This window comes from Longimicrobium sp., from assembly GCA_036377595.1.
Taxonomy (GTDB): Bacteria; Gemmatimonadota; Gemmatimonadetes; order Longimicrobiales; family Longimicrobiaceae; genus Longimicrobium.
Genome location: DASUYB010000089.1, coordinates 169,062 through 225,212 on the forward strand (window position 1 = coordinate 169,062; position 56,151 = coordinate 225,212).

At 71.1% G+C, this 56,151-nt stretch carries 53 protein-coding genes and 1 tRNA gene (2 of these 54 running past the window's edge); 22 read left to right on the forward strand and 32 right to left on the reverse strand.

Annotated features, from left to right (window positions below; translation table 11 throughout):
- The 13 genes from VF092_13470 to VF092_13530 all read right to left on the reverse strand — a co-directional run.
- Window positions 1-694 carry the 5' portion of a GAF domain-containing sensor histidine kinase gene (locus VF092_13470; protein HEX6748300.1) on the reverse strand. 650 nt of this gene lie to the left of the window's left edge, so the window shows 694 of its 1,344 coding nt (coding positions 1-694); the start codon lies at window positions 692-694; the stop codon falls past the left edge of the window.
- Between the two features lie 42 nt (window positions 695-736).
- Window positions 737-1,780, reverse strand: a complete 1,044-nt coding sequence (locus tag VF092_13475; GenBank protein HEX6748301.1) for an alpha/beta hydrolase — start codon at window positions 1,778-1,780, stop codon at window positions 737-739.
- Between the two features lie 115 nt (window positions 1,781-1,895).
- A complete protein-coding gene (locus VF092_13480) occupies window positions 1,896-2,489 on the reverse strand; it encodes an NADPH-dependent FMN reductase (protein ID HEX6748302.1) in 594 nt (197 codons plus the stop codon).
- A 54-nt stretch (window positions 2,490-2,543) separates the two neighbouring features.
- The gene (locus VF092_13485) at window positions 2,544-2,822 is read right to left on the reverse strand and encodes a DUF6510 family protein (GenBank protein HEX6748303.1); all 279 of its coding nucleotides are present in this window, start codon (window positions 2,820-2,822) and stop codon (window positions 2,544-2,546) included.
- A gap of 29 nt (window positions 2,823-2,851) precedes the next feature.
- The gene (locus VF092_13490; GenBank protein ID HEX6748304.1) at window positions 2,852-3,625 is read right to left on the reverse strand and encodes an FAD-binding oxidoreductase; all 774 of its coding nucleotides are present in this window, start codon (window positions 3,623-3,625) and stop codon (window positions 2,852-2,854) included.
- Window positions 3,622-4,248: a sulfite oxidase-like oxidoreductase gene (locus VF092_13495; GenBank protein HEX6748305.1), complete on the reverse strand. Its 627-nt coding sequence runs from the start codon at window positions 4,246-4,248 to the stop codon at window positions 3,622-3,624. The genes VF092_13490 and VF092_13495 overlap by 4 nt, the downstream gene beginning before the upstream one ends.
- Before the next feature lie 156 nt (window positions 4,249-4,404).
- On the reverse strand, window positions 4,405-5,046 hold the full coding sequence (locus tag VF092_13500; protein ID HEX6748306.1) for a VOC family protein: 642 nt from the start codon (window positions 5,044-5,046) through the stop codon (window positions 4,405-4,407).
- A gap of 62 nt (window positions 5,047-5,108) precedes the next feature.
- Window positions 5,109-6,191 (reverse strand): thioredoxin family protein, encoded by a 1,083-nt coding sequence (locus VF092_13505; GenBank protein ID HEX6748307.1) that lies wholly within the window; start codon window positions 6,189-6,191, stop codon window positions 5,109-5,111.
- 82 nt (window positions 6,192-6,273) lie between these two features.
- Window positions 6,274-7,062, reverse strand: a complete 789-nt coding sequence (locus tag VF092_13510) for an alpha/beta hydrolase (GenBank protein HEX6748308.1) — start codon at window positions 7,060-7,062, stop codon at window positions 6,274-6,276.
- A gap of 113 nt (window positions 7,063-7,175) precedes the next feature.
- Complete coding sequence (locus VF092_13515) at window positions 7,176-8,414, reverse strand: epoxide hydrolase (GenBank protein ID HEX6748309.1); 1,239 nt, start codon at window positions 8,412-8,414, stop codon at window positions 7,176-7,178.
- Window positions 8,415-8,593: 179 nt separating this feature from the next.
- The gene (locus VF092_13520; protein ID HEX6748310.1) at window positions 8,594-9,931 is read right to left on the reverse strand and encodes an alpha/beta fold hydrolase; all 1,338 of its coding nucleotides are present in this window, start codon (window positions 9,929-9,931) and stop codon (window positions 8,594-8,596) included.
- 95 nt (window positions 9,932-10,026) lie between these two features.
- Window positions 10,027-10,404, reverse strand: a complete 378-nt coding sequence (locus tag VF092_13525; GenBank protein HEX6748311.1) for a cupin domain-containing protein — start codon at window positions 10,402-10,404, stop codon at window positions 10,027-10,029.
- 88 nt (window positions 10,405-10,492) lie between these two features.
- A complete protein-coding gene (locus tag VF092_13530; GenBank protein HEX6748312.1) occupies window positions 10,493-11,044 on the reverse strand; it encodes an enoyl-CoA hydratase/isomerase family protein in 552 nt (183 codons plus the stop codon).
- On the opposite strand from VF092_13530, the gene VF092_13535 reads away from it, so the two are divergent.
- Window positions 11,034-11,300, forward strand: a complete 267-nt coding sequence (locus VF092_13535; GenBank protein ID HEX6748313.1) for a hypothetical protein — start codon at window positions 11,034-11,036, stop codon at window positions 11,298-11,300. The genes VF092_13530 and VF092_13535 overlap by 11 nt on opposite strands.
- 151 nt (window positions 11,301-11,451) lie before the next feature.
- On the opposite strand, the gene VF092_13540 is transcribed toward VF092_13535, so the two are convergent.
- The 6 genes from VF092_13540 to VF092_13565 form a co-directional block, all read right to left on the reverse strand.
- The gene (locus VF092_13540) at window positions 11,452-12,795 is read right to left on the reverse strand and encodes an epoxide hydrolase (GenBank protein ID HEX6748314.1); all 1,344 of its coding nucleotides are present in this window, start codon (window positions 12,793-12,795) and stop codon (window positions 11,452-11,454) included.
- A 91-nt stretch (window positions 12,796-12,886) separates the two neighbouring features.
- The gene (locus tag VF092_13545; protein ID HEX6748315.1) at window positions 12,887-13,786 is read right to left on the reverse strand and encodes an alpha/beta hydrolase; all 900 of its coding nucleotides are present in this window, start codon (window positions 13,784-13,786) and stop codon (window positions 12,887-12,889) included.
- A gap of 55 nt (window positions 13,787-13,841) precedes the next feature.
- Window positions 13,842-14,429: a hypothetical protein gene (locus tag VF092_13550; GenBank protein HEX6748316.1), complete on the reverse strand. Its 588-nt coding sequence runs from the start codon at window positions 14,427-14,429 to the stop codon at window positions 13,842-13,844.
- 76 nt (window positions 14,430-14,505) lie between these two features.
- Window positions 14,506-15,675, reverse strand: coding sequence for a phospholipase D-like domain-containing protein (locus tag VF092_13555; protein ID HEX6748317.1), 1,170 nt, complete (start codon window positions 15,673-15,675; stop codon window positions 14,506-14,508).
- Between the two features lie 85 nt (window positions 15,676-15,760).
- The gene (locus VF092_13560; protein HEX6748318.1) at window positions 15,761-16,351 is read right to left on the reverse strand and encodes a DUF308 domain-containing protein; all 591 of its coding nucleotides are present in this window, start codon (window positions 16,349-16,351) and stop codon (window positions 15,761-15,763) included.
- Between the two features lie 371 nt (window positions 16,352-16,722).
- Window positions 16,723-16,983 carry a hypothetical protein gene (locus VF092_13565; protein ID HEX6748319.1) on the reverse strand — a complete coding sequence of 87 codons (261 nt, stop codon included), beginning with the start codon at window positions 16,981-16,983 and terminating at the stop codon, window positions 16,723-16,725.
- Window positions 16,984-17,646: 663 nt separating this feature from the next.
- Here VF092_13565 and VF092_13570 point away from each other — a divergent pair.
- The 4 genes from VF092_13570 to VF092_13585 all read left to right on the forward strand — a co-directional run bounded on the left by VF092_13570 (window position 17,647) and on the right by VF092_13585 (window position 22,076).
- Window positions 17,647-18,198: a hypothetical protein gene (locus VF092_13570; GenBank protein HEX6748320.1), complete on the forward strand. Its 552-nt coding sequence runs from the start codon at window positions 17,647-17,649 to the stop codon at window positions 18,196-18,198.
- A 314-nt stretch (window positions 18,199-18,512) separates the two neighbouring features.
- Window positions 18,513-20,033, forward strand: coding sequence for an MBL fold metallo-hydrolase (locus VF092_13575; protein ID HEX6748321.1), 1,521 nt, complete (start codon window positions 18,513-18,515; stop codon window positions 20,031-20,033).
- Between the two features lie 67 nt (window positions 20,034-20,100).
- On the forward strand, window positions 20,101-21,306 hold the full coding sequence (locus VF092_13580) for a sensor histidine kinase (protein HEX6748322.1): 1,206 nt from the start codon (window positions 20,101-20,103) through the stop codon (window positions 21,304-21,306).
- Window positions 21,303-22,076: a LytTR family DNA-binding domain-containing protein gene (locus VF092_13585; protein HEX6748323.1), complete on the forward strand. Its 774-nt coding sequence runs from the start codon at window positions 21,303-21,305 to the stop codon at window positions 22,074-22,076. The genes VF092_13580 and VF092_13585 overlap by 4 nt, the downstream gene beginning before the upstream one ends.
- A gap of 244 nt (window positions 22,077-22,320) precedes the next feature.
- On the opposite strand, the gene VF092_13590 is transcribed toward VF092_13585, so the two are convergent.
- Complete coding sequence (locus tag VF092_13590; GenBank protein ID HEX6748324.1) at window positions 22,321-24,711, reverse strand: sigma 54-interacting transcriptional regulator; 2,391 nt, start codon at window positions 24,709-24,711, stop codon at window positions 22,321-22,323.
- 410 nt (window positions 24,712-25,121) lie between these two features.
- On the opposite strand from VF092_13590, the gene VF092_13595 reads away from it, so the two are divergent.
- Window positions 25,122-25,244: a hypothetical protein gene (locus tag VF092_13595; protein HEX6748325.1), complete on the forward strand. Its 123-nt coding sequence runs from the start codon at window positions 25,122-25,124 to the stop codon at window positions 25,242-25,244.
- A gap of 236 nt (window positions 25,245-25,480) precedes the next feature.
- Here the strand turns inward: VF092_13595 and VF092_13600 are convergent.
- Window positions 25,481-25,554 (reverse strand) — tRNA-Asn (locus VF092_13600).
- Between the two features lie 349 nt (window positions 25,555-25,903).
- Between VF092_13600 and VF092_13605 the strand changes: the two genes are divergently transcribed.
- Window positions 25,904-28,327: a lytic transglycosylase domain-containing protein gene (locus tag VF092_13605; protein HEX6748326.1), complete on the forward strand. Its 2,424-nt coding sequence runs from the start codon at window positions 25,904-25,906 to the stop codon at window positions 28,325-28,327.
- Window positions 28,328-28,786: 459 nt separating this feature from the next.
- On the forward strand, window positions 28,787-29,566 hold the full coding sequence (locus VF092_13610; GenBank protein HEX6748327.1) for a DUF5715 family protein: 780 nt from the start codon (window positions 28,787-28,789) through the stop codon (window positions 29,564-29,566).
- A gap of 84 nt (window positions 29,567-29,650) precedes the next feature.
- Here VF092_13610 and VF092_13615 read toward each other — a convergent pair whose 3' ends face one another.
- A complete protein-coding gene (locus VF092_13615; GenBank protein ID HEX6748328.1) occupies window positions 29,651-29,818 on the reverse strand; it encodes a hypothetical protein in 168 nt (55 codons plus the stop codon).
- A 218-nt stretch (window positions 29,819-30,036) separates the two neighbouring features.
- Here VF092_13615 and VF092_13620 point away from each other — a divergent pair, with 218 nt between their 5' ends.
- Window positions 30,037-30,699, forward strand: coding sequence for a hypothetical protein (locus VF092_13620; protein HEX6748329.1), 663 nt, complete (start codon window positions 30,037-30,039; stop codon window positions 30,697-30,699).
- Window positions 30,700-30,960: 261 nt separating this feature from the next.
- Window positions 30,961-31,887 carry a TIGR01777 family oxidoreductase gene (locus tag VF092_13625; GenBank protein ID HEX6748330.1) on the forward strand — a complete coding sequence of 309 codons (927 nt, stop codon included), beginning with the start codon at window positions 30,961-30,963 and terminating at the stop codon, window positions 31,885-31,887.
- 63 nt (window positions 31,888-31,950) lie between these two features.
- Here VF092_13625 and VF092_13630 read toward each other — a convergent pair whose 3' ends face one another.
- Window positions 31,951-33,006, reverse strand: a complete 1,056-nt coding sequence (locus tag VF092_13630; GenBank protein HEX6748331.1) for a hypothetical protein — start codon at window positions 33,004-33,006, stop codon at window positions 31,951-31,953.
- 686 nt (window positions 33,007-33,692) lie between these two features.
- Here VF092_13630 and VF092_13635 point away from each other — a divergent pair.
- Both VF092_13635 and VF092_13640 read left to right on the forward strand, forming a co-directional pair.
- Window positions 33,693-35,384 carry an AarF/ABC1/UbiB kinase family protein gene (locus tag VF092_13635; GenBank protein ID HEX6748332.1) on the forward strand — a complete coding sequence of 564 codons (1,692 nt, stop codon included), beginning with the start codon at window positions 33,693-33,695 and terminating at the stop codon, window positions 35,382-35,384.
- 234 nt (window positions 35,385-35,618) lie between these two features.
- Complete coding sequence (locus VF092_13640) at window positions 35,619-36,467, forward strand: hypothetical protein (protein HEX6748333.1); 849 nt, start codon at window positions 35,619-35,621, stop codon at window positions 36,465-36,467.
- 279 nt (window positions 36,468-36,746) lie between these two features.
- On the opposite strand, the gene VF092_13645 is transcribed toward VF092_13640, so the two are convergent.
- Window positions 36,747-38,333 (reverse strand): Ppx/GppA phosphatase family protein, encoded by a 1,587-nt coding sequence (locus VF092_13645; protein HEX6748334.1) that lies wholly within the window; start codon window positions 38,331-38,333, stop codon window positions 36,747-36,749.
- Between the two features lie 315 nt (window positions 38,334-38,648).
- On the opposite strand from VF092_13645, the gene VF092_13650 reads away from it, so the two are divergent.
- The 8 genes from VF092_13650 to VF092_13685 all read left to right on the forward strand — a co-directional run bounded on the left by VF092_13650 (window position 38,649) and on the right by VF092_13685 (window position 46,089).
- Window positions 38,649-38,954 (forward strand): hypothetical protein, encoded by a 306-nt coding sequence (locus VF092_13650; GenBank protein HEX6748335.1) that lies wholly within the window; start codon window positions 38,649-38,651, stop codon window positions 38,952-38,954.
- Window positions 38,955-39,391: 437 nt separating this feature from the next.
- Window positions 39,392-39,988 (forward strand): (2Fe-2S)-binding protein, encoded by a 597-nt coding sequence (locus VF092_13655; protein HEX6748336.1) that lies wholly within the window; start codon window positions 39,392-39,394, stop codon window positions 39,986-39,988.
- 119 nt (window positions 39,989-40,107) lie between these two features.
- Window positions 40,108-40,575 (forward strand): endonuclease domain-containing protein, encoded by a 468-nt coding sequence (locus VF092_13660; GenBank protein ID HEX6748337.1) that lies wholly within the window; start codon window positions 40,108-40,110, stop codon window positions 40,573-40,575.
- Window positions 40,572-43,058, forward strand: a complete 2,487-nt coding sequence (locus tag VF092_13665) for a xanthine dehydrogenase family protein molybdopterin-binding subunit (GenBank protein ID HEX6748338.1) — start codon at window positions 40,572-40,574, stop codon at window positions 43,056-43,058. The genes VF092_13660 and VF092_13665 overlap by 4 nt, the downstream gene beginning before the upstream one ends.
- Before the next feature lie 116 nt (window positions 43,059-43,174).
- The gene (locus tag VF092_13670; GenBank protein ID HEX6748339.1) at window positions 43,175-43,819 is read left to right on the forward strand and encodes a Uma2 family endonuclease; all 645 of its coding nucleotides are present in this window, start codon (window positions 43,175-43,177) and stop codon (window positions 43,817-43,819) included.
- 63 nt (window positions 43,820-43,882) lie between these two features.
- Window positions 43,883-44,452 carry a hypothetical protein gene (locus VF092_13675; GenBank protein ID HEX6748340.1) on the forward strand — a complete coding sequence of 190 codons (570 nt, stop codon included), beginning with the start codon at window positions 43,883-43,885 and terminating at the stop codon, window positions 44,450-44,452.
- A 3-nt stretch (window positions 44,453-44,455) separates the two neighbouring features.
- A complete protein-coding gene (locus VF092_13680) occupies window positions 44,456-45,082 on the forward strand; it encodes an LON peptidase substrate-binding domain-containing protein (GenBank protein HEX6748341.1) in 627 nt (208 codons plus the stop codon).
- Between the two features lie 92 nt (window positions 45,083-45,174).
- Entirely contained in the window at window positions 45,175-46,089 is a 915-nt protein-coding gene (locus VF092_13685; protein ID HEX6748342.1) for an N-acetylmuramoyl-L-alanine amidase-like domain-containing protein, read from the forward strand.
- A 169-nt stretch (window positions 46,090-46,258) separates the two neighbouring features.
- Here the strand turns inward: VF092_13685 and VF092_13690 are convergent, their stop codons facing one another.
- From VF092_13690 to VF092_13710, 5 genes are all read right to left on the reverse strand, one after another.
- On the reverse strand, window positions 46,259-46,978 hold the full coding sequence (locus VF092_13690) for a methyltransferase domain-containing protein (GenBank protein ID HEX6748343.1): 720 nt from the start codon (window positions 46,976-46,978) through the stop codon (window positions 46,259-46,261).
- Window positions 46,979-47,149: 171 nt separating this feature from the next.
- Complete coding sequence (locus tag VF092_13695; GenBank protein ID HEX6748344.1) at window positions 47,150-47,869, reverse strand: hypothetical protein; 720 nt, start codon at window positions 47,867-47,869, stop codon at window positions 47,150-47,152.
- An 87-nt stretch (window positions 47,870-47,956) separates the two neighbouring features.
- Complete coding sequence (locus tag VF092_13700) at window positions 47,957-48,469, reverse strand: hypothetical protein (GenBank protein ID HEX6748345.1); 513 nt, start codon at window positions 48,467-48,469, stop codon at window positions 47,957-47,959.
- 24 nt (window positions 48,470-48,493) lie between these two features.
- Complete coding sequence (locus tag VF092_13705; protein ID HEX6748346.1) at window positions 48,494-49,684, reverse strand: ArgE/DapE family deacylase; 1,191 nt, start codon at window positions 49,682-49,684, stop codon at window positions 48,494-48,496.
- A 152-nt stretch (window positions 49,685-49,836) separates the two neighbouring features.
- A complete protein-coding gene (locus tag VF092_13710; GenBank protein ID HEX6748347.1) occupies window positions 49,837-51,003 on the reverse strand; it encodes a pyridoxal-phosphate dependent enzyme in 1,167 nt (388 codons plus the stop codon).
- Between the two features lie 353 nt (window positions 51,004-51,356).
- Between VF092_13710 and VF092_13715 the strand changes: the two genes are divergently transcribed.
- On the forward strand, window positions 51,357-53,423 hold the full coding sequence (locus tag VF092_13715; GenBank protein ID HEX6748348.1) for a carbon starvation CstA family protein: 2,067 nt from the start codon (window positions 51,357-51,359) through the stop codon (window positions 53,421-53,423).
- 100 nt (window positions 53,424-53,523) lie between these two features.
- Here the strand turns inward: VF092_13715 and VF092_13720 are convergent, their stop codons facing one another.
- The 3 genes from VF092_13720 to VF092_13730 all read right to left on the reverse strand — a co-directional run bounded on the left by VF092_13720 (window position 53,524) and on the right by VF092_13730 (window position 55,324).
- On the reverse strand, window positions 53,524-54,171 hold the full coding sequence (locus VF092_13720; GenBank protein ID HEX6748349.1) for a hypothetical protein: 648 nt from the start codon (window positions 54,169-54,171) through the stop codon (window positions 53,524-53,526).
- Window positions 54,171-55,106, reverse strand: coding sequence for a DUF692 domain-containing protein (locus VF092_13725; GenBank protein ID HEX6748350.1), 936 nt, complete (start codon window positions 55,104-55,106; stop codon window positions 54,171-54,173). Before VF092_13725 ends, VF092_13720 begins: the two co-directional genes overlap by 1 nt.
- 71 nt (window positions 55,107-55,177) lie before the next feature.
- The gene (locus VF092_13730; GenBank protein HEX6748351.1) at window positions 55,178-55,324 is read right to left on the reverse strand and encodes a hypothetical protein; all 147 of its coding nucleotides are present in this window, start codon (window positions 55,322-55,324) and stop codon (window positions 55,178-55,180) included.
- A 372-nt stretch (window positions 55,325-55,696) separates the two neighbouring features.
- On the opposite strand from VF092_13730, the gene VF092_13735 reads away from it, so the two are divergent.
- Window positions 55,697-56,151 carry the beginning of a VanW family protein gene (locus VF092_13735; GenBank protein ID HEX6748352.1) on the forward strand. 1,375 nt of this gene lie beyond the right edge of the window, so 455 of the gene's 1,830 nt are visible here — the first part of the coding sequence; the start codon lies at window positions 55,697-55,699; its stop codon lies off the right edge, out of view.

The following is a 56,151-nucleotide window of genomic DNA, read 5'->3' on the forward strand; positions in this document are numbered from 1 at the left end:
CCTGGGTGACCGTGTTGATCGGGTTGCGCAGGTCGTGCGACACCACACGAAGCACCTCGTCGCGCGCACGGACCGCCTCCTGCGCCGCGCCGTACAGCCGCGCGTTGTCGATGGCCACCGAGGCGATCCGTCCCAGCTCGCGCGCGAGCGTCAGGTCGCCCGGCTGGTAGTAGCGGTCGGTGCGGGTCGAGGCGAGCGCGAGCACCCCCAGGCGGCTCCCCCGCGCCAGGAGCGGCACGTACATGAGAGAGGTCGGCGCGAGCCGGCTCAGCGCTTCGCGTTCCTCTTCCGTCGCCGCGTTCCGGCGCAGCCACTCTCCGGTGACCGGGGAGATGACCATCGGCTCCTCCTCTTCCAGCCCGGGTGCGAAGGCCGAGGTGCTCCTCGAACCGCGAACCTCGACCAGCCGCTGGAGCTGCGGGAGGCGGGTGGGATCCACGTGCGCGATCCCGAGCGCCCGCACGCCGCCGTCCGGCTCGACGATGTCCACCACGCACATGCAGGCCACGCGCGGAACGGCCAGGTCCGCCAGCGCCTGCAGCGCACGCTCGTAATCCAGCGTACCGGCGAGCGTCTGGCCGGCCTCCATGAGGAAACGGAGCGCCTCCCGCGTGCTGACCCGCGACCGACCCTCGCTGCGCTCCTCCGGAATCTCGGAGGGAGCCGCGCCGATGGAGCGCGTGATCTCGGTCATGGGTGCCTCCCGCGACGCATTCCGAGCATGGTCGAGCGCTGATCAAAACCCGTCGACTTCGACCACGGCCTGGGCAAAGGCCGCCGGAGCTTCCTGGGGCAGGTTGTGCCCGATGCCGCCCGTAAGGGTCCGGTGGGCGTATCTTCCCGAAAACTTCGCGGCGTAGGCGCTGGGATCCGGGTGCGGCGCGCCGTTGGCGTCGCCCTCCAGGGTGATGGCCGGCACGGTGATCACCGGAGCCGCGGCCAGGCGCCGTTCGAAGTCGTCATACCGCGCCTCGCCCTCTGCCAGGCCGAGCCGCCAGCGGTAGTTGTGGATCACGATGGCTACGTGGTCCGGGTTGTCGAACGCCGCCGCGCTGCGCGCGAACATGGCATCGTCGAAGCTCCACTGCGGTGAAGCCAGCTTCCAGATGAGCCGGTTGAAATCGTGCAGGTATCGTTCGTAGCCCGTGCGGCCGCGTTCGGTGGCGAAATAGAACTGGTACCACCACTGGAGCTCGGCGGCAGGCGGCAATGGCATCCGGTTGGCTTCCCGGCTGCCGATCAGATAGCCGCTCACGGAGACGATCGCCTTGCAGCGCTCCGGCCAGAGCGCCGCCATGATGTTGGCCGTCCGCGCTCCCCAATCGAAGCCGCCGACGATCGCCCGCTCGATCCTCAGCGCATCCATCAGGGCGATGATGTCGGCCGCGAGCGCCGATTGTTGGCCGTTCCGGAGCGTCTCATCCGAACGAAAGCGCGTCGCCCCATAGCCTCGCAGATACGGTACGATGACCCGGTAGCCCCTCGCCGCCAACAACGGTGTGACCTCGACGAAGCTGTGGATGTCGTAAGGCCAGCCGTGGAGCAGGATCACCGGGCGGCCGCCGGCGGGGCCGTCTTCCGCGTAGCCGACGTTCAGGACGCCGGCAGCGATCTGTTTCAGCGGGCCGAACGGCGTATTCCTCCCCGTGGTCGGATCTGCCGGCTTCGTCCTGCTCGACTGCGCGTCCGTGGAGTCGGCCGCGCGGAGCCCGGCGGCGGCGATGGCCGCCGCGGCGGCGCCCAGGAAGCGGCGGCGGTCGAGGCTGCTTTCTTCGGACATGATCCCTCCAGTCGGATCCGCTCCGGGCGAGGTCCCGGCGGTCCGCGCCGAGCGGTCAGGTCGCCGACGCGAGGACCGATCGCGCCACGGCCGGGCGGCCACTCCACGAAACGCCTCAACGCGCCAGCACCTCCGCGTCCCTGTGCATGCGGTGCGTCCACTCCGCGAGCCGACGCAACAGCATGCCCACGAACCGGCGGGTCGTCTCGTCGGTGAGCCGGCCCTCGGCGTCGAACTTCTCGTGGGCGCGGTATACCAGGACCTCGGGCTGCGGCAGCGTAGGGGTGTCGGTGAAGACCAAGGACTGCCTCAGCTGCGATTGTGCACGCGCGGTCCCGACGATTCCGGGGCTCGCGCCGAAGATCGCCGCGGGCTTCCCCGCGAGGACGGATCCCGGCGCCGGGCGCGAGGCCCAGTCGATCGCGTTCTTGAGCACGCCCGGCACGCCATGGTTGTACTCCGGGGTCGCGATCAGCAGCGCGTCCGCTTCCGCGATCGCTCGCTTCAGCGCCCGCACGGGCTCCGGGTCACCCGCCGCTTCAACGTCCTCGTTGAAGAGGGGGATCTCCGCCATGCGGTCGAAGATGCGAAGCTCCATCCCTTCGGGCGCGAGCTCCCGGGCCTCTCGCAGCAACGCATGGTTGTACGAGCCCCTCCGCAGGCTTCCGGCGATGCCGCAGACGACGAGGTTCCGATCGAACGTGTCCATCGCTCCTCCTCTCGGTATTGATCGAAGGCTCTTCGCACGTCACGCGGCGTCTACTCAGGACGCGGGGACGTTTGGCAGAGCGAGAATCGCGATCCCCGACAGGTCGACGCGGAGCCACCCACCCACCTGCGTCAGCCGCAGCATCACGTGGTCGCAGTCGGGGCACCGCAGCACCACCCCGAGCGGAGTCCCGTAGTCGAGCAGCGCGCCGACGGGGCGCGCGCCGCCGCACCCCCCGCACGTCGCGAGGCCCGCGGTCACGTCGCGCGCGAACAGCTCGCGCAGCGCGCCGCCGGCCGCGTTCCCGTCCAGCCGCATCTCCTCGGGCAGCATCCGGCACCTCCCCGTGTGGTCAGGTCGGCTCATCCCGTGGGGCCGAAGCGCTCCGTGCGCACGTGTCGCGGCTCGTGCCCCAGCTCCACCAGCATCGTCGCGACCGCTTCGACGAACGGCGTCGGCCCGCAGACGAACGCGCGCGGCGCCGCCGACGGCGGCCAGCCCGCCTCCGCGAGCAGCCCCCGGTCGACGCGTCCGCGGCGGCCCGTCCACTCCATACCCGTCTCGCGCGTCAGCGTGAGCACCACGTCCACCTCCGTCGCACCCTCCAGCCGCTCGATGTCCGCGCGGTCGATCACGGCCTCGAGCGTGCGGGCGGAGTAGATCAGCCGCGCCGGCACGCGTGCCCGCGCCGCGGCGCCGGCGTGCGCGCGGTGGCGCAGCATGGCCAGGAGCGGCACGACGCCCGATCCGCCGCCCACGAGCAGCAGCGGCCCGCCGGCGACGACGTCCCACGCGAAATAACCGCCGATGGGGCCGCGCACCTCCAGCCCGTCGCCGGGCCGCAGCACGTCCGTGAGGTAGGGCGACACCTCGCCGTCGTCCAGGCGCTCCACCGTGAGCGACACGCCCGTGTCCTCCGGCGCCGAAGCGATGGAGTACGAGCGCTGCGCCTGGTAGCCGTCCTCGGCCACCAGGCGCACGTCGACGTGCTGCCCGGCGCGATGGCCCGGCCACGCGGGCACGTCGAGCACCAGCGTGCGGGCGTGCGCCGACGCGGGGGACACGCCGCGGACCGTCGCCACGCGCCACGCGAGCGGCGCCGGACCGCCGGGCACGGCCGGGCGCGGCTCGCTCACGGGTCGCCCCGGTAGCGCTGCTCCCGCCACGGGTCGCCGCGCTCGTGGTAGCCGAGCTCCTCCCAGAACCCCGGCTCGTCGCGCGCCAGCAGCCGCAGGCCGCGCACCCACTTGGCGCTCTTCCAGAAATAGAGGTGCGGCACCAGCAGCCGCGCCGGCCCGCCGTGCTCGGGCGGCAGGGGGCCGCCGCCGTAGCCCCAGACGACCCACGCCCTGCCGCCGGTGACGTCGGCGGCCGGCAGGTTGGTCGTGTAGCCGCCGTCGCAGAACGCCACCACGTACGCGCCGCCATCCACGCCCTGCGCCGCCGCGGCGTCGAGCAGCGTGTCCACGGAGACGCCTTCCCACGTGGTGTCGAACCTGGACCACTTCGTGACGCAGTGGATGTCCACCGTCGGCGTCTCGCGCGGCAGGGCGTGGAGCTCGTCCCACGTCCAGCGCACCGAGCCGCCATCGATGCCGTGAATGGTGAAGTCCCACGCCGCCAGGCTCACGCGCGGCGTCGGTCCGGCGGAAAGCACCGGGAAGTCGCGCGTCTCGTACTGGCCGGGCGGCAGCCGCTCGGGGTGTGCCTGCGGGCGGCGGCCGTGAAAGCCGCGCGCGATGAACGGTCGGTCGGCCATGGTCTCGCTCCTCGTGGTCGCGTTGCTGCTCGGCAAGCGCACCGCGTGTTCGCTCGTGCTCCAGGGCGTGCGGACCTCACGGCTTCGATGGATTGCCGCGCCCGGCGCAGTGCTCCCCGGGCGCGCCGCCGCCGATGACGATCACGTCGTAGCCGCTCACGACGGCAGCTCCGCGCCGGACTGCTCCGCGGCCATGTAGGCGGCGTACCAGTCAGGCCAGTTCGCGTCTCTCTCTCCGGTGCGCCTCTCGTGCTCGCCGTGGGCGGCCTCCGCGCGCCGCATCGCGCCCGCCAGGTCGCTCGCCGAGCCGAACGTGGTCGCCGCGGAGTCGATCCGGCCGGGGAGGCGGGTGGTGATCTCCTGCAGCAGCCAGCGGTTGCCGTCCGGATCGCTGAACGTGGCGAGCGAGCGGTAGCTGCCACGCTCGGGATCCGGGCCGCCGACCGGACCGTCCGGGCCGAAGTGGAAGACCTCGCTCACCTCGATCCCGCGCGCCACCAGCTCGTCGTGGGCGGCCTGGATGTCGGAGACGACCAGGAACATGCTCTGGGCGGATCCGGGCGCGGCGGACGTGCGGTTGGTGCCGAACTGGACCGAACACGCGGAGCCGGGCGGCGTGAACTGGAACACGCCCGAGCCGGGCGGCGTGACGTCCTGCCGCCACCCGAGACGCCGGTAGAACTCCTCCGCCCGGCCGAAGTCCGAGACGGGGACGGTGACCACCTCGAGCTTCATGTCGACCGTGGCGACGCTCGCGTCGACGGCCGCGGCGTGGCTGTGGACTTCCGTGGCGCTCATGGCTGCCTCCCGGGTTGTGGTAGGGTACGCGGTGCCGCCGGCCGGCACGCGCGCGGCGTGGATCAGCCGAAGGTGAAGACGAACGCCTCGACTCCGGGATCGAAAAACTCGATCTCGAACTGGCGGTCCGCGACGGGTCCGGGCTGGCGGATCAGCTGGTAGAGCCGCTGCTCGGTCGCCGTCCCCCGGCCCTGCTCGTCGGCGTCGATCCCGTGCGCGGCTCCCGGCGGCGCTCCATCGATGCGCACGCGGAAGCGCACGGCAGCCCCTCGCGCGGCCGGGCCCATGACGAGGTTGAGGTCGCGGGCATGGAAGCGGATCAGGATCCGCCCGTTCGCGCGGTTGAGAGTGGTGGCCTGTCTCCCCACCGTCCAGTCGCCGGTGAGGGCCCAGTGATTTCGCTTCAGCCGCGCGGGGGCGGCGTAGACGTGAGGGCGGTCCGCCGCCGCGCCGCCCGGCGAGGCCAGGCTCAGGGCGCGCTCGTAGCCGACGTAGGTCTCGGGGGACTCCAGGCTCCACCACGCGGCGGGGGCTTCGACGCCGCGGGCATCGACCGGGACCACGCCGCTCGCGGTCCCCGCACTCCCGGCCTCGGCCAGCAGGCGCTGGATGACCCGCTCCGACTCCTCGTATCCGCCCTCGCCGAAGTGGTGGTGGCGGATGCGCCCCTGCGCGTCGACCAGGTAGAGCGCCGGCCAGTAGTGGTTCTCGAACGCGCGCCACACCGCGTGGTCGCTGTCGATCGCGATCGGATACACGAGCCGCATGGTCTCCACGGCCCTGCGGACGTTGCCGGCGTCCTTCTCGAAGTCGAACTCCGGCGAATGGACGCCGATCATCACCAAGCCTTGATCCCCGTACTTCTCGGCCCACGCGCGGAGATACGGAGCCGTCCGGATCCAGTTGATACAGGAGTAGGTCCAGAAGTCCACGAGGACGACCTTGCCGCGGAGGCCGGCAGACGTCAGCCGCGGCGAGTTGAGCCACTCGCCGGCACCGTCGAGCGAGGGCATCTCTCCCTCGACGTGGGGCCGTACGGGCGCGTGCGCCAGCCGCCGCACCACGTTGCCGTCCCCCACCAGCGTGTCGAGCACGAGCCCGATCGCGCCCGCGGCCACCGCGCCGAGCAGGAGCTGTTTCGCCATCATGGTGCCTGCCTTCCGTTCCGGCCGGGGTTGCCGCGGCGCGGAGATCCAGCCGCCGGGATCCCAGCGGCCAGCCTCGGGTTCACCGGCCTCCGCCCGTCGCGGCCTGGACGATCAGGTTCGCGACCTCGCGCGGGTGCGAGAGGAACGGCACGTGGCTCGAGCGGATCTCGGTGACCCGGGCGTGCATGCGGTTCGCGTAGAACCGCTCCAGCTGCGGGTTGATCGCGTGGTCCTGCAGCGTGAGCACGTACCAGCTCGGGATCGTCTTCCACGCCGCCGTGGGAGACGACTGCCCGAAGATGGCGCCGGCGATGGGCTTCTGCGCGACCGCCATCGCCCGTGTCTGCGCGAGCGGGAGGTCGGCCGCGAACACGTCGTGGTACTTCGCCGGGTCGATGTACACGAAGCCGGCGGCGTCGGGCGCCGATGCCGTGCCCAGGTCGGACGGGTACTGCTGGAGGAACGCGGCCAACGGCTCGCCGGCCTCGGGCGCGAAGGCGGCGATGTACACCAGCGCGCGGACGTGCGGGTTCCCCGCCGCGGCGGCGGAGATCACGGCGCCGCCGTAGCTGTGGCCCACCACCACGACCGGGCCGGCCTGGGCATCGATCACCCGTTTCGTCGTCTCCACGTCGCCGGCCAGCGACGCCAGCGCGTTCTCGACCGCGATCACGCGGTAGCCGCGCTGCTGCAGGAGCGTGATGACGGGCAGCCACCCGGACGCGTCGGCGAAGGCGCCGTGCACCAGCACGATCGTCGGCTTGTCCGCGCCCGCGGCGGGCGCCGGCGCGGACTGCTGGGCGTGGGACGCGGCCGAGCCGGCCAGCGTCGCCAGCAGCAGGGCCGTTCCAGCCTGGATGATGCGCATGGTCCGCTTCCTCGGCGAAGGGGTGATGGTGCCGGGTGCTGAGTGCCGAGTGCCGAACGGCAGGTGCGATATGGATTCCGGCAACTCAGCACTGGGCACCTGGCACTTGCTGTTCAGCGCAGCGACCGGAACGCCGCCCGCATCTCGCCCACGAAGAAGGCCGGCTGCTCCCACGCGGCGAAGTGGCCGCCCTTCGGGAGCCGGTTGTAGTGGATGAGCCGGGGATACGCCCGCTCCGCCCAGCTGCGCGGCGCCGCGTAGAGCTCGTCGGGGAAGACGCTCACCGCCACCGGGATCCTGATCCCCCTCGGGTCGAAGAAGCCTCCCGTCGCGGGGTGTGCGTTGTCCCAGTAGAGGCGCGCCGAGGAGAGCGCGGTGTTCGTCACCCAGTAGAGCGTGACGTTGTCGAGGACGTCGTCCCTCGTCAGCCCCTCCGTCCCTCCGGCGAAGACGCGGGCGATCAACTCCTGGCTGCGCGCGTCGTGGTCGATCATCCACGCCGCCAGTCCGACCGGCGAGTCGACGATCCCGTACAGCGTCTGCGGGCGGTTGGACATCTCGTTGGCGTAGCCCAGCCCGTTCTTGTAGAAGAAGTCCAGCTGGTCCCACGCGTGGCGCTCTTCGGGGGTGAGATCGGCGGGCGGCGGCTGGTTGAACGCCATCGCCCTGGAGATGTCGGCCGGGACCGTGGCCGGCATGTTGGTGTGGATGCCGAGCAGCCCCGGCGGCTCCTGCACGGCCATCCGCTCCGTGACGGCATTCCCCCAGTCGCCGCCCTGCGCCACGTACCGCGTGTAGCCCAGGCGCTGCATCAGCGTGGCCCACGCGCGGGCGATGCGCGGCGGGCTCCACCCGGTTGCCGGCGGCTTCCCCGAGAAGCCGTAGCCCGGCAGCGACGGGATCACGACGTGGAACGCGTCCGCCGCGCTCCCCCCGTGCGCCGTGGGATCGGTCAGCGGCTCGACCACCTTCAGCTGCTCGATGACCGACCCGGGCCATCCGTGCGTGATGATGATCGGGAGCGCGTTCTCGTGGTTCGACCGGGCGTGGATGAAGTGGATGTCCAGCCCGTCGACCTCCGTGATGAACTGCGGCAGGGCGTTCAGCCTCGCCTCGGCCCTGCGCCAGTCGTAGCCGCTCGCCCAGTAGCGCGCGAGCGCCTGCATCGTCGCCAGCTGCACGCCCTGGGACGAGTCGCTGACCTGTTCCCGTTCGGGCCACCTCGTCGCGGCGACGCGCCTGCGCAGGTCGGCGAGCTCCGCGTCCGGGATGTTCACGCGGAACGGACGAATGGCGGGATCGGTCACCTCGCTGACCGTCAGCGGTGTGTCCAGCTTCACGACGTCGGTCATGGCATCAACCCTCCTGGAAAGCGCGAGAAGGCCGGGCGCGGCCGTGGCCGCGGCGGCCAGAAAGCGGCGGCGGGTGAATCCGGGCGGCTCTGGCATATGAGTGGCCTCCGTAGGAGGTGAAACCGTCAGGCGGCGGACGACGGGTACGCGAGCCGCGTCGTCCACCGCCCGGCGCTGCATCAGCGTAGTTGCCTGAACGCCGCGCGCAGCTCCGCCGCGAACAGCCGCGGCTGTTCCCACGCCGCGAAGTGGCCTCCTCGGTCGACCTGGTTGTAGTAGATCAGCCTGGGATACGCCCGCTCCGCCCAGCTCCGCGGGGCTTGGTACTGCTCGCCAGGAAAGACGGTCACGGCCGCGGGGATCTTGACGCCTTTGACGTTGAAAAAACCGCCCTTGTATTCCCAATAGAGACGAGACGCGGAAACCGCCGTGTTCGTCAGCCAATACAGCGTGATGTTGTCGAGGATCTCGTCGCGCGTCAGTTCGCCGGTGGCGCTCGTGGTCCGGTTCAGCGCGGTGAGCACCGCGGCCGCGGGCTGGCCGTCACCGTCACCATGGTCCAGCAGATAGGCAGCCAAGCCGACGGGTGAATCGGCAAGTCCGTACAAGGTCTGAGGCCGACTTGCCATCAGCTGATAAATTGCGATGTGCTTGTACGTAAAGATGAGCTGCTCGTAGGCGCGTTGTTCCTCCGCTGACAGACCGGACGGGGGCGGCTCGCCGGCCAGGCTCGCCTTGTCGACATCGGCCGGAACCACGCCTGGCATGTTGGTGTGGATGGCGAGCAACCCCGCCGGTGACTGCACGCCCATGTAGTCGACGACGAACGCGCCCCAGTCACCGCCCTGGGCCACGTAGCGCGTGTAGCCGAGGCGCCTCATCAGCTCCGCCCAGGCTCTGGCCATACGCTCGGGGCCCCAGCCGGTGCTCGCCGGCTTGCCGGAAAACCCGTAGCCCGGCATGGACGGAATCACCACATCGAACGCGTCCGCCGCGCCGGCGCCGTAGGCCGTGGGATTGGTCAGCGGGTCGATGATCTTCAGCTGCTCGATGATCGAGCCCGGCCATCCGTGGTTGACGACGAGGGGCAACGCGTTCGGGTGCTGCGAGCGTACGTGGATGAAATGGATGTCGAGGCCATCGATGTTGGTGATGAATTGCGGGAGGGCGTTCAGTCTTGCCTCGACCTTGCGCCAGTCGTACTCCGTTCCCCAGTAGCGCGCGAGTGCCTGCATGGTCGCCGACTGCACGCCCTGCGACGTGTCGGCAACCGTTTCCCGTTCGGGCCACCGAGTCGCGGCGATACGTCTGCGCAACTCGGTGAGCTCCGCTTCCGGCACATTGAAGTGAAACGGACGAATCTCGGGATCGGTCACCTCGCTGACCGTCAGCGGTGTGTCCAGCTTCACGGTGTCGGTCATGGCGTCAACCCTCCTGGAAAGGGCGAGAAGGCCGGGCGCGGTCGCGGCCGCGGCGGCCAGGAAGCGGCGGCGGGTGAAAGCGGGCGGCTCTGGCATGCGGTGCCTCCTTCGGGCGGGTGGCCATGTCTGACCTCTCTTTCTCCAGCCGGGACCAGGGGCGATCCTCGCCGCGACTGACGGCTCGGCAGCGATCACCTGGCCGGCACGAGGAGCGGCTTTCCTTTCTCGACGACATAGGTCGCGAGCTCCGCCGCGTTGCCGCTGCCGACGTTCGTCACCGCGTGGATCGCCCCGGACGGGATAAACAGGACGTCGCCCGCGCCGAGCGTCACCGGCGGCCTGCCATCGAGCCGATACTCAAGCCGGCCTTCGATCGCATAGACGATCTCCTCGCCCGGATGGCTGTGCCTGGGTGCCACCACCCCGGGGGCGAAATCGACGCGCACCTGCACGACCTCGCGCCCGGGAACGCTCAGATCGTGGCGCTGGAGGTCGGTGCGCCGGACGCCCTCCTGCTGCGCCGGCGCCCCCTGCAGCGCCAGCCCGCTTCCGGCGATCAGCGCCGCCACGGCCATGATTCGCGTCGTCCTCACGTGAAGCTCCTTTCGTCCTGCGAACCCGGTATGCAGGTCGAGCCCGCACATCACGCCGATCGCTTCACCCGACCGGCGCTGCCTGCTCCTGCGCCAGCCCGGGTAAGTGGTCGCCGAAGCGCATCTCCAGGTCGCTGCGCGTGCCGATCCCCAGTTCCATCAGCTTCATCGCTCTGACCTTTGCTCCCGGCCAGGCGAAGGCACCCTGGAACGTCGACCTCGTCGCGTTCAGGTCGTCGGCGTCGGGGAGGGCGTGGCGGTTGATGATCCGCTTCGCCTCTGCCAGCGCCTGCTTGTCGAACGAAGCCAGGCGCTCGGCCAGACCCGTCACGAAGGCGTCCAACCGGGCATCCGGCAGGGCGCGGTTGATCCAGCCGTAGCGCTCGGCGGTCACCGCGTCGAAATCATCGGCGCCCAGCACGATCTCGAGGGCCCGGGCGCGTCCGGCCAGCAAGGGGAGGCGTTCCATCGCGCCGCCCCCGGGAACCAGGCCGACGCCCACCTCCGGCTGTCCGAGAATTGCCCGTTCGATGCTGGCGAAGCGCATGTCGCAGGCGAGGGCGATCTCGCTCCCGATGCCGCGCGCCCGGCCACGGATCAGCGCGATGCTGACCACGGGCGCCTGCGCGAGGCGCAGGCTGATGTCGGTCCAGGAGGGCGCCGCCTCCGTACCCGGGCCGGCCGGCCGCGTAGCCGCTGGCGAGGTCCCAATGGGCCAGGAAGAAGTCGTGGTCCGCACTTTCAAGGACCACCACCTTGACCTCCTGCGCCGTCTCCAGCTCGGACACGAGCGCATCGAGATCGCGCAACGTCTCCGGATCGACCTGGTTGATCGGCGGATGGTCGAAGGTGACCCGCCAGAACGCCGGTGATGCGCGATCGATCGTCAGCTGTCCGTATGCGTGGGCCATGACAGTTCTCCTTGGGAGAGGGCCCGTTCTCGAGCGTTCGAGCCCGATCCCTGTCGATCGGCACGGCAGGCGACGCGCACGTCGAGGCGCCTCGCCACCGCCTGCCGGTGAGCTACCGCAACGACCTGAACGCCGCGCGCAGCTCCGCCGCGAAGAGCTCCGGCTGCTCCCACGCGGCGAAGTGGCCGCCCCGGTCGACCTTGTGGAAGTAGATCAGGTTGGGATAGGCACGCCGGGCCCAGCTCTCCGGTGGCAGGTAGGCGTCCTCCCCGAACAGCGTGATCGCCACGGGCAGCGTGATCTCGCTGGTCTTCCAGGCGGACGCGACCACGATGCTCCGTCCGTGGTTCTCCCAGTACAGCCGGCCGGCCGACGTCGCGCTGTTGGTGAGCCAGTACAGCGTGAAGTCGTCGAGCACGTCGTCCTTCGTCAGCGTCTGCCGGGGATCGTCGCCGTAGCTCCACTTCGCGAAGCCGGGGTGCACGAGCAGGAAGCCCGCGAGACCGGCGGGAGAGTCCGCCATGCCGTAGCCCACGGCCTGGGGCTGGAAGGTCAGCATGGTGAAGTACGCCAGGCGGCCCGACCTTGCGCCCGCGAGGCTCGCGTCGAACGCGGCGCGCTCCTGCTCGGAGAGCCCCGCCGGCGCGGGGCCGCCCATCGCCAGCGCCCCGGCCACTTCGGGCGGCACGGCCGGCGGCAGGTTGGTGTGGACGCCGAGCAGTCCCGCGGGCGCCTGGTGCGCCATCGTGATCGTGATCGCGGAGCCCCAGTCGCCACCCTGCGCCACGTAGCGGGTGTAGCCGAGGCGCCTCATCAGCTCCGCCCACGCCTGCGCGATGTGCTCGGGGTCCCACCCCGGCCCGGCCGGTTTGCCGGAGAAGCCGTAGCCCGGCAGCGACGGGATGACCACGTCGAACGCGTCCCCGGCGCTGCCGCCATGGGCGACCGGATCGGTGAGCGGTGCGATGATCTTGAGCTGCTCGATCACGGAGCCCGGCCAGCCGTGGGTGACAAGCAGCGGCAGCGCGTTCGGCTGGCGCGACCTGACGTGGATGAAGTGGATGTCGACGCCGTCGATGTTCGTCGTGAACTGCGGCAGGGCGTTGAGCCTCGCTTCCACCCGGCGCCAGTCGTACTGCGTCCCCCAGTAGTGGACCAGCTCCTGGAGCCTGGCCAGCTGCGCGCCCTGCGACGGGTCGGTGACGGTCTCCCGGTCGGGCCACCGCGTTGCCGCGATCCGCCGGCGCAGGTCGGCGAGGTCCGCCTCGGGCACGTGGACGCGGAAGGGGCGGATGCTCGCGTCCCCGGCCGCGGGGCGGGCTGTGCCGGCGCGGGACGAGGCCGGAACGACCTGAGCCTGGCAGGGGGCGGCGAGCAGAACGAAGGCAAGGGTGCCCGCGGCCGCCCAGGTGCCGGGAAAGCTGCGCCGGCCGCGCGGGGGGGATCCTGCGAACATGGCTGCGCTCCTTTCCGGGAAGGCTGTCCGTCGCCTCCTCTCGCGGGCGGACGGTGATGGCGCCGTCGCCCGCGGTCCCGCGGCGTGGTATTCACGAATCCGAAACCACGTGGCCGATCCCGGTGGCGAGCTCGGATGGAGTCGCGGCGGCGCCCACCGGCTCGGCGGCCACGCGGCGCGCGAACTCCAGCAGGTCGGCGTTGAACTGCTCCCGGTGCGTGCCCATCAGCCCGTGCGGCGCGCCCGGATAGACCTTCAGCGTCGCGCCCGGGATCATCTTCGACGAGCGCAGGCCGCCGACGGCGATCGGCACGATCTGGTCGTCGTCGCCGTGGATGACCAGCGCCGGCACGTCCACCTTCCCCAGGTCCTGCCGGAAGTCGCTCTCGGAGAACGCCTTGATGCAGTCGTACGCCGCGGCCAGCCCGCACTGCATCCCCATCAGCCAGAACGCGTCCCGCACGCCCTGCGACACGGTGGAGCCCGGCCGGTTGGCGCCGTAGAAGGGCGCGCTCAGGTTCTTCCAGAACTGCGACCGGTCCCCGCTCACGCCGGCGCGGATCTGGTCGAACGCTTCGATCGGCACGCCCTCGGGGTTGTCCGGCGTCTTCAGCATCAGCGGCGGGATGGCGCTCACCAGCACCGCCCCGGCCACCCGCGCCGTCCCGTGCCGGGCGATGTACCGCACCACCTCGCCGCCGCCGGTGGAGTGGCCGACGTGGATGGCGTCGCGCAGGTCGAGCGCCGCGGTGACCGCCGCCAGGTCGTCGGCGTAGGTGTCCATGTCGTTGCCCGCCCAGGTCTGCGACGACCGGCCATGGCCGCGGCGGTCGTGGGCGATGGCGCGCCAGCCGCGCGAGGCGAAGAAGAAGAGCTGGTCGTCCCACGCGTCGGCGTTCAGCGGCCAGCCGTGGCTGAACACCACCGGCTGCCCCGAGCCCCAGTCCTTGTAGAAGATCTCTGCCCCGTCCCGCGTGGTGATGGTCGGCATGGCGGCCTCCTTCCCCTTCGAGGTAAAACACGACAGCGCGCCTGCGCGGCCGCGGTCACTCCCCGCGTGCCTGCGAGCCGCGCTGCACGTCCGCCAGCGCGGACGCGTAGCGGTGCGACGCCTCTTCCAGCTCCAGCGCGGCGTCGTCGAGCGCACGCCGCCGCACCTGGTCCTCCTGCCGCTCGCGCCATGCGTCGTACTTCCGGCGCGCCTCCGCGGCCCTGTCCCGCAGCTCGTCGCGCGCCCCGGCGATCCTGGCGCTCGCCCTGGCCGCCAGCTCGTCTTCCGCCGCCACCTCCTCCCGCACCACGGCGTCGGCCTGGTCGAGGCGGGCATAGAAGCGGCGCTCGCGCGCGGCGTCCCAGTCCGTGTACCGGTTGTGCGCGTCGGCGACGGAGCGTCGGAACGCACTCCAGTCCTGATCCACGCGGCTGCGCAGCACCTCGGAGTCGTCCTGCGCCTCTCTCCTCGCGTCCGCCACCTGCTGCCGCACGCGGTCGCGCCGCTCGCGGAGGCCGGAGATCTCGTCCATCTCGGTCTGCGCGTCGCGCGCGCGGGCGCCCGCCTCCAGCTCGTCGAGCTGGGCATCCGCCGCGCGCATCTGCGCGTCCAGGCGGTCTGCGTAGGTTTGCCAGGTATCCATGGTTTCCTCCGCAAAGGTGGAAGGTGCACGGCCGCCGCGCGGCACGGGCGGCGACGGCTGGGGCGTGCGGCCCCGCTCACCCGGCTGCGGTCATGGGGCGCGACCGCGCGACGTCCTCCTCGAACATCGCGTCCATGGACGCGCCCAGCGCCTCGTCGCCGATCATCGCGTCGAGCTCGTAGTTGACCGCCATTCCGAGCAGGTTGAAGTCCGTCGACCCGATGCGCACGTACCGCCCGTCCACGACGCTGGTCTTGGCGTGCATCATCTCGCCCTGCCACTCCCAGATCCGCACGCCGTCGCCGACCAGGCGCGGGTAGTAGCGACGGGTGGCGCGGACCATCCACGGGTGGTCGCCGCGGCTCGGCACCAGCAGGCGCACGTCGACGCCGTCGCGCGCCGCGCCCGCCAGCGCCTCGACCAGCGGCATGCTGGGCATGAAGTACGCGTCCGAGATCCAGATGCTGCGCGTGGCCGCCACGGCCGCCGTCTCGAGCGCGCGGGCGACACGGTAGCGCCAGGGCTCCCCCTCGATGATCGCCACCATCGCCAGGCCGTCGTCGAGCCTCGAGGCATCCGGTGACTCGCCCCGGTGCGACGTGCCGAGCTCGCGATGCCCGGGAAGGGTCGCCCGGCTCCACATGCGCTCGAAGGCACGGTCCATGTCGCGCGCGGCGGGGCCCTCGATCCGCACGGCGGTGTCGCGCCACGGCGATCCGTCCGCGCTGCCCGGGCGGGCGCCGGTCGTCCATTCGTGCCCCAGCCCGATGCCGCCGATCACCCCGGCCGCCCCGTCGACCACAAGCAGCTTGCGGTGGTCGCGCGGAAGCATGCCGAGCCACGGCCTCGCGGGCGAAGGTGGGCTGAAGATCCCCACTTCCACGCCCCCGTCGCGGAGCCCGCGGACGAACCGGCGCGTGGTGGTGCGCGAGCCGACCCAGTCGAGCAGCACGCGCGTGCGGACGCCGCGCCGTGCCGCCGCGATCAGCTCGGGAGCGAAGCGTTCTCCCACCGCGTCGCTGCGCACGATGTAGCTCTCGAGCGAGACGCGCCCGCGGGCGCCGGCGATGAGCGCGAGCATGGCCTCGAACGTCGCCGGGCCGTCGCGCAGCAGCGCCACGCGGTTGCCGGTGGAGACGCGCGCCGCGCCGATGCGCCACAACCGGTGCGCGAGCGATGCGCGGTCGTAGGGCGGCGCCGCCACGGCGCCGACGACCGTCGCGGAGGTCTCTGCGGAGGCGTCCATGCAGGGCTCCTCACGGAACGATGCGGATCTCCTGCTCGACGAGGGTACGCGCCGGCTGCGTCGACGGCTCGCGGCCCGTGACGGCTCACGCCCGGATGGGCGTGCCCACGATCCGGTCAACGTCGCGCCCGATGGAGTGGAGCTTCCACGCGCCCAGGAGCATGGCCGCGCCACTGATGATCCCGTAAGCCGCCAGCAGCCCCAGCAACCAGGCGAGCGTGATTCCCGGGTACGCGAAGGCCAGGACTCCGGCGGCGACCGTAAGCACGCCCAGCACCATGGTCCACGTCCACGGCAGGCGAGCCCTGCGCTCCTGGAGCGCGGCATAGATGCCCATCGCGCCGGCGGTGAACAGCCACACCGCCGTCCAGAGGACCGCGAAGCTGAGCGACAGCGCCGGGTAGTCGTAGAGCGCGGTGACGCCGAAGGCGACGCTGATGCCGCCGCTGAGCAGCAGGACCCACCAGTGCGGTGCGGCGCCCCGCACGGAAAACGCGCGCATGATGTTGGCGAACCCGTCGAACAGCGCCCAGAACGCGACGACGAGCGCGAACACGGCCACCGACTCGACCGGGCGCATCAGGATGAACACACCCAGGGCAACCCCGAACAACCCACGCAGCACGAGCATCCACATGCTCTGGCGGTATGCGGACTTCAGATCGTCGGCGATCATCGGAGTTCTCCCTTCCGGCCGCTTCCGACGGCGTTGAGGTGAGAGGGGACAGCGGAACTCGCGGACCGTTTACAGGGAGCCGGCGATGCGGCGACCCCTGGTGGTGATTGTCGGCATGTCGGCCTTCTCCCGGCCATCCGAGGGGAGGGAACCGGCGCGGACGTGTCCCGCAGTCAGGGCGATTACACGGGCCGCGGAGACGCGGAGCAAGAAGGTAGACTATCCGACTCACGGGTTGGCGCCGCTTGGACGAAGTTGGCTGGTGGCTCACCGCTTCCGGGTCGGGACGGCCGGCTGGAGTTCATCGGCGCGTTCAGGACGTGGAGGGAGCGTCGGCTTCGTCATGCGAGCTTCGTGGCGGACCGGCATCCTCACTCGTCGCGCCGCCGCTCCGTGCCCATCCACTCGCGGATGTAGGGCGGGCAATGGAGCATTTCGACGTTTTCGGCCTCGCACGCGACCAGGAAGCGCACGACCGTCACGTCCACCAGCGTCACCTCGTCGAAATCGAGCACCACCTTCGCGCGATGCTTCCGGATGTGCACCCGCAACTCGTCCACGTCGTCGGACTGGATGCGGCCGACGAGCCGGAGCACGGCGGGTTCGCCGGCCGAAGCCGTCTCGATCTTCATCGTTGTTTCCGGGGGGATTCCGCGAACCGCGGGCTACGCGAGGAGCAAAGGGTAGACCTGAGCGCAGGTGATTGAAATACCGGGACTTGCGATTTTCCGAGGATGACGGGACCTCGGCAATTGCCGATTCTTCGTCACTTCCATCAGCAGTTTTTCGAGCGAGGGATCTGGCCCGCGCGAGGAGGGGTGCGGGCGGATCGATGTCGCGCCCGGCCGAGAGAGGCAATTCCGTCCGGCGCTGCACTCACTGACGCACCGGCAGCATGAAACCGCCCCCGTTGGCGATCCCACCCCGGCACGAAGCTCCTGGGGCTGCGCATCACGGTGCCACGCAGCCCTGCCGAAGCACCTGCCGGCCCTGGCTCGGTCACGCTGGTCCCACCGAACTGGTGCGGCCCGTCGCCCCGGGCCAGGGTTGAACGTGCGCGCGTCGCGCGCGAACAGCTCCCCGATCCCTGGCTTCCACCGCTACGCCCGAACCATCTCGGGCGAAGGAGCGCTTGTGACATGAGACACTGCGTCGCGCTCTCGATGGCCGTAACCGCCCTGACGTGGGCCTCTGCGGGTTCGGGGCAGGCGTGCGCCCCCCACGTGGCCGGCGCGACGCCGCCGGGCCGCGTCAGCTCGAACGCGGGGCGGGGCCGCTCCGTACACCGCAACACCGTGACCTCGATCAGGGATCCCGTCGTCCGGATCACGGTGGACGAGGCACTGCCTCAGGTCGGCATCCTCAACTTCCCTCTGCGTAACGTGGCGCAGGTGGAGCGCTACGTGTACGCGCGTGCCGCACCCGGCGGGAGAATTCAGCGGCTCTTCATCGTGCAGTTCGAGGGGGTGCTGCCAGGGATCAGGGGCGGGTACGACGCCGCGGTCGCAAACCCCACCCGCATCGGCAGACACGATTACCAGACGGGGATCGGCGTGTTCAACTTCGCCGAGTCGATCGCCCGGAACCCCGGCGCGGAGGCGGAGCACACCTGCGCCTTCCTGGTGAAGAACGAGTTCGATCCCGGGGGTGACTTCCTTCTGGCCCGCTACGTCCGGGTCACGGACCCCGAACGAAGGACGGAGATCATCTTCTTCTACATGGAGAACCTCCGGGACCTGGGCCTGAGCCGCGCCGAGGTAGAGCGCGCCCCCGTGTCGCACCCGGCCCTCGCGGGGTTCCGGAGGCGGGCGCTGCGGAGCTTCCAGGTCGCGGACCTGGGCGGATAGCGCGCCGCCGAACCCGCCCTCCGGTCTGCCCGATAGGTCCTGGAGGCCCACGTCCGTCACCTCTCCCGCCGCCGCGCTTCGCGTTGCTGTTGCGACGCGGTGCGCGTGCCTCGGAGCCGGACAACGCGCCGCCGCCAGCGCGGGCGAGCGGGTGCCCGCACGGCACGGCCGATACACCTGCCGGCCCCGGCCCGGTCACGCTCGTCCCCATGCACTGGTGCGGCCCCCCACCGAAACCGACTCTCGAAAGGGTCGCGCGTCCAGCACCGGCTCGGACGCGAGTTCGTGAACCTGTGGCACTTCCAGGGAGGCAGATGTACACATCTACTCGAGCCGCGGCGTCTGCCCTGCTCCTTGCGGCGGTGTCGCTCCTGGCGCCCCCGCGCGCGGCGGCCCAGGCGGCACCGGCCGGCGAGATCGCCGAGCACGTACGCGCGCTGGCCACCGTTTCGGCGGCGATCGATGCAATGGGAGGGCGGAGCGAGCTTCAGCGGATCACCGCCATCGAGCGGCGGATGGTCGGCGCGAGGTCGGACCCCGGGCAGGCGGGGGAGCTGGGGGTTCCCGACCGCACGCCCGTCGCCCAGGTGAGCGCCCGCACGGCCGGCCCTGCCCGCTCGGCGGAATACCTCGACCTGCGGGTGCGTGGCGGGCTGCGCCTGGAGCTCCGCACGGTGACCGATGGCCGCGATGCGTTCACGCTCATCTACCCGAACCGCACGGTCAACCAGATCCCGGGCGCGCGGGCGCAGCCGATCCTGCAGTCGGCGCTGCGCCGCCACCCCGAGTCGCTGCTGACGGCCGTGGCGAACCGGCCGTTCAGCACGCGGTGGGTCGCGCGCCGGCCGTGCGGGGGACAGATTTCCGACGTGGTGAGCTATGCCGACGCGGACGGGGCATTCATGTACCTCTGCTTCGACCCGGCCACGCACCTTCTCTCGTCGGTCGCCCGCGTGGGCGACGACCCGGTCCGGGGCGACGTCATGGTCGAGGCGCGGTACCTGGATTATCGCCAGTTCGGCGCGGTGCGGCTGCCGACCCGCTACGTGGACGTGCTGGGAAGCGACACGGTCAGCGACATGCGCGTGGAGATCCGGCTGAACGATCAGGTGCCCGACACGCTGTTCACCCGGCCCGCCGGGTTCGCGGACGCGCCGCCGGCCCCCGCGCAGCCCACGCTGCAGCCGCTCGGCGGCGGCGCCTACGCGGTGCTCGGCGGCTACAACTCCGCGTTCGTGGTGCTGGACAGCTTCGTGGTGGTGCTCGAGGCGCCGCTCAGCTCGGGCAGCTCCGACGCGGTGCTCGGGTTCATCCGCCAGGCGGCCCCGGGAAAACCCGTGCGCTACGTGGTGGCCACGCACTTCCACTACGACCACCTGGGCGGGATCCGGCCGTTCGTCGCCGAGGGCGCCACCATCCTGACCACGCCCACGGCCGCCTCGGTCATCCGGCGCCTCGTACGGCAGCCGCACCTCCTCCGCCCCGACGCGCTCTCGCGGGCGCCGCGCGAGCCGGTGATCGAGGAGGTCACCCGTGCGCGCACCCTCGGCCAGGGGGAGCAGCGCGTCGAGATCGAGCCGCTGGGCCGGATGCCGCACGTGGACGAGATCCTGGTGGTGTACGTGCCGCAGGCGAAGCTACTCTTCGAGGGCGACCTCTTCGACGCCTACGCCGTCGACCAGCTCCCCGGCACGGACGACTCGGTTCGGCTGGTGGAGTGGATCGCGGCGCACCGACTGGCCGTGGACCACCTCCTGCCGGTGCACGGGGTGATGTCGGACCTGGCCGGCCTGCGCCGCTCGGTGGACCGGCGCTCCGAGACCGCCCAACGGTGACGGCCGCCGCGGAGCCCGTGCATTTAAGCGACGCCCAGAACAGGTTGCCGGACATGAGCACCGCCACGTGAGCTCCGACGCACTGCCACCCGCGGGTGCAGAAGCCGCGGCCGTCCCTTCGAGGCACCGGCGCGCGTGGCCGTGGGTGGCGGGCTGGTGCGCGGTGACCTTCATCTTCGTGGCCCAGAACATCGTGGGCGCCGTCGGCCGGCGGCGCCCGATCGACTGGGAATGGCACGTATACCACGAAATCCTCTATTGGGCGGTATGGTGGGCGCTGCTGCCGGCGATCTTCCGGGTGGCCCGGGTGCACAGGCTCGGAACCGGCCGGGCGAAGGCGTGGATCGCCCATGTCGCCGCTGCCCTGGCGGTCGCGGCGGCGCAGCCCGTGGGCACGCTCCTGCTGCAGGGCGTTCTTCTCGACCTGCTGGGGTTCCCGGTGCCCGGGGGGCTGTGGCGGTGGATGCGGTCGAACACCCTGCTGATCGTGCTGCTCGGGCTGACCGCGTTGTGGAAATACTGGGTGATCGTGGGGCTGTGGTACGGCTTCGATTTCTACCGCAAATACCTGCAGTCGGAGCGGCGGGCCGCCGAGCAGGGCGTGCGCGCGGCACAGCTGGAGACGACCCTGGCCAACGCGCGGCTCGACGCCCTGCAGATGCAGCTGCACCCGCACTTCCTGTTCAACACGCTGAACGCGGTGGCCGTCCTCATCCGCGACCACCCTCGGTCGGCGCGGCGGATGGTGGTCCGTCTCAGCGAGCTGCTCAGGCTCACCCTGGAACGCTCGGGGGTGCAGGAGGTGCCGCTCCGCCGCGAGCTGGAGTTCATCGAGCGCTATGCCGACATCCTGCGGATCCGCTTCGAAGACCGCTTCCGCCTCGACACCGAGATCGATCCCGAGCTCCTCGACGTGCTGGTGCCCAGCCTGGTGCTCCAGCCCCTGGTGGAGAACGCCTTCGAGCATGGCGTCGGCGCGCGGGCCGCTGGCGGATCGGTGCTGGTGCGCGCGGCGCGGGAGGGAGACCGCGTGATCCTCGAGGTGATCGACGACGGCCCCGGGATGAGCGTTCCCGACCGCGGTGCCCGGGACGGCACGGCCAGCGCGCCGCGGCCGTACGCGCGCACCGGGATCGGGCTCGCGAACACCCGGGCGAGGGTCGAGCAGCTGTACGGCGCGCGGCACCGCTTCGAGACGTACCAGCCGCCGGGCGGCGGTTTCGCCGTCCGGATCGATCTGCCCCGCCGAATTCAGCCGGTGGAGGGAGGATGACGGAGCTTCCCCGCGTGCTGATCGTCGACGACGAGCGCCTGGCCCGCCTCGGCGTGCGGCAGCTGCTCGAGGAGCACGACGTCGAGGTGGTGGGAGAGTGCGACGGCGGCGAAGCGGCGATCGCCGCGATCCGGCGGCTGGCACCCGACCTGGTGTTCCTGGACGTGCAGATGCCGGAAGTAGACGGGTTCGCCGTAGTGGAACGCGTGGGCCTGGAGAAGATGCCGGCGGTGGTGTTCGTCACCGCCTTCGACGCGTACGCCGTCCGCGCGTTCGACGTGCACGCGGTGGACTACGTGCTCAAGCCGATCGACGAGGAGCGGTTCCACGAGTCGGTGGCACGGGCGCTCGCGCGGCTGCGCCAGGCTTCGCTGGAGCGGATCGACCAGCGGGTCGCGGCCCTCGCCAGTGCGGTTCCGTCGGCCCTGGAAGCGGGCGGGCAGCGCATCGTGGTGAAGGAGGGCGGGCGGATCTCCTTCGTGCGCCATGACGAGATCGACTGGGCCGAGGCCGACGGGAACTACGTGCGGCTCCACGTCGGCGCGAAATCGCACCTTGTCCGCGGCACCATGGACCGGACCGCCGAGGTCCTGGGACCCGGCTTCATCCGCATCGGCCGTTCGGCGGTCGTCGCGATCGGGGCCATCCGCCACCTGGAGCCGTATGGCCGTGGAACCTACTCGTTGTTGCTGCGGAGCGGAGAGAAGCTGGTAACGAGCCGGCTCTACCGCGGAAACCTGGAGAGGCTCCTCCGTGGAAGCCTCGGCTGATCCCCCTCACGGCCACCTGGGCGGTGCGGGACTCGCCGGCCGGCGGTGCGGGTCGCGTGATGCGCAGCGATCGATCACGGATCAGGCGCGAGACCGCGCCCGGAACTCCCGGCTGCTGAAGATGTGGCGAAGTCTCGGGACGACGCCGAGGGAGGCCGGAGCATGCGTGGAATCCTACCGTCCACGTCACCCCGCGGCGGGACAAGCAGGGGAGAGAAACGGCGGCCGCGAAGAGCGTGGCAGCTCATCCGCGTGGCCGGAACCGGAGCTTGTCGATGTGCAGCGCCTTGATCTTCGAGTCGAGCGTCTGGCGGGGGATTCCCAGCCTGCCCGCGGCGCCGGACGGGCCGGAGATCCGTCCCCCGCTCTGGGCCAGCGCGGCCTCGATCAGCTCCCTCTCACGCTCCACGAGGGTGGACGGCAGGCGCACGGCAGGTACCGGGGGCGCGTCCGGCGCCCGCTTCAGCCACGACTCGTCGATCACGAAGGTGTCGCCGTCGCACAGGATCACGGCGCGCTCGATCACGTTGCGCAGCTCGCGGATGTTGCCGGGCCAGTCGTAGCCCTGGAATAGCTCCATCGTGCCCTTCGCGATGTGGCGGATGCGCTTGCCGGCCCTGCGGGCGAAGCGCTCGACCAGGTAGCCCGCGAGCACGGGGATGTCGTCCAGCCGCTCCCGCAGTGGAGGGATGCGGATGGGGAAGACGTTCAACCGGTAGTAGAGGTCGCGCCGGAACGCGCCACTGGCCACCGCCGCCTCCAGGTCGCGGTTGGTGGCGGCCAGCACCCGCACGTCCACGCTGATGGGGCGGCTGCTGCCGACGCGCTCCAGCTCGCGCTCCTGGAGAACGCGGAGCAGCGCGACCTGCGTCTCGGGCGGCAGCTCGCCGACCTCGTCCAGGAATATGGTGCCGCCGTCGGCCGCCTCGAAGCGCCCGATCCGCCGCTGCAGCGCGCCGGTGAACGCGCCCTTCTCGTGGCCGAACAGCTCCGAGGCGATGAGCGAGGGCGGGATGGCGGCGCAGCTCACGCGGATGAAGGCCCGGCCCGCGCGCCGTGACTGCCGGTGGATGGCGCGCGCCACCAGCTCCTTCCCGGTGCCGGTCTCGCCGCTGATCAGCACGGTGGAATCCACAGGCGCCACCTTCGCCACCTGCGCCAGCACCTGCCGGAGCGCCGCCGACGAGCCGACGATCTCCTCCACCATCGAGACGCGGTCGATGTCCTCGCGCAGGGCCAGGTTCTCGTTCCGCATCCGCTCCTCGGCGCGCTTGCGGTCGTCGATGTCCGTCCCCGTGGCATACCAGTGGACCAGGCGCCCGCGGTCGTCGTGGAAGGGACGGAAACGAAGGAGGAACCAGCGGTACTCCCCGTCCCGACGCCGCAGGCGCTGCTCGCTCTCGAATGGCACCCCGCGCAGCAGCGCTTCCCGGCGCTCGTCCCACCACCGGGCCACGTCTTCGGGATGGAAGAGCCGGGCGAAGAAGTCGGGAGCCAGCACCTCGTCCATCGTCAGCCCCGTATAGTCGAGCAGGGATCGGTTCGCGTAGACGAAGCTTCCGTCCGGACTCAGCACGTGGATGGTCTGCGCGATCGCGTCGGTGATCCGCCGCAGCTCCTGCTCGTCCTGCCGAAGACGAATCTCGGCCCGCTTCAAGTCCTCGATGTCGGTGTTGGTCCCGTACCACTCGACCACGTTGCCGTGTTCGTCGCGCACCGGCTCGACCCGCACCATGAACCAGCGGTATTCGCCGTCGTGGCGCCGCAGCCGCACCTCGAACTCGGCGGGGCGGCCCGCGGGAACGATCTCGTTCTGCCAGCGCGCCTGCGAGACAGGGCCGTCGTCGGGGTGCATGATGGCGCGGGCGACGTCGAGCGCGGCGCCGGCGCGGTACGCTTCGTCGCGCGGGATCCCCGTGTACTCGTGCCAGCGCTGGTTGAGGTAGTCCACCGCGCCGTCCGCGCCCACCCGCCACACCTGGGTGGGGATGGCATCGATGGTAGCGCGCATCCGGACCTCCGACGCGCAGATCTTCAGGACCGCCTGCTCGAGGGCCCGGCGCGAGCGCTCGCCCTCGATCGCGATGACGGCGATGTGTGCCGCGTCCTCGATCAGCTGGAGCTGGCGGGCATCCGGACTCCGCGGCGCGCCGTAGTACATCGCGAAAGTGCCGCGCACCTCCCCGTCCTTCGACAGGAGCGGCTCGGACCACGACGCCCGGAGTCCAAAACCGATCGCCACCTCGCGCGCCTGCTCGGCGGACGCACCCGCCCACAGGGGGTCGGTGGCGATGTCCGCGACGACCACCCGCTCCCGGCGGAACGCCGCGGTCCCGCAGGAGCCCATCGCCGGGCCGACCAGCACCGGGCTGATGACCCGGGTCCAGCCGTCGGGCACGCGCGGCCCCGCCGCCGGCCACAGCCGCCGGCCGTCGGGATCCATCAGCAGCACGGTCGAGATGACGCCGGGGTCCTGCGCGTCGATCGCGGCGCACAGGTTCGCGAGGATCTCCGCGAGCTCCGCCCCGCCGGCGATCATCTCCAGGGTTCGCTTGGCGGCCGTCAGCAGCGTGACGGGAGGGTCGCCCGGCGTGGGATCGCGGTCCGGCTTCGGCCCGGCTCGGGCCCGGCGCACACCACCTGGAGCCTCTCCCTGCCGGGTCCGGTCGCGCCGGAGCCTGGAGGGAGGTTCGGAAGCGCTCATCCCGTCTCCCGTTCGTTCCCGCTGCCGAATCCATCCGCCCTGGGCGCGAATCGGGGACGCTGCTCCGTCATCCCGCCGGGCGCGGCCGGCCGGACCGGGACTGCTCCGCAGCCTCCATCCGATCGCATTGAGAACGAGGCAAGTGTGTATGAAGTCAAATAGGGGCAGAACACGCTGGAAGGCAAATCAAACATCCGAGTGTGTAACGAGCTCGTCACAACCCAACCCTTTCACCGGGGGGTCGAGTCCTTACACGATCGATACAGCAGCGGGCGGCGCCACGGCATGTGGGATGCCGACGGTCCGGCAGGGTGGCGGTAGCTGACAACCAGGAGCCTGGCGTGAAGAAGAAGCTGAAGGAGCGGCCGCGGAAGCTGGTGGTGAAGCATGGGCCCGAGGTGGCCATGACGCTGGTCGCGGGCTTCATGAGCGGCGTGGCCGCCTCCCGTGGCGCGAGGCGGTAAGGCGACAGGGCTTGAACTTACGACCCCCTGACTAACCACGCTGCCGCGCGACAATTTGATGGAGCTGAGAGGGGTGAATACTGGTGAGAGCTGATCAGTCGGCCCCCTGATAACCTCGCAGGGGGCGGTACCTAGCATTTCACATACCCCGACATATCCCAAAATCCTGTTTTTGGACAGTAAAGACGCAATGGCCCTGCAACGCAAATCGTTGCAGGGCCATCGCTTTAGCCAAGCGCCCGCGGTAGGATTCGAACCTACGACCCCCTGATTAACAGTCAGGTGCTCTAACCGACTGAGCTACACGGGCAAACAAATGCGCTCCGTCTCCGGAGCGGCCTGAAGATATCCTATCCCTCCTCCCCTGTCAACCCGTCCCGCCGCCGCCCCTCGCGTCCGTATCTCCCGCCCGTTGCGCACCTTACGCGCGCCGTCCCGATCCGCGCACCGGCCGTCGCGGCATGCTGCACGGACCGCCGCGGAACGCCCGCTCTGCCCGCAGCCGGGGAACATCGGCGCGGGCGGAGGGTTTGACGGAGCAATCCCATCCATCGCAGCGCTCCGCGCAACCCGTTACCATGCAACGGGTTCGGAACGGATCGTGCCTGTGCCCGGGCGGCGCGGCGCACGACCGCGCACCACGCAGCACCGCAGGACCGATGAAGCGTTCCCCCAACCTCGTCCATCTGGCCGCCGCCGCCGGGGTGCTCGCCGGGCTGCTCATGGGCGGCCCGTCCGCCGCCGTGCGCGACTTGCCGCGGGTGACGGAGCTGGAGCCGAAGGCGGAGCTCGACCCCTTCCGCACCGTCAGGCACGCGGGGATGCTCATCGCCGCGCGGACGGCGCAGGCGCGGCTGGACGAGGGGCGGCCGTGGGCGGCATGGAACGCCATCCGCGACTTCGCGGGCGACGACACCGGCGATCTCCCGCCCTCGGTGGCGCTGGTGGCGGCGCGCGCGGCGGCGGGGTGGGACGGCTGGAGCCACGTCCGCCGGCTGCTGGACGGCCGCTCCTGGCTGGCGGAGGAGGGCGACGGCGCCGGGCTGATGCTGCTGGGCCGCGCGGAGGAAGCGGAGCGCGACTGGAACGCCGCCGCGCGCGCGTACAGCGGCTACGCGCGCGTGGCCGCCGGCTCGGACCGTGGCGCCACGTACGCGCGCCTGGGCCGCGTCCTGCGCGCGGGAGACCACGACCGCGCGGCGGCGGACGCGTTCGCGAAAGCGGCCGGCGACCTCCCCGAGGTGGCGGACTGGATGTCCGCGCTCCGCGCCGACGCGCTGGCCGACGCGGGCGATGCCTCCGCCGCGTCCGCGGCGACGGGCGGATCCCCCGCCGCCCGGGCGTGGGCGGCGCGCGCGGAGGCCCGGTACCGCGCCGCGCACGGGGACGAGGCCGGCGCGGCGGCGCGGCTGGGGCGAGAAGCCGCGGCGCTGGCGGACGACGACCCGTCGCTCGCGGCGGAGCTGCAGGTGCAGCGGACGCGGCTCCTCGCCGCGGACGGGCGCGCGTCCGAAGCGCGGGGCGAGCTGCGAAGCGCCACGGCCAGCGCGCGCGTGGCGCCGGGAACGCGCGCGGCGGCGGCCAGTCTCCTGGGCGACCTGTCCGTCGAGCTCTCGGCCGACGAGCAGCTGGCGCGCGCGGCGGCGTACGAGGCGGCGGAGAAGCCCGGGCTGGCCGCGAAGGCGCTGCGCGTCGCTCTTGCCCGCGGCGCGCGGGACGACGGGGCGGCGCGGCTGCACGTTGCCCGGCTGATGTTCGACGCGGCGGACTACGAGCCGGCGCGCGAGTGGGCGCTGAAGGCCGCGGAGGCGCTGGACGGCGAGGGCGCCGCGGAGGCGGAGCTCGTGGCCGCGCGCTCGCTGGTGCGGCTGGGGAAGGAGGACGACGGCATCGCCGCGCTGCGGAGATTGACCGATCGCCGCGCGGGGACGGCGGCCGCGGGGAGCGCCTGGTTCCTGCTGGGCGACGCGGCGGCGGACCGCGACGCGGCGATCGCCGACTACCGCCGCGCCGCCGCGTCTTCATCCCCCTACGCCCGCGAGGCGATGTTCCGCGTGGGCGACCGCTGCCGCAAGGCGGGCGACGACGTCTGCGCCGCCAGGGCGTGGGAGGACCATGCCGCGCGCTGGCCGCGGGGGGAGAAGACGGCCGAGGCCGCGTACCTGGCCGGCGTGCTGCACGAGCGCGCGGGGCGATCGGACCGCGCCCGCGCCCTGTACGCCGCCGCCATCGCCGCCGATCCCGTGGCCTACTATGCCATCCGCGCGGCCGACCGGCTGGGCGCGGACCCGCTGGCGGACGCCGTCGCCCGCCCCGCGGCGTGGACGGTGTCGGTGGGCGACGACGGCGAGGCGGCGGGGGTGCTGCGGCGCCTGGCCGCGCTGGAGGAGGCGGGCGCGGACGAGGCGTGGAAGGCGGAGCTCGAGGCGCAGACGCGGCGGCTGTCGTCGAGGCCGTACGCGCTCCTCGTCCTCGCTGAGGGATTGCGGGACGGGCGGCACACGGTGGAGGCCATCCGCATCGGCCGGCGGCTGCTGGACGCGCGCGGCGGCGCGTGGGACGAGCGGCTGCTGCGCGTGGTCTTCCCCTTCCCCTACCGCGAGATCCTGGCGGACGAGGCGGAGCGGGCGAAGATCGACCCCTGGCTCCTGGCCGGGCTGGTGCGGCAGGAGTCGTCGTTCGACCGGCAGGCGCGGTCGTGGGTGGGTGCGACGGGGCTGTCGCAGATCATGCCCTCGACGGGGAAGTGGCTGGCCCCCGGCGCGGGGGTGCGCAGCTTCGCCACGGAGCTGCTGGCGGTGCCGGAGATCAACCTGCGCATGGGCGCGCGCTATCTCCGCGACCAGATGAAGCGCTACCACGGCGCGCGGGACCTGGCGCTGGCCGCGTACAACGCCGGCCCGGGGCGCGCGGACCGCTGGAAGAGCGACCTGGGCTATGGCCGCGACGTCGACGCCTTCCGCGAGAAGATCCCCTTCGCCGAGACGCGCGAGTACGTGAAGGTGGTGATCCGCAACGCCGAGGTGTACCGCCGCCTGTACGGCCCGCGCCGCTCGCCGGGACTCGCGGCGGGTGGGGAGTAGGCGGAGTTCGCCGGGGCTCGTCGTTGGGAGGGAAGGGGCGAATAAATTCGCGGCAACAACGACACGAAGTCCGCCTTCGCGGACTGCCGGCGGCGGCGCCGACGATGCATCGGCGCGCGAGACGGAATTCTGTCATTCCGAGAGCGCTGCGCCGCACCTTCTTCGGCTCCAGATCATTGCCCGCGAGGAATGACATGCTTCGGGGATGCCCGCTCCGAGCACCGTCGACTCGGCCGAACCGGTGGGTGTAGTCCCCGAAGGGGGACTTCGTGTGGTTGTTGCAGCGAATTCATTCGCCCCCTTCGCCCGGCGACCCCATCTCATCACCCCGCAACATCTTCCGAAACTTCGGGCGGGCGGGCGGGGTAATGATCGTTGACCGTGGCGGATGGGCGACGTAGCCTAATCTCCATCCGCTTCGGCGCCTTTCCGCTCGACGTCCGAATCGCCTTTCCAACGATGCGAATCGACCGGACCCTGGGGTCGCTGGCCCTGCTGGCCTCGCTCGGCGTGCTGGCCGGGGGCGCGGACGCGCAGACGCTGCGCGGCTCGCGCTCCAGCGTGGAGCGCATGTACGGCCAGGCCCAGCGCCAGGACCTGACCTTCTACCGCTCCGGCCGCGGCGTGCGCAACGCCGCCGCCGAGGGCGACCTGGTGCGCCTGCGCGGCAACGAGAACTACCGCGTGGCCGACGCCTCGTTTCCCTACGCGCTGCCCACCACGCGCACCTTCGTGCAGCGGCTGGCCGCGCAGTACCGCGGCTTCTGCGGCGAGAAGCTGGTGATCACCAGCGCCACGCGGCCGCGCTCGGTGCGGCTGCGCAACTCCGTGGCCGAGTCGGTGCACCCGGCGGGGATGGCGGTGGACCTGCGCAAGCCGACGCGCGGGCGGTGCCTGCGCTGGCTGCGGCAGGCGCTGCTCGGCGTGGAAGGCGAGGGGGTGATCGAGGCCACCGAGGAGCACCGGCCGCCGCACTTCCACGTGGCCGTGTTCCCGCGCCAGTACCGCCGCTACGTCGACGCGCGCTCGGGTGGCGGATCGAGCCGGAGCGCGTCGTCGGGATCGCGGCGCTCGGGAGGGAGTTCGTCCTCGCGCGCGACCTACAAGGTGCGGCAGGGCGATTCGCTGTGGACGATCGCGCGGCGGCACAACACGACGGTGGCGCGCATCAGGGAAGCGAACGGGATGAGCTCGTCGCGCCTGTCCATCGGCCAGCGGATTGTCATCCCCTCGCGCTGAGACCGGCCTCTCCCGAGGACGAACGAGCCGCCGCCCCGGAACAGCCGGGGCGGCGGCTTCTTCATCTCCATCATCTCCCGCGACTTACGGCATCGGCGTCTGCGCGGGATTGTCCACGTGCTGGGCGACCGGTGCGGCCGGGGCGCGCGGCGAGGCGACGTCCGTCGGCGACCTGCCGCACCCGGCCACGAGCAGCGCCGCGGCGAGGGCGGCGCCGAACGCCACGAGCGCGGCTCTGGAGTGGATTTTCATCTTCCCTCCTGCGAGGAGAGTCGCGGTGGGAACTGCGGGGTGACCGCACGCTAGCCGCCGCGGCGCGCGTCATCAAGGACGACGTGCGGGGGCCGCGCGGGACCGTTCATCTAACATCTTGCAGATCAAGGAGATAGGATAAGATTGCTGGCATCTTGTTTGCTCCACTCCCGCACCCACTCCGGAGACCGTGAGCGAACGACAAGGAGCGAGCGACCATGAACGGACTGATGCGCGGGCTCAAGGGCGTGGTGCTGCTGGGCGCGGGCGTGGCCATCACCGGGTGCAGCAACCTGGGCACGCTGGGGAACGTGCTGGGCGGCGTGCTGGGGCCGGCCACGGGTTCGGGAAGCACCGGCCAGGTGGCGGGAACGGTGCGCTACGTCGACACGCAGCGCCAGATCCTGCAGATCACCACGCAGAACGGGCAGACGGGCAACGTCTACTTCGACAACCGCACGCAGGTGGTCTACCAGCAGCAGAACTACAACGTGACCGCGCTGGAGCAGGGCGACCAGGTGCAGCTCCGCCTGCAGCAGGACAACCAGGGCAACTACTACACCGACTACATCCTGGTCACCCGCAGCGTGCAGGACGCCAACGGCGGCTACAACAACACCGGCGGCTACAACAACGGCACGAACAACGGGGGATACAGCAACAGCGGCTACACGCAGGCCGAGGGACGCGTGACCTGGGTGGACCTGCAGCGCGGCCAGTTCGGGCTGAGCACCAACCGCGGCAACCTGACCGTGCTGATGCCCTACAACTCGAACTCCACCGACGCGGGGCGCTTCCGCAACCTGCGCCAGAACGACTACGTGCGCGTGGAGGGCCAGCTGGTGAACAACAGCACCCTCCAGCTCCAGCGCTTCTACTGATCCGCTGATCGCGAACGCAGTTCGGGCGGCTTCCCCACACGGGGAGGCCGCCCGATGTTCTTGAACAGAAAAGTCTCACGCAGAGGCCGCAGAGGTCGCGGAGAACTCAGCGCCGAGGTTGGTTCTCTGCGTCCTCTGCGGCCTCTGCGTGAGACTCGTTGTTGACGAGCCGGTCGCTGCTGGAGAACCGCCTGTCGCCCCGCCGCCCCGGCCGGTAAGATAATCTTCTTTCCGTCCGAACAGTGTTCAACCGGAGGTGAGATGGACGCTGCATCGACCGCTCCGCCGCAGCCGTTGCGCGTGGCCGTCGCCGGCGCCTCGGGGCTGATCGGGTCGGCGCTCGTCCGGCGGCTGGAGAGGGACGGGCACACGGTGCTGCGCCTGGTCCGCCGCGACCCCAGGGGAGCGGGCGAGGCGCGCTGGGACCCCGCGTCCGGCTCGGTGGACGCCGGTGCGCTGGCCGGCGTGGACGCGGTGGTGAACGTGGCGGGCGAGAACGTGGGCGAGCGCTGGACCGGCGAGCGCCGCCGCATCCGCGCCAGCCGCGTGGAGGGGACGCGGCTCCTCGCCGAGGCGATGGCCGGGCTGCAGCCGAAGCCGCGCGTGCTGGTGAACGCCTCGGCCGTCGGCATCTACGGCGAGCGCGGCGACGAGCGGGTGGACGAGATGAGCCCCGGCGGCGAGGGCTTCCTGGCCGAGGTCGTGCGCGAGTGGGAAGCGGCCACGGCGCCCGCGTCCGGCGCGGGGATCCGCGTGGTGCTGCCGCGCATGGGCGTGGTGTTGAGCGCCCGTGGCGGCGCGCTGGCCAAGATGCTGACGCCGTTCCGCCTGGGCGCGGGCGGCACGATGGGAAGCGGGCGCCAGTGGATGAGCTGGGTGTCGCTCGACGACGCGGTGGACGTGATGTACCTGTCGCTGGTCGACGAGCGCCTCACCGGTCCCGTCAACGTCGTCGCCGGCGCGGTGACGAACGAGCAGTTCACGCGCACGCTGGCCAGGGTGCTGAACCGCCCGGCATTCGTCCCCGTGCCGGCGTTCGCGCTGAAGCTGGCGTTCGGCGACATGGCGAAGGAGACGATCCTGATCTCCCAGCGAGTGGAGCACCGCAAGCTCACCCAGCTCGGCTACAGCTTCGCCCACCCCGAGCTCGAAGGCGCCCTCCGCGCGGCGTTGAAGGAGAAAAACTGATTGGCTCACACGGAGGAAACGGAGGGAACGGAGGGAGATCGGCGTCGCACCGTCATCCCTCTGTTACCTCCGTTCCCTCCGTGTGATTCTTTCTTTATAGATCCCAACGCGGTGGCGGAGGGCGGCGGCAAGATGGCGAGGCTCGTCCACCAGCAGGCCGATGCGGGTGATGCCGCGCTTGCGGCCGCCGTACAGCCCGCGCGCCTCCACCGGGCCGTTCAGCTCGATCATCAGCCGCGGTGGGGCGAAGATGGCCGCGTGGAGATACCCGGCCGCGCGGCGGCTCGCCGGCGCCGCGCGCACCTCCGCGACGGCGGCGATGCGCTCGAAGGGGACGTGCGCCTCGTGCAGCATCCCGATGCGCACCCGCAGCCCGTCCGGCGCGACGACGGTCGGGCGGAGGACGATGGAGCGGCCGAGCCCCACGAGCCACATCACCGAGTACACGCTCAGCCCCGTCAGCGCCCACGCCGCGTGCGGGCTCCACTGGCCCACCAGCAGGTGCACCCCCGCCGCCTCCACCACGCAGGCGAACGCGAGCGCGCCGATCACCCCCGTCGTCCCGCTCTTCCGGTGCTGTGAGAACGCGACGTCGGCGTCACCCACCGCCGGCTTCGCGCGCCAGGAGAGGAGCGCGTACCAGCACAGGGCGACCTCCGCCGCGACGGCATCCGCGATGCGCGGGTAGCGCACGATCTCGCCGACGGCGGCGCGGACGGCGGCCAGCACGTCGCCGCGCAGGTGCGTGCCGGAGCGGAGCAGGCGCCACGCGCGGACGGCGCCCCATCCCAGCAGCCACACCTCCGCGGGCGCGGTCAGCAGCCGCGCGTAGCCCAGGTACTGCTGGTCCGCCGCGGGAAGCACCAGCAGCCCCGCGTACCCGCTCGCGATCACCACGGGGATGACGGTGAACCAGCGCATCCCGCGCGGGCGCACGACCAGCAGCCAGAAGAAGAAGGGGACGGTGATGAGGAGATCGAAGGAAATCGCGGCGGCGCCCAGCTGCGGGTTCCGCGAGAAGAGCGGCGACGCGGCGACGGTCAGCGCCGTCGCATAGACGCCCAGGGCGATCAGTCCGAAGCCGGCCAGCGGGAGCGCCGCGGCGCGACGAGTGCTCATGGGTGCGCTCTCGGGTTCGGTGAACGTCGATCGAGCGATGGAGCGGCCATCCGCGCCGCCGCCCGCAATCTGCCGCTCCCCCACCCCGCGAACATCCGAAAGACCCTGACGCACGCGGGGAAATCCCCCACAACCGCCGATTCTCCGGGCGCGAGATGACCCGCAGTCTCCCCGACAGCGTGGGATGATGCGGCGACGACGCATCCCCGCCGCGCCGCGGGCCGCAATGGATGTGCATTCCGATCGGATGTCATTCCGAGCGGCGCCGCTGCTCCGAACCTTCGATCGCGCCGATGCGGGGCGGCGCCCGAGGAATCTGTGGCGTGCGTCCGAGCGACAGGCGGTCTGTGGCCCGGGAGCCGGCCACAGATTCCTCAGGCGCCACGGCTTCGGCATGGAGGACAGGGCGGCGTAGCGCCTTCGGAATGACATGCCTATTCCTTCCGCCAATGCACAATTGATCCGGAGATTCGGTATAAGTACTGAACTGAGTTGCAGTTGCAGTTCACCTCTCCTGCTGTCGGGAGAGGTCGAAAATCTGGAAGGGCGAAGACGGGGGTTTGTCTTCGCCCTTCCAGATTTTCGGGTGAGGGCCTCGGAGGCGGGCTCGCGCACGATACCTGCGTTTTCGCCGCGCGATTGCCGGAATTTCCTTGCTCCGACACCCACGCGGGGGACACGCAGACATGGGCATCTCGCTGAAGCCCGAGCACGTGAAGCGCTATCGCGACATCGCGAAGCTGATGCTGAAGTACGGGCGCAGCGACCTGGTGCAGACCGCCGGGCTGGAAGACGCGCTGCTGCAGGAAGACGCCGCCGCGGCCGGCCAGCCCGCGCCCGGCGCGCCCGAGGCGTCGGAGCTGGCCGACGACCTGGAGAAGCTGGGCCCCACCTTCATCAAGCTGGGCCAGCTCCTTTCCACCCGCCCCGACCTCCTCCCGCAGCCCTACATCGACGCGCTCGCCCGGCTGCAGGACGACGTGGCCCCCTTCTCCGCCGAGGAGGCGGGAACGATCGTGGCCGAGGAGCTGGGCGTGCGCGTCAGCAAGGCGTTCGCCGACTTCGAGGCCGAGCCGATGGCCGCGGCGTCGCTCGGGCAGGTGCACCGCGCGCACCTCCGCGACGGCCGCCCCGTGGCGGTCAAGGTCCAGCGTCCCGGCATCCGCCAGCAGATCGCGGAGGACCTCGACGCGCTCGACGAGATCGCCCAGTGGATGGACCGGCACACGAAGACGGGGCGCCAGTACGAGTTCGGCCGCACGCTGCAGGAGTTCCGCAAGACGCTGGTGGCCGAGCTCGACTACCGCCGCGAAGCCGCCAACCTCTCCACCCTGGGCGAAAACCTGGCCGAGTTCCCGCGCATCGTCGTTCCCTCGCCCGTCGACGACTACACCACGTCGCGGGTGCTGACGATGGAGTTCGTGCGGGGGAAGAAGATCACCTCCCTTTCCCCGCTGGCGCATCTGGAGATCGACGGGGCGGCGCTGGCCGAGGAGCTGTTCCGGGCGTACCTCAAGCAGATCCTGATCGACGGCTTCTTCCACGCCGATCCCCATCCGGGCAACGTCTTCCTGACCGACGACGGCCGCATCGCCCTGCTGGACCTGGGGATGGTGGGGCGGATCAGCCCCGAGCTGCAGGAGCAGCTGGTCAAGCTGGTCCTCGCCATCAGCGAGGGGCACGGCCCCGAGGCGGCGCAGATCACCATCGACCTGGGCGAGAAGAAGCCGGACTTCGACCGCGGCTCCTTCGAGCGCACCACCAGCGACCTGGTGAACGCGTTCCAGGGCTCCACCGCGAAGGACGTGCAGGTGGGCCGCATCATGCTCGAGGTGTTCCGCTCCGCCGCCGAGAACGGCATCCGCCTCCCTGCGGAGATGGCCATGCTGGGGCGCGCGCTGCTGGCGCTGGACCAGGTGGGCCGCACGCTCGACCCGGAGTTCGACCCCAACGCCTCCATCCGCCGCAACGTCAGCAGCCTGATGCAGCGGCGGATGCTCAAGTCGCTCAGCCCGCAGCGGGTGTTCGCCAACCTGCTGGAGATGAACGAGCTGGCGCAGAAGCTCCCCGGCCACCTCAACCGCGCGCTCGACTCCGTGGCCGACGGCCGCGTGAACGTGCGCGTGCGCGTGGCCGAGGAGGTGTGGATGATGGAGGGGATGCAGAAGATCGCCAACCGCCTGACCACCGGCCTGATCGTGGCCGCGCTGATCCTGGGCGCGGCGCTGATGATGCGCGTGCAGACGCGCTTCACCATCTGGGGCTATCCCGGGCTGGCGATGCTCTTCTTCCTGGCCGCCGCGCTGCTCGGGCTCTGGCTGATCTTCTCCATCGTCCGCGCCGACGTGCACCGTCCGGCGAAGCCTCCGGCGCCGTAGACGCGGGCGCGGCCCCCGCCTTGCCCATCTCCCCCCGTGCCGGAGAGACGTCCCGCGCCTCTCCGGCCCGCGCTGCATCCCTCCGTGGACGGCGCGGGCGGGCTGGCTCCCTCTGGCAGAATGTCGTTGCGGCGCATAAGCTTTCCCCAGCGGTCACCGCATCTTCCGACCCCTCCCGCCGCAGCCTCGGCCCGGCCACACCGATCCCCGTCTTCCTTACCCACAGGAGATCCAATGCACCGCACCGTCATCTTCTCCGCCCTCGCACTGTCCCTCGTGGGGGTCACCGCCCCGGCCCGCGCGCAGGACCAGTGGGAGCAGCAGGTGACCCGCCTCCTCGACGAGGCCTCGCGCATCGCCCGCAACAACGGGCTCAGCCGCACGCACCAGCCCTACATCGGCTCGCTGCGCGAGGGCCGCAACACCAGCCACACCCTCCAGCTCAACGGCGGCACGCGCTACCAGATCATCGGCGTGTGCGACAACGACTGCAGCGACTTCGACCTGCGCCTGTTCGACCCGCGCGGCAACATGGTCGAGGAGGACGTGCTCACCGACGACACGCCGGTGCTGAGCATCACCCCGCGCGTGAGCGGCACGTACACGGTGCGCGCGATCATGACCACGTGCAGCGACGAGCCCTGCCGCTACGGCATCGGCGTGTACGGCTCGCGCGGCGGCGCCGTCTCGTCGAACAACAACAGCGGCGGCGGCGACCAGTGGGAGGCGCAGGTGACCCGCCTGCTGGGCGAGGCCGCGCGCATCGCCACGCAGAACGGGCTGCGGCGCACGCACCAGCCCTACATCGGCTCGCTGCGCGAGGGCGCCAACGCCAGCCACACCATCCAGCTCAACGGCGGCACGCGCTACCAGATCATCGGCGTGTGCGACAACGACTGCAGCGACTTCGACCTGCGGCTGTTCGACCCCAGCGGGCGGATGGTGTCGGAGGACGTGCTGACCGACGACACCCCCGTGGTGAGCGTGACGCCGCGCCGGACCGGCACCTACACCGTCCGCGCGATCATGACCACCTGCAGCGACGAGCCCTGCCGCTACGGCATCGGCGTCTACGGCCGGTAAACCGATCCGATAGATCGCACCGCGGCCCACGGAGATGCCTCTCCGTGGGCCGTTCTCTTGCCCTCACCCGCGAATCTGTCATTCCGAGCGGCGCCGCCGCACCGTCCCCTCGTGCACGCCGATGTCATGCGGCGCCCGAAGAATCTGTGATCTGCGTCCGAGCGACAGGCGGGCTGTGGCTCGGGAGCCGGCCACAGATTCCTCAGGCGCCACGGCCTCGGCATGGAGGACAGGGCGGCGCAGCGCCTTCGGAATGACAGTCCGGGGTCCGACGCGTGATCACGCCTCCACGCCGCCCGTCATCTCGATCTCCAGCCCGAACGTCTCCTCGAACAGGCCGCCCTTCCGGCGCAGGGCCCAGCGCTCCAGCAGCAGGTCGCCCTCGCCGTCCACCTCCAGCAGCAGCCGGTTGCCGCGGACCTTCGCCGCCACCGCGCGCACGGCCTGGATGTGCTCGCGGTCCAGCGCGTCCGCGATGCGCAGCAGCGACGCCAGCTTCACGACGAGATTACGGTCGTCCTCCTCCAGCGCGGTGAACGCCACGTGGTGCTCCGCGGGCACTCCCTTGCGGTGATACCGCGCCACGTTGGCCACGATGTCCGTCTCGCGCGGCGTGAACTCGGGGATCTCGCTGTTGCCGATCAGGTAGAGCGAGTGCTTGTGGTGCTTCTTGTAGCCCACGAACGCGCCGATGTCGTGCAGCACCGCCGCCGCCAGCAGCATCCGCCGGTCCGCCGCGTCCATCCCGTGCACGCGCTGCAGCTGGTCGAACAGCGACGCCGCCAGCCGCGAGACGTGCAGCGCGTGCGCCTCGTTGAAGAGATATCTCCGCCCCAGCGCCACGCATCCGGCTACCGCCTGCCGGTCCTTGCGGTCCTCGTGCGCCTGGTGGCTGGCCAGGTCGTCGGCCAGGTCGAGCAGCACGCCGTCCTTCAAGCCGACGGCGGGAACGAGCACCTCCGCCGCGTCCACCAGCGACGCCACCCGCTCGTAGATCATCGCCGCGGGGAGGATCACGTCCGCGCGGTCCTCGCGCAGGCCCAGCACGTCCACGCGCTGGCGGTACGACAGCCGCGACAGCAGCTCGATCACCCCGCGCAGCGACTGCAGCGGCACCGCGGCCACCTTCCCCCGCGCCACGTCCGCGCCGGCCAGCTTCGCCAGCGCCTCGGCGTTGCCGCCGGTGGCCACCATCCCGCGCGGGTTCCAGTGCGCCGCGATGGTGGGGATCTGCAGCGTGGCCGCGTACTCGCGCAGCAGCCGCTGGAAGCGCCCCGGCTCGTCGCCCGCCGTCGACAGCTCCTCCAGCAGCCGCACCGAGCCCATCACGTGGCTCTCGCTCCACAGGATGCCGCTGGCGTCCACCAGCGACACCTCCACGCTGCCGCCGCCCACGTCCACCGTGATCCACTTCTCCTCGCCCATCCCCACCCGGTTCGCCACGGCGAGGTAGACGAGGCGCGCTTCCTCCTGCCCGGTGATGGTCTCCAGCTCGATCCCCGCGTCGCGGCGCACGCGCTCCACCAGCTCGCGGCCGTTACGGCTCTCGCGCGTCGCGCTGGTCGCCACCGCGCGGTAGTCCTCGATCCCCAGCGCCTCCATCCGCGCGCGGAACCGCGCGATCGCCTCGGCCGCCGCGTCGATCGCCTCCGGCGTCAGCTTCCCCGTGAGGAACACGTCATGGCCCAAGCGCACGGGCACGCGCTCCTCCTCCAGCACGCGGTACTCGCCCGGCGCGCTGAACTCCGCCGCCAGGAAGCGGATGGCGTTCGAGCCCACGTCCACCGCCGCCACGCGCAGCGGGAATGGAGATTCCTCCGTGTCGGCCTTCTTCCGTCGCCTGCCGGGGAGCTGGAGCTGCGGCATCAGCCTCATCCACACCGTCTTGATTCGCTCTGGTGAATGCATCTCCGGGCAGCATCTAACCGCCACCCTCGCCGCGGTCAAGCAGCGCGCCACGGGAGATACACGATCGGCGCAATCCGCCCCGGCAGAAGCGTGCCGCCATCTCCAGATCGGGGTGATGCGGATCACGTCGCGGGCGATGTCGTCCGCGCGCTTCGACTCGCATCATCGCCGGCGAGAATCTCTCAACCGATTCGATCGGGGGGTTGGGCGAGGATCAACCCGGCGTGCGCCTGGGCGATCATCCTGCCTTCAATAACGACGATAGTTAAGCCGATGCTTAACTATCCGCCCCACCTCGGCAGCACCATCGTGCACCACCCGCTCGCCGTCTTCGTGGGACGACAGGACGACCACCTTCCTACCGAATCTCCGGTTCACTGTGCATTGGAGAAGGAAGATGTCATTCCGAAGGCGCTGCACCGACCTGTCCTCCATGCCAAAGCCGTGGCGCCTGAGGAATCTGTGGCCGGCTTCCGAGCCACAGGCCGCCTGTCGCTCGGACGCATGCCACAGATTCCTCGGGCGCCGCCCGGCATCCGCGCGATTGAAGATTCGGAGCAGCGGCGCCGCTCGGAATGACATCCGGCCGGAATGCACAATCAATTGCGGCAGCCCGTAAATTCCTCAGGAATCCGCGGATACCAGCCCCACGCCGAGCCTTCCGGCCACGCACCGCAGCATCGTTGCACACCACCTGATCGCCGTCTTTTGGCGATGCCAGCCCCCGCACCCTGATACGTGCGCGGCGATGACCCGGTCGGCGGGCCGGACGATCATCGTGCCGCGACAATCCGCGGATACCAACCCCGTGCCGAGCCTTCCGGCCACGCTCCGGCAGCATCGTTGCAGACCATCCGATCGACGTCTTTTGGGGGATGCGTGAAGTTCGAACGAGCGTTGGGTTCGCGGTTGACCGGGGAATGGGCGGGCGGTAATGTTCAGATTCGTCAAACCCGCGCGGAACGCCAACTTCCGGCCATCGACGGCCCGGCGCGGAGCACCCTGAGACGGGACGGATGAAGGAGCTCATCACCCTCCGCGTGAACGGCGATACGCACCAGGCGGCGGTGCCCACGCACTGGACGCTGCTCGAGGCGCTGCGCTACAGCATCGGCCTCACCGGCAGCAAGCAGGGGTGCGACAAGGGCGACTGCGGTGCCTGCACCGTGTGGGTCGACGGCGTGCCCACCCTCTCCTGCATCACCCCCGTCTACGAGGCGGTGGGGCACGAGGTGCGCACCGTGGAGGGGCTGGCCGGCTTCCGTACCCGTCCCGGTGTGCCGCACCCGCTGCAGGACGCGTTCGACCTCTGCGGCGCCGCGCAGTGCGGCTTCTGCACCCCCGGCATCCTGATGAGCGCCGCCGCCCTGCTCGAGGAGAACGTGACGCCCACGCGCGACGACATCCGCGAGGCCCTCAGCGGCAACCTCTGCCGCTGCACCGGCTACACCAAGATCCTCGACGCCGTCGAGATGGCCGCCGCCACCCTCCGCGGCGACCGCCCCGCGAGCGACGACGACCCGCACGGGCCGGCGGTGCTGCTTCCGGGGGACGAGGCGCTCGAGCGGATGGCGGATGATGCGGCTGGCGCGGAGAAGGAGGTGGTGCTGTGAGCGGGATACCTGCTGAGGGCCGCCTGCCGTCCCCCCCACCCCCGGCCCCTCCCCCACGAGGGGGGAGGGATGGGGGAGGGGAGACCTCAGCGCATTCCGAGACGCCTGCGCGCTGGGACGTGCCCGACGCGCTCCGCGTCCGCATGCGCGACGTCGCGCGCGAGCACCGGAAGCATCCCACCTCCAGCGAGTCGCTCCTCTGGGAGTGCCTGCGCGGAACGAAGCTCGACGGGCGCAAATTCCGCCGACAGCAGCCGATCGGCCCGTTCATCGTGGACTTCTACTGCCCCGAGGAACGGCTCGTCGTGGAAGTCGATGGCAAGATCCACGAGCGCCAGCAGCGCGAGGATGCGGATCGCCAGGAAGCGCTGGAGTCGCTCGGCCTCCGCTTCGTCCGCGTAACGCATGAAGAGGTCATCCTCGACCTCCAATCAGCCCTCGCGAAGATCCGTGCGGCCTTCGCGGTAAGTACTCCCCTCCCCCATCCCTCCCCCCTCGTGGGGGAGGGGCCGGGGGTGGGGGGGATCCGCGCCGCGGCCGCACCGGGGCTCGTCCCGCGCGCTGATGCCGAGGAGGTGTCGAGATGACCGACTGGAAGCGCGCATCCGAGCCCCCCGCCGAGGGCGGCGGGTCGCAAACGCCGCTGGTGAACGCGGTCGAGCACCCCGACACCGGCTCCGTCCCCCTGCACCCGCGCGACGACGGCTACAACGCCGAGCTCACCGTCATCGGCCGACGCATGCGCAAGACCGACGGGCTGGCCAAGTCCACCGGCCGCGCGCGCTACACCGACGACATTACCCTCCCCGGGATGCTGCACGGCAAGATCCTCCGCTCGCCGCATCCCCACGCGAAGATCCTCTCCATCGACACCTCCGCGGCCGAGGCGCTCCCCGGCGTCTTTGCCGTCGTCACCGGCGCGGAGATGCCCACGCCGTACGGCATCATCGTCTGGACACCCGACGAGCAGGCGCTGGCGACGGAGAAGGTGCGCTACATCGGCGACGCCGTGGCCGCCGTGGCCGCCGTCGACGAGGAGACGGCGAACCGCGCGCTCGACCTCGTCCGCGTCGAGTACGAGCTCCTCCCCGCCATCCTCGACCCCGAGCAGGCGCTCACCCCCGAGGCCGCCGCCACGCCCATCCACGAGCCGAAGAAGGAGGGGCACAACGGCAACATCTCCAAGATCGTCAAGCTCGAGTTCGGCGATCTCGATGCCGGCTTCCGCCGGGCCGACGCGGTGATCGAGGGGGAGTATTTCTTCGAGGGCACCACGCACACGCCCATCGAGCCGCACTGCGCCATCGGGATGTGGGAAGAGGGCGGCGCGGGCGTGGGACGGCTCACCGTCTGGTCGTCCACCCAGGTGCCGCACTACCTGCACCGCGAGCTGGCCAAGGTGCTGGAGCTGGACCCCGCGCGCGTCCGCGTCATCCAGCCGCCCGTCGGCGGGGGGTTCGGGGGGAAGAGCGAGCCGTTCGACCTGGAGTTCTGCGTCGCGAAACTGGCGATGAAGACCGGGCGCCCGGTGAAGATCCTCTACACCCGCGAGGAAGTCTTCTACGCCCACCGCGGCCGCCATCCCTTCAAGATGAAGTACCGCGTCGGGGCGACGGCCGACGGGAAGCTCACCGCCGTCGACGCGAAGACGTTGCTGGACGGCGGCGCGTACTCGTCGTTCGGGCTGGTGACCACGTACTACTCGGGGCAGCTGCTCACGGCGCCCTACGAGATGCCGGCGTACCGCTTCCACTCCACGCGCGTCTTCACCAACAAGCCGGCGTGCGGGCCCAAGCGCGGCCACGGCAGCGTGCAGCCCCGCTTCGCCTTCGAGGTGTCGCTCGACAAGCTGGCCGAGCGGCTGGGGATCGACCCCATCGAGCTGCGCCGGCGCAACTTCATGGGCGGCTACCGGCGCACCGTCAACGAGCTGCGGGTGACCTCCAACGGCTTCCTGCAGTGCCTGGACTCCGTCGAGCGCGCCAGCGGGTGGAAGGCGAAGTTCCGGAAGATGGGGTACGGCCGCGGGCTCGGCGTGGCCGGCTCGTGCTACATCTCGGGGACGAACTATCCCATCTACCCCAACGCCATGCCGCAGTCCGCCGTGCAGATCCAGGTGGACCGGTCGGGACGGGTGACGGTGTTCAGCGGCGCGTCGGACATCGGCCAGGGATCCGACTCCGTCCCCGCCTACATCGTCTGCGAGGAGCTGGGCGTCCCGCTCGACTACGTGCGGGTGGTCGCAAGCGACACGGATCTGACGCCGGTGGACCTAGGCGCCTACTCGTCGCGCGTGACCTTCATGATGGGCAACGCCTGCATCGACGCCGCGCGGAAGATCCGCAGGCAGGTGCAGGAGGCCGTCGCCGAGGAGTGGGGCGTCTCCCCCTCGCGCGTCCTTCTCGCCGGCGGGCGGGCGATGGACGGGCAGGACACGGGGCGGCAGATCCCCATCCGCGAGGCGTTCAACCTGGCCGAGGCCAGGTTCGGGACGCTGGGAAGCGTGGGATTCTACAACACTCCCAAGGACGTGCACGGCGACTACCGCGGGGGGACGATCGGCGCGTCGCCCGCGTACTCGTTCACCGCGCACGTGGCCGAGGTGGAGGTGGACCCCGACACCGGGTTCGTGGAGGTGAAGACGATCTGGGTGGCGCACGACTGCGGCCGCGCGCTCAACCCCGCCATCGTCGAGGGGCAGATGGAGGGCTCGGCGTACATGGGCTTCGCCGAGGCGCTGATGGAGCAGCACATCGTGAAGGACGCGGACCACGGCCGCGCGGGGCTGCACGACGCGCCGTCGCTGCTGGACTACCGCATCCCCACCTCGCTGGACACGCCGGAGCTGCGCTCGCTGATCGTGGAGTCCATCGACCCCGAGGGCCCGTACGGCGCCAAGGAGGCCGGCGAGGGCCCGCTGCACCCCTCCATCCCCGCCATCGCCAACGCCATCTACGACGCCGTGGGCGTGCGCCTGGACGCGCTCCCCTTCTCCCCCCCGCGCGTGTGGCGGGCCCTGCAGGAGAAGGCCGCCGCCCAGCGCGAGCCCGAGCGCTTTGCCGCCGACTGACCGCGCGAAAGAGGCCACAGCAATCTATCGCGCAGTCTGGACGATCATGTTAGCTTCCAGAGTGAACGACGCTCTGGACGGCAAACGTTTACGCGGCAACTGGGCAAACGGCTCTCATGGCGAAGGCGATCTCGGGCTACGCCGCGTACCGCTTCCTCGTCCGGGTGAAGCGAGGGCGATGGGTTCCCGAACCCGGCGAGCTGTACATCCTGGACCTCGGCCGTAAGGCCACGGTCCGCGATCTCCGCTGGGTGAAGGGCCAGGCCGAGATCGTGGACGACAAGCTCGTGGTGATGGCGCCGTCGGGGTGGAGAAATGCCCGTGCGCGCGGAGCACTTCTCTCCTCCCTGATGGACTACGAGGACTGCCACAAAGGCGATGGCGTGGCTGTTACGTCAACCGTGGCTTTCCTGATCGACGCGCCCCACCGCCGTTCGATCTGCGCGGACGTCTCGTGGTACACCGGGCCGCGCTCTGGCCCCGATTTCCCACCGGTCGCGCCCGTGTTTGCCGCCGAGGTCCGCGACTACGCGAACTACGGCAATGAAGCGGAGGAGCACTTCGCCATCAAGCTGGGCGACTACTTCGCCGCGGGGACGAAGGTCGTTTGGGACGTTGACGTGCTGCGCGAGGAGCTGATCCGCGTATACCGCGCGGACGATCCGGAGAATCCCACCATCTACCGCCGCGACGGTGTCGCGGAGGCGGAGCCCGCCGTGCCCGGATGGCGCTTCCCCGTAAACGAATTGTGGGACGATTGAGATCGTCGCGTTAGATTGGCCTGCGTAGCATCCGCATACCTGCCGCTCGATTCTTTTCCAACCATGCGCCGCACCCTCCTCCTGGCCGCCATCGCGGCCGCGTTCGCCGCGCCGTCCGCCGCGGCGCAGCACTGCTGGCCGACCGGCATCGCGCTGCTGGTGCGCGACGCGCAGGGCGCCATCATCGACCCGCGTCCGCTGGTGGACGGCATGCAGTACTCTCCGCAGCGAGGAGAGACCGAGGGCTTCTCCGACTTCAGGGTGCGCGCGGCGCTGATCGATCCCGAGGAGACCAACAACTTCGACCGCGCGGGGGGCACGCCGGTGATCATCTGGTACGGCCAGGGCGACTGCCGGGTGGACATGCGCGAGGTGGTGCTCCGCCGCGGGCCGACGGTGATGCGACTGTGGATGGACCTGCACGTGGACTCCGACGCGCGCCCCGGCCCGTCGGACTTCCTGCTGGAGACGCCACCCTTCGCATCCGGCACCTGGCGGCTGGACGTCTGCTCGCTTCCCGAGGGCGTGCTCCACCACTACACGCCCATCCCGACCCGCTGGGTGCGCGTCTCCGCCTTGGGCGATCCGGGGACACCCTGGCAGCCGCCGCAGGGCTGCGGCGCGGGGCGCTGAACGATGCGCCGCCTCCCGCTCTTTCCGCTGCCGACGGTGCTCCTCCCCGGGGCGCCGATGCCGCTGCACATCTTCGAGCCGCGCTACCGGCAGATGGTGGCGCACTGCGTGGAAGGCGACGAGCGCTTCGGCCTCGTCTACCACGACCCGGACCGCGAGGGGCCGTTCCACCCCGACGAGGAGCGCGTGGGCACCGTTGCGCGCATCATGAAGTACGATCCACTCCCCGACGGGCGGTCGATGATCCTCTGCAAGGGCGAGGAGCGGTTCGTCATCCGCGAGGGTGTGGAGGGCGGCGCGCCGTACTACGAGGCGGTGGTGATGCCGTACGACGACGAGGCCGCGCCCGATCCCCGGCTTCCCGCGCGGCGCCGCCAGTCCATCGCGCTCTTCCACCGCGTGCTGCGCGAGGCGATCGAGGCGCCGCCGCCGTATCCCCACGTCGACCCGGAGCGTGAGGTGGCGTTCCGCCTGGCGCAGACGGTGCGCATCGACCCGGCGTGGCTGCAGCGGCTGCTGGAGACGCGCGACGAGCGCGACCGCCTCGACCAGATCGACGACCTCCTCCGCTCCGTCCTGGAAGCCCACGCCCGCGGCGAATGGAGCCCGCAGGCGGAGGGCGACGAGTGATCCGTCCCGCCCGCGACCCTTCCGCGGTTCCAACCGTCCGTCCACTCTGCTAGATTGAGAGCCGACGCTCTCAACCCACACCGCCGGACCCGATGTCTTCGTCGCGACGCTCGTTCCTGCGCAACCTGGCGCTTTCCGCGGCCGCGCTCGCCATGCCGAAATCGCTCGACGCCTCGTCCGTGCTGGCCGCCATCGCCCCCGCGGACCGCGAGCGGCTGGCGGCGTGGCTGCGCACGCTGCAGCGCGACGGGCTGGCCTCGCCGCGGGCGCCGCTGGGACGCGCGGTGGCACGCGTCGGCGAGCTGGCGCTGGGCACGCCGTACAAGGCCTTCACGCTGAACGAATACCTCGCCGGCGGCGGCCCCGTCCCCGCGCACGAGCCGGTGACCGCGTACCTGACCGTGTTCGACTGCGTGACGCTGGTGGAGTCGACGCTCGCCGTCGCGCGGGCGTCGGCCACGCCGGGCGCGGGGTGGGACGACTTCGTGCGCGAGATCGAGCGGATGCGCTACCGCGGCGGCGCGCGGAGCGGATACGCGAGCCGGCTGCACTACTGGAGCGAGTGGATCTCCGACAACGCCGCGCGCGGGCTGGTGCGCGACCTTGGACCGGAGCTGGGTGCCGTGGAGGACCGGCGGCCGCTGCGGTTCATGACCACGCACCGCGCGTCGTACCCCGCGCTGCGCGACGACGCCGTGTTCGCCGACATCGCGGCGATGGAGCGGCGGCTGGACGCGCAGCCGCGGCACCTCGTGGCGAAGGAGCACATCCCCGCGGTGATGGACCGCATCCAGACGGGCGACGTGCTGGGCTTCGCCTGCTCCATCGAAGGGCTGGACTGCACGCACACGGGTCTCGCGTACCGCGACCGCGCGGGCGTCCTCCGCGTCCTGCACGCCCCGCTCTCCGGCGGCGAGGTGCAGATCAGCCGCGGCACGCTGCCGGAGTACGTCGCCGGGCTGCGCAGCGGCACCGGCATCCTCGTCGCCCGGCCGCTGCGGGGCTGAACCTCGCACGGAGGATGAAGATCGAGAGGGCGCATCCCCCGCGAATGCGCCCTCAAGTCGTACGGAATCTCCGATCAGCTGCCGTGGTGGAAGTGCGGAAGTGCGTGAGTGCGGAAGTGCGGCCCGACGCACTCACGCACTCACGCACTCACGCACTCACGCACGTGTCTTATGCGTCGCGCCGGGCGCGGACGGCGAGGTACCAGGGAGTCTTCATGAACTTCTCGTACTCCTCCGGGTTGGCGTGGCGAAACGCCTCCACGGGCTGCGGCTCGATCAGCCGCTCGACCACGAACCCGGCGCCGGCGAGCGCCTCGGTGATGGCCGTGAGCGGCCGGCGGTAGAAGGCCACCTTCCCGACCACGTCCCACGCGCTCTCCAGGCGCTCGGTGGCGAAGTAGTCCGGCGTCTGGTAAAGCATCCAGGTCATGAACGGGTGGTGGGTGGAAAAGACCAGGTGCCCGCCCGGCCGCAGGACGCGCGCGAGCTCGCGGAGCAGCACGTCCCAGTCCTGGACGTAGTGCAGGGCGAGCGGGCTGAGGACGAGCTCGAAGGCGGCGTCGGCGGCGAAGTCCAGCGGCTGCGCGAGATCTGCCTGAAGCACGTGCGCGCGGTCGCCCACGCGGGCGCGGGTCAGCTCCACGAAGCGCGGCGCCGCGTCGAAGGCGGTGACCTCCGCGCCCTGCGCCACCAGCTGCTCGGTGTACCACCCCGGGCCGCAGCCGGCGTCCAGCACGCGCGTTCCCGCCAGCGGGGGGAGGAGGGAAAGCACCGCCGGCCGCTCGTAGAAGGCGTTGAGCGGCCGGGTGTCGACCTCGGCGGCGTAGCGGTCGGCGATCTCCTGGTAGACGGGCCGCTCGGTCGTTGCGGCTCCCTGTTCGTCAAGCATCGGTCCCCCTTCCGGCGCCGGGGCGCCACGTCTGCATCTCCGTCGGTGCGGTCTCCGATCGATCCTGACTCACGCGTTCTCCCCGATCATTTGTTAAGGCGCCTCCTACGCGGTCCACTATCGGCTCGCCAGGAGGTGTGCCGCCGGTACTGGCGGCAAACTCGAAGCAGCTCACGCCGGCGCGGGCGTCCGGACCGACGTTGCCGCGTGGACGAAGGCGCGCGCCAGCGGCGGCGTGTGCGCCTGCAGCGCGGCGCGCTCGGGCTGGAAGAGCGTGGCGATGAAGAACGGGTGCCCGGGCAGCTCCAGCGCGCGCGGCGACCCGTCGGGATCGAACGCGGTGAAACGCATCCCGCCGCGCTCCAGCGCCTCGCGGTACTCCGGGTTCAGCCCGAAGCCGCACATGTACTCTTCCTCGATCTCCTCCACACCGTAGATCTCGCGGATCCTCGATCCCTCCTCCAGCCGCACGCGCCCCGCCTCGCCGCGCAGCGCGCATGCCAGCGGCGTGACAACCAGCGTCCCGCCATCGGGATGTGTCTCCGCGTGGTCCGCATCCCCCAACCCGCAGACGTCGCGCGCGAACTCGATGGCCGCGTGCTGGAAGCCGGCGCAGGTGCCCAGGAACGGCATCCCGCGCACGCGGGCGCGGCGGATGGCGGCCAGCGCGCCCTCCATGCTGCGGTACGGCGACGCGGGAACCACCCAGATCGCGTCCACGTGGCCCAGCGCGCCCTCCTCGTCCGCGGCGGCCTCCTCGGTCGCCACCCACACCGCGTCGACGGTGCGGCCGAGCGAGAGCGCGGCCAGCCCCAGCGCCTTGGGGATGGCGCGGTGCGCCACGACGTCCGGGTCGTGGTCGCCGACCAGCGCGATGAACGTGGGCTCCATGGCCGGCCTCGGAGCTTGCGTGGCGGAGCTGTGGTGGGGTTCGGATCGAAAGATGATGCCCCGGCCGCCGCGGCGGAAGCCCCGGGGTCAGGCGCGGCCGATCTCCCTGGCCGCGGGCTCGGTGATGGCCGCGAGGCTGGAGAGGAGCATCCCCGCCATCATCCCGACGAAGGGGGAGGTGTAGAGGCCCGGGAAGTAGCTGCCCGCGCGGATGGCCAGCAGCGGGTGCGCGATCCCGTTCACCACGCCCGCGATGCCGAGGAACCAGAGCGGGAAGAGCGCGGCGCGGCGGCGGGCGAAGAGCGCGGGGACGCTCATCGTCCAGATGGCGAGCCAGAACACGTTGAAGAGGACGAAGAAGAGATCCGGCCACGGCGCGAGCCCCAGCAGCTCCGGGAAGCGCCGCGCGAAGCCCGTCTCCAGCTCCTCGCCGAAGTGCCCCGCCTGCAGCGCGATGGTAATGAAGGCGAGGCGCACGGCGTGGCGCAGCCGCGCCTCGTCCGCATCCGCGTAGCCGCGCGCGAGCGTCAGCACCAGCGCGATCACCGCGCCGATGGCCAGGCCGGAGGTGCCGATCACGATGCTGCGGAGTGATTCCATCTCCCTGCCACCGCCGAGGAAGGGCTACGAGCGCGACTCGGTCGAATCTACCGTCGCCCCCTCTCCCGCGCAGTACGACGCGGCCGTGCGCGCGAGGATGTCGGCGAGCCGGACATGGCTGTCGATGTCGGCCCACTCCTCCGTCTCGTGCGCGCCGGCGCCGCCGCCGCCGATCACCACCGTCTGCACGCCGGCCTTGCCGAGGAACGCGGCGTCCATCCAGAACGGGAAGCCGCGCGTCACCGGCTCGCTGCCCAGCACCTCGCCGGCGCAGCGGAGCACCGTCCGCACGATCGGCGCGTCCGCGGGCACCTCGAACGAGTCGCGGGTGAGCGTGGGACGGACCTCGGCGCGGAAGGTCGGGTCCTCCGCCGCCAGCGCGTCGGCGATGGCCTGCAGCTGGCCGACGACGAGTTGCTCCGTCTCGCCGGGCGTCATGCGGCGCTCGACGGTGAGGCGGCAGTGCGCGGCGTAGGTGCTGGCGCCGGTGCCGCCGTTCAGCACCGCCGCGTGCAGAGACGGAGGGCCGACCAGGGGATGAGGCTCGGAGGCGCGCAGCTCCTTCTCCAGCCGGTCGAGTTGGGCGAGAAAGCGACCCATGCGCATGTTGGCGTCGATGCCCAGGTCGAACTGGCTGCCGTGCGCGGCGCGGCCGAACGTCTCCACCTCGAGCCAGCAGAAGCCCTTGTGCGCCAGTCCGACGGCGAGCTCGGTGGGCTCGGTGACGATGGCGGCGTCGGCGGTCACGTGGCGCAGCACCTCCTGCATCCCGATGCTGGCCACCTCCTCGTCGGCCACGGCGGCGACCAGCACGTCGCCGGCGAGCCGCGCGCCGGCGTCGCGCAGCGCCTTGACCGCGGCGAGGGATGCGGCCAGGCCGCCCTTCATGTCGTACGTGCCGCGGCCGTACATCCGTCCGTCGCGCACCTCGGCGGAGAACGGATCGGGCATCTCCTCGACGCCGACGGTGTCGAGGTGCGCGTACAGCATCAGCGAGCGCCCGCCGCCGGTGCCGGGGAGCACGCCGACCACGCTGGCGCGCCCGGGCTCGGCCTCGAACCGCCGCGCCGTCATCCCCAGCCGCTCCATCTCCTTCCCCACCCACGTGGCGATCTCGGCCTCGTTGGTCGAGCCGTCGCTGAACGCGGGGTTGATGGAGTTGGTGCGGACCAGCCTGCGCAGCGTGTCGACGAAGTACTCGCGGTCGGCCTGCATCGCTCCTCCGGGGGGTGGAGATTCGCACGGGCGGGTAAACCCGCGGGCTGGAACATTGGGAAGCCTGCTGCGCAGGCTGCGGCCGCCGCAAGGGCGCGAGATCCCGATCGCCGCTGCAGTTCAAGCCCGCGCAGTTTGCGAGCTTCCCGATGTCAGTCCGCCCGGCCGCTGGTGACGATCAGCACGGCCGTCTTTCCCTCGAGCGATTCGGCCTCGGCCACGTGCGCGAGGGCGGCGAGCGGCGCGGCGGAGGTGAACTCGCACACCAGGCCGGCCTCGCGCGAGAGGGTGGCGCAGGCGCGGTCCGTCTCCTCGTCGGGAACGGCGAGCAGCGTGCCGCCGGCCGTATCGAGCTCGCGCAGCAGCCGCAGCGCGTTGCGCGGGTTCCGCACGGCGATGGAGGCGGCGCGGGTGCTCCCCTCCGCCCCGCCATCCTCGCCGGTCAGGCGGTGGACGAGCGGCTGCACACCCTCGGCCTGCGCGCCAACCAGCCGCGGCAGCGCGTCCGTGCGCCCGATCTCGCGCAGCTCGCGGAACCCCTTCCCCGCCGCGGAAAGCGTGCACCCGTCGCCGACGGGGGCGAGCACCAGGTCCGGCGCGCGCCATCCCAGCTGCTCGGCGATCTCGAATGCCACCGTCTTCTTCCCCTCCACGAGATAGGGGTTGAAGGCGCAGTTGCGCGAGTACCAGCCTTGCGTCCGCCCCTCCGCCTCGCTCTGGTCGTACGCGAAATCGTAGTCCCCCGCGGCGACGTGCACCGTGGCGCCGAAGCGCTGCAGCCACGCGAGCTGCTCGGAGCTCGCACGCGCGGGCACCCACACGTGCGCCCGCAGCCCCGCGTGCGCGCAGAACCCGGCGAGCGAGATGGCCGCGTTCCCCGCCGACGCGCAGAAGAGCGTGTCGCGCCCCGCCGCATCCGCCATCGCCAGCGCGATCGTCGTGGCGCGGTCCTTCAAGCAGCGCGTGGGGTTGGCCGTCTCGTCCTTGAGCCACAGCTCCTTCAGCCCGAAGCGCCGCGCCAGCCCCGGCGCGGAGACGAGCGGCGTCCCGCCCGCCGCCAGCACCGCGCGCTCCGGGCGGTCGACGGGGAGGAGCGGCGCGTAGCGGAACACGTCGCCGCGCACCGCGCCCGCGCCGTCGCCAGGGAAGGCGGCGACGGCGCCGTAGTCGTAGACCACCTCCAGCACGCCCGCGTCGATCCCGTCGCCGCGGTCGCACGCGGGGCAGAGATACGCGCCGACGTCGGGCGGATACGCCGCGCCGCACCGCAGGCAGCGCAGCTCGGCGACGTGGGCGAGAGGGGCAGAAGGCGAGGACATAAAGACGATCGTATACTGTATACAAGCTACCTGCAAGGGACGTGTGCGGGTGCGTCGGACGCGCGTTGAGACGGGCGGGTAAACCCGCGGCTGGAACATTGGGAAGCCTGCTGCGCAGGCTGCGGAGTCCGCTGTCGTGCGATGCCGCGGCCATTCGCGCCGCCGCATCGCCCGAGTGCAGTTGAAGCCTCGCGCGGTTTGCGAGGCTTTCCAATGTTCCAGCCGCGGCTTCAGCCGCCCGTCACGATGGTAGCGGCGATCACGTTCCCCCAGTTCCCCATCTCCGCCAAACGTTGTAACATCAGTCCGCCGCACGTTGAGCGCGGCTCACTCTCCCGCACATCTTCCGCCCCATGCGAAAGCCCCTCTCCCTGGCGGCCTGGATCGCCGTCGCCGCGCTCGGCGCCACGTCGCTCGCGCTCATCGCCCTGCACCGCGGCGAAACGATCAACGCGGCGTGGCTGGTGACCGCCGCCGTCTGCACCTACGCGGTGGCGTACCGCTTCTACTCGCGCTTCCTGGCGCGCCGCGTGTTCGGGCTCGACGACCGCCGCGCCACCCCCGCCGAGCGGCTGAACAACGGCGTCGACTTCGTCCCCACCAACCGCTGGGTGCTGTTCGGCCACCACTTCGCGGCCATCGCCGGCGCCGGCCCGCTTGTCGGACCGGTGCTCGCGGCGCAGTTCGGCTATCTCCCCGGCACCCTCTGGCTGATCGTCGGCGTCGTCCTGGCCGGCGCGGTGCAGGACTTCATCATCCTCTTCGCCAGCATGCGCAGGGACGGCAAGTCGCTGGGGCAGATGGCGCGCGAGGAGATCAACACCGTGACCGGCTTCACCGCGATGGTGGCCGTGCTGGCGATCATGGGGATCCTGCTGGCCGTCCTCGCCCTGATCGTGGTGAACGCGCTCAAGCACAGCCCGTGGGGGATGTTCACCATCGCCTGCACGGTGCCCATCGCGCTGCTGATGGGGTTCTGGATGCACACCTTCCGCCCCGGCAGGGTCGGCGAGGCGTCGGCCATCGGCGTGGTCCTCGTCCTCCTCGCCACCATCGGGGGGAAGTGGGTGGCCGAGAATCCCGCGCTCGCGGCGTTCTTCACGGTGGAGGGGAAGACGCTCGTCTGGCTGCTGATGGGGTACGGCTTCGTCGCCTCCGTCCTTCCCGTCTGGGTGCTCCTCTGCCCGCGCGACTACCTGTCGACCTTCCTGAAGATCGGGACGATCCTGGCGCTCGCGGCCGGCATCCTGATCACCCTGCCGACGATGCACATGCCCGCGCTCACGCAGTTCGTGGACGGCACCGGGCCCGTGTTCGCGGGGAAGCTCTTCCCCTTCGCCTTCATCACCGTGGCGTGCGGGGCCATCAGCGGCTTCCATGCGCTGGTCTCGTCGGGGACCACGCCGAAGATGCTGACGCGCGAGGGCGACGCGCGCATGGTGGGCTACGGCGCGATGCTGATGGAGAGCTTCGTGGGGGTGATGGCGATGGTGGCCGCGGGGATCCTGCAGCCCGGCGTGTACTTCGCCATCAACTCGCCCGCCGGCGTCGTCGGAGGGACGCTGGCCGAGGCGACGCGCACCATCGCCGCCTGGGGGTTCGTGGTGACGCCCGCCGACATGGAGGCGCTGGCGCGGCAGGTCGGCGAGCAGACGCTGCTCGCGCGGACCGGCGGCGCGCCGTCGCTGGCGGTGGGGATGGCGCAGATCTTCTCGGGCGTGTTCGGCGGCGGCGCGCTGGCGGCGGTGTGGTACCACTTCGCCATCATGTTCGAGGCGCTGTTCATCCTGACCACCATCGACACGGGGACGCGCGTCGGGCGCTTCATGCTGCAGGAGCTGCTCGGCCACGTGTGGAAGCCGCTGGGGCGCACCTCGTGGTACCCGTCGGTGGTGGTCTCCAGCGGGCTGATGGTGGCGTTCTGGGGATACTTCCTCTACCAGGGCGTGGTCGACCCGCTCGGGGGGATCAACTCGCTCTGGCCGCTGTTCGGCATCTCCAACCAGCTGCTGGCGGCCATCGCGCTGTGCGTGGGGACGACGGTGCTGATCAAGATGGGGAAGGCGCGCTACGCCTGGGTGACGCTGGCGCCGCTGGCCTGGCTGGCGACGGTGACGTTCACGGCGGGGTGGCAGAAGGTGTTCTCGGCCGACGCCAGGCTCGGCTTCATCGCCCACGCGCGGATGATCGAGGCGAAGCTGGCCGGCGGCGCCCTTCCCGCCGGCGCGAAGACCATCGCCGACGCGCAGCGGATGCTGTTCAACGACCGGATGGACGCCATCGTCGCGCTCGTGTTCATGGCCGTGGTGGTGATGGTGCTGGCCGCGTCGATCGCGCAGTGGGTCCTCATCCTCTCCCGCCGCCGCCCCGCGGTGATGACGGAGACCCCCTTCGTCGCCAGCGCCTTCGCGGGAGATTGAGACCGATCCGAAAAAGACTTGCCTCACACAGAGCAGCAGAGGCAGCAGAGAACTCACCTCTGCTGCCTCTGCTGCTCTGCGTGAGAAAAAAGATCGGCGGTCAGCGCACGGATGCATCGAGGACGCGCTCGACCAGGCCGCTGCCACGGCGGTCGAGGAGGAGATGGAACTCGCCCTCGGGCACGTCGTCGTACGGGAGCGGATCTTTGGCGGTGAGGTGGCGCAGCAGGATCGTCGGATCGTGCGCGAACGTGGCGACGCGGACGAGGGGATGCGAGGTGACGTCATCACCCGGGTCCTGCTCGGAGACGCGGCTCGGCTGGGGGGCCATCGCCAGCTCGTAGCGCATCATCTCGTAGTCCACCACCTCGCGCAGGTAGGGCGACGAGAGGCGGCCGCGCTCCAGCGCGCCGCGCACGAACGCCGCGAAGCGCTCCGCCTCGCGGCGCATGTTGCGGTCGGGGGCGTGCTCGGCCCAGAACTCGTCGGCCACGGCGCGCGCCTCGCCGCCCAGCAGGTGCAGCGCGCCGGGGAAGATCGTCGCCAGCGTGGTGATGCGGTTGTAGCGGTAGAGAGTGCAGTTCACCGCCATCCCGCGCTGCCCGGCGGCCGCGGCCAGGCGCCGGCGCTCGACGTCCGTCAGCTCGTATCCGGCCAGCGACGCGTCGGGATCGGCCGCCACGCGCCGGCAAAAGGCGAGCGACGCCGTCATCTCCGCCAGCGCGATCTGGAAGCCGCGGAGCGACATCAGGCCGCGCGGCGGTGGCGGCGCCAGACCTCGCGCGCGGTGCACAGCTCGCGGATCACCCCCTCCGCGCCCATCGCCGGGTACCACCCCTCGTGGAACTCGAAGGTGACGGCGCACAGGTTGGGACACGCCTCGACCACGTCCGGCAGCAGCTCCCACACTGCCTGGGCGACCGGGCCTGCGTGCGAGTCGGTGTACAGCCCCGCCAGCTCGCTCCCGCCCGCGATGTGCAGCTCCACCACCGCGGACAGGTCCAGCGCGAAGATGAACGCGCGCGGGTCGAAGCCGTGGTTCGTCGAATTCACGACGACGTTGTGCACGTCCAGCAGCAGCCCGCACCCGGTGCGCGCCGTCAGCGCGTTCAGGAACTCGGGCTCCGTCATCTCCTGCTCGGGGAGATCCACGTAGTACACGTTGTTCTCCAGCAGGAAGGGCACGGGGATGCGCGACTGCACGTACTCCACGCGCTCGATCATCATCTCCAGCACCTCGCGGTCGTACGGCACCGCCAGCGCCATGCTGGCCGACAGCTCGGTGTGCGCGTCCACGCCGGGGAGGCGGATGAAGGAGAGATGGTCGCTGTGCCACGGCATCCGGTACCGTTGCTGCCACCGCGCGAGCTGCTCCACGTGGCCCGTGTCGAGCGGGTCCGCGCTGCCGATCGACAACCCCACGCTGTGCCCGACGATCGTGAGCGCCTGGGCCGCGCGGTCGAGGATCTCCATCTGCGACTCGCTCTCCACGAAGCGCGCCGGGGCGGACGGGCCCTCGTCGCTCCACGCGCGGTCGGGGATGGTGGCCAGGTAGTCGAGCTCGGCCGCGTGGTCCGCCACGAACGCCTGCAGCGACGGGTTGTACAACACGCCCACGCCCAGCCGCGGCAGCGCGGCCAGCCGCCTGCGCGCGGCGATCGGGTCGGATGCGATGACGGTCATCTGCGGTGATGCGAAAGGAACGGATCGCCGCTCCCGGACCAGCCGTGGCCTGCCCGGGAGCGGCGGCTCGGTCACTCGGCCGAGGCGACCTCGACGATCTTCACGATCGGATCGTTCGGATCGGTGGGGCCAATGCCCGAGAGGCATGCCGGGCAGTACGTGGGGTCCTTCGGGTCGGTCGGCTCGAGGGTGGGGTAGCGCTCGATCGTATCGGCCATGTAGGCCTCCGTATGGGGTGTGGGTTCCGGGGGAGGAAAAAGCGACGGAGCCCGTCCCGGACCGGACTCCTTGTATCGGATGGTGCCACCGATGTCCACAAAGGCGCTGCACGAAGGCGCGGGGAAGCGCCGGAGATCGCACACGCGGCCCGCAATCATAACCCCGAAGTTCCGGTCCACGCAACGATGAAACGGCGGAAAACATCAGTGTTCATCCGGACCGCGCCGGTGGCGCCGGAATCGAAGCGCGGTCTCCACGGCGGAGCGGACGAGGTGGCCGCGGCTTGTGAAGCCGGGCGACGCGCGCGAATCTTCCACCCGCGCCCTGCCGTAATCTCCCCACTGTCGGAGACTCGAAACGCACGACGCGTCATGGACACCGCCTTCCCCGCCCCACGCACCCTTCGCCCGGACGAGCCGGTGCGCCACACGCGCACGGGCGCGGCCGTCTTCCGCGCCAAGGCCACGCTCTTCCAGCTCCGCCGCGCCGTCGCCGAAATGGGTGATGCGCCCCGGCGCCATCCCCGCGCCGGGGAGTTGCGGGACGCGCCGGTGCTCGGCGAGTCGGTGACCGCGCTGTGGACGGACGGCGGCGCGGCCGAGCGCCCGCTGGTCGCGGGGAAGGTGCACAACCTCCGCGTTGCGCTGCGGCGGCTGGACGGCGTGGTGGTGCCCGCGGGCGCGACCTTCTCGTTCTGGCGGCAGGTCGGCCGGGCGACGCGGCTGCGCGGGTTCGTGCGCGGGCGCGAGCTGCGCGAGGGGTGCCTGATCCCCACGGTCGGCGGCGGGCTGTGCCAGCTCTCCGGCGCGCTGTACGACGCCGCCCT

What these genes read in the sequence shown, in the direction of transcription:
- VF092_13475 (HEX6748301.1), bottom strand. Translation starts at nt 1,780, where the DNA reads ATGTCCGAAGAAAGCAGCCTCGACCGCCGCCGCTTCCTGGGCGCCGCC.
- VF092_13480 (HEX6748302.1), bottom strand. Translation starts at nt 2,489, where the DNA reads ATGGACACGTTCGATCGGAACCTCGTCGTCTGCGGCATCGCCGGAAGC.
- VF092_13485 (HEX6748303.1), bottom strand. Translation starts at nt 2,822, where the DNA reads ATGCTGCCCGAGGAGATGCGGCTGGACGGGAACGCGGCCGGCGGCGCG.
- VF092_13495 (HEX6748305.1), bottom strand. Translation starts at nt 4,248, where the DNA reads ATGGCCGACCGACCGTTCATCGCGCGCGGCTTTCACGGCCGCCGCCCG.
- VF092_13500 (HEX6748306.1), bottom strand. Translation starts at nt 5,046, where the DNA reads ATGAGCGCCACGGAAGTCCACAGCCACGCCGCGGCCGTCGACGCGAGC.
- VF092_13505 (HEX6748307.1), bottom strand. Translation starts at nt 6,191, where the DNA reads ATGGCGAAACAGCTCCTGCTCGGCGCGGTGGCCGCGGGCGCGATCGGG.
- VF092_13510 (HEX6748308.1), bottom strand. Translation starts at nt 7,062, where the DNA reads ATGCGCATCATCCAGGCTGGAACGGCCCTGCTGCTGGCGACGCTGGCC.
- VF092_13515 (HEX6748309.1), bottom strand. Translation starts at nt 8,414, where the DNA reads ATGACCGACGTCGTGAAGCTGGACACACCGCTGACGGTCAGCGAGGTG.
- VF092_13520 (HEX6748310.1), bottom strand. Translation starts at nt 9,931, where the DNA reads ATGCCAGAGCCGCCCGCTTTCACCCGCCGCCGCTTCCTGGCCGCCGCG.
- VF092_13535 (HEX6748313.1), top strand. Translation starts at nt 11,034, where the DNA reads ATGCTGACCACGGGCGCCTGCGCGAGGCGCAGGCTGATGTCGGTCCAG.
- VF092_13540 (HEX6748314.1), bottom strand. Translation starts at nt 12,795, where the DNA reads ATGTTCGCAGGATCCCCCCCGCGCGGCCGGCGCAGCTTTCCCGGCACC.
- VF092_13545 (HEX6748315.1), bottom strand. Translation starts at nt 13,786, where the DNA reads ATGCCGACCATCACCACGCGGGACGGGGCAGAGATCTTCTACAAGGAC.
- VF092_13550 (HEX6748316.1), bottom strand. Translation starts at nt 14,429, where the DNA reads ATGGATACCTGGCAAACCTACGCAGACCGCCTGGACGCGCAGATGCGC.
- VF092_13555 (HEX6748317.1), bottom strand. Translation starts at nt 15,675, where the DNA reads ATGGACGCCTCCGCAGAGACCTCCGCGACGGTCGTCGGCGCCGTGGCG.
- VF092_13560 (HEX6748318.1), bottom strand. Translation starts at nt 16,351, where the DNA reads ATGATCGCCGACGATCTGAAGTCCGCATACCGCCAGAGCATGTGGATG.
- VF092_13565 (HEX6748319.1), bottom strand. Translation starts at nt 16,983, where the DNA reads ATGAAGATCGAGACGGCTTCGGCCGGCGAACCCGCCGTGCTCCGGCTC.
- VF092_13575 (HEX6748321.1), top strand. Translation starts at nt 18,513, where the DNA reads ATGTACACATCTACTCGAGCCGCGGCGTCTGCCCTGCTCCTTGCGGCG.
- VF092_13585 (HEX6748323.1), top strand. Translation starts at nt 21,303, where the DNA reads ATGACGGAGCTTCCCCGCGTGCTGATCGTCGACGACGAGCGCCTGGCC.
- VF092_13605 (HEX6748326.1), top strand. Translation starts at nt 25,904, where the DNA reads ATGAAGCGTTCCCCCAACCTCGTCCATCTGGCCGCCGCCGCCGGGGTG.
- VF092_13610 (HEX6748327.1), top strand. Translation starts at nt 28,787, where the DNA reads ATGCGAATCGACCGGACCCTGGGGTCGCTGGCCCTGCTGGCCTCGCTC.
- VF092_13615 (HEX6748328.1), bottom strand. Translation starts at nt 29,818, where the DNA reads ATGAAAATCCACTCCAGAGCCGCGCTCGTGGCGTTCGGCGCCGCCCTC.
- VF092_13620 (HEX6748329.1), top strand. Translation starts at nt 30,037, where the DNA reads ATGAACGGACTGATGCGCGGGCTCAAGGGCGTGGTGCTGCTGGGCGCG.
- VF092_13625 (HEX6748330.1), top strand. Translation starts at nt 30,961, where the DNA reads ATGGACGCTGCATCGACCGCTCCGCCGCAGCCGTTGCGCGTGGCCGTC.
- VF092_13630 (HEX6748331.1), bottom strand. Translation starts at nt 33,006, where the DNA reads ATGAGCACTCGTCGCGCCGCGGCGCTCCCGCTGGCCGGCTTCGGACTG.
- VF092_13635 (HEX6748332.1), top strand. Translation starts at nt 33,693, where the DNA reads ATGGGCATCTCGCTGAAGCCCGAGCACGTGAAGCGCTATCGCGACATC.
- VF092_13640 (HEX6748333.1), top strand. Translation starts at nt 35,619, where the DNA reads ATGCACCGCACCGTCATCTTCTCCGCCCTCGCACTGTCCCTCGTGGGG.
- VF092_13645 (HEX6748334.1), bottom strand. Translation starts at nt 38,333, where the DNA reads ATGCCGCAGCTCCAGCTCCCCGGCAGGCGACGGAAGAAGGCCGACACG.
- VF092_13650 (HEX6748335.1), top strand. Translation starts at nt 38,649, where the DNA reads ATGCTTAACTATCCGCCCCACCTCGGCAGCACCATCGTGCACCACCCG.
- VF092_13655 (HEX6748336.1), top strand. Translation starts at nt 39,392, where the DNA reads ATGAAGGAGCTCATCACCCTCCGCGTGAACGGCGATACGCACCAGGCG.
- VF092_13665 (HEX6748338.1), top strand. Translation starts at nt 40,572, where the DNA reads ATGACCGACTGGAAGCGCGCATCCGAGCCCCCCGCCGAGGGCGGCGGG.
- VF092_13670 (HEX6748339.1), top strand. Translation starts at nt 43,175, where the DNA reads ATGGCGAAGGCGATCTCGGGCTACGCCGCGTACCGCTTCCTCGTCCGG.
- VF092_13675 (HEX6748340.1), top strand. Translation starts at nt 43,883, where the DNA reads ATGCGCCGCACCCTCCTCCTGGCCGCCATCGCGGCCGCGTTCGCCGCG.
- VF092_13680 (HEX6748341.1), top strand. Translation starts at nt 44,456, where the DNA reads ATGCGCCGCCTCCCGCTCTTTCCGCTGCCGACGGTGCTCCTCCCCGGG.
- VF092_13685 (HEX6748342.1), top strand. Translation starts at nt 45,175, where the DNA reads ATGTCTTCGTCGCGACGCTCGTTCCTGCGCAACCTGGCGCTTTCCGCG.
- VF092_13690 (HEX6748343.1), bottom strand. Translation starts at nt 46,978, where the DNA reads ATGCTTGACGAACAGGGAGCCGCAACGACCGAGCGGCCCGTCTACCAG.
- VF092_13695 (HEX6748344.1), bottom strand. Translation starts at nt 47,869, where the DNA reads ATGGAGCCCACGTTCATCGCGCTGGTCGGCGACCACGACCCGGACGTC.
- VF092_13700 (HEX6748345.1), bottom strand. Translation starts at nt 48,469, where the DNA reads ATGGAATCACTCCGCAGCATCGTGATCGGCACCTCCGGCCTGGCCATC.
- VF092_13705 (HEX6748346.1), bottom strand. Translation starts at nt 49,684, where the DNA reads ATGCAGGCCGACCGCGAGTACTTCGTCGACACGCTGCGCAGGCTGGTC.
- VF092_13710 (HEX6748347.1), bottom strand. Translation starts at nt 51,003, where the DNA reads ATGTCCTCGCCTTCTGCCCCTCTCGCCCACGTCGCCGAGCTGCGCTGC.
- VF092_13715 (HEX6748348.1), top strand. Translation starts at nt 51,357, where the DNA reads ATGCGAAAGCCCCTCTCCCTGGCGGCCTGGATCGCCGTCGCCGCGCTC.
- VF092_13720 (HEX6748349.1), bottom strand. Translation starts at nt 54,171, where the DNA reads ATGTCGCTCCGCGGCTTCCAGATCGCGCTGGCGGAGATGACGGCGTCG.
- VF092_13725 (HEX6748350.1), bottom strand. Translation starts at nt 55,106, where the DNA reads ATGACCGTCATCGCATCCGACCCGATCGCCGCGCGCAGGCGGCTGGCC.
- VF092_13730 (HEX6748351.1), bottom strand. Translation starts at nt 55,324, where the DNA reads ATGGCCGATACGATCGAGCGCTACCCCACCCTCGAGCCGACCGACCCG.